Origin of the sequence: Streptomyces sp. NPDC097595, assembly GCF_044761525.1 — a bacterium.
GTDB classification, from domain to species: Bacteria; Actinomycetota; Actinomycetes; order Streptomycetales; family Streptomycetaceae; genus Streptomyces; species Streptomyces drozdowiczii_A.
In genome coordinates, this window is record NZ_JBIWCN010000024.1 from 1 (window position 1) to 57,543 (window position 57,543).

Sequence of the window (57,543 nt, forward strand, 5' to 3'; positions counted from 1 at the left end):
CGTGGCCTGCTGGAACGATCGTGGAGTCCTGCATCGCCTTCGGTCTGCCAGCGACGAACCCATTTGTGGGCTGTGGGCCGGGATATCCCCATCTCTGCGGCGACGTGCGCGACCGGACGCCCGGACAGGACACGCTCGATGAGAATCCGCCTGCCGTGAACGGTCAGCCGGGCATTACGGTGGGGCACGAAGACCTCCGTGCGTGGTGTGGAGCCTAGACACCTCCACCACACCGGAGGTCTTCGCCATGATCAAGACCTGCCAGCGTTAACAACGCTCGTGATCAATACAGCTAGGGCCTGTCTGACCATTCCCGTCTGCCGGACGACGCGAATGGTCAGGCAGGCCCTAGGCGTGGTGCCCGGTCCCTTTCGGGGGGCCGGGCACCACGCCTTTGCCGTATGTGATGCCGGTCGCTTCCGTCCGGAAAGCGCCGCATCGATTCAGACTTCCCGACCAATTGCCGCATCCTTGACGTAATGCTCGATGGCCGGAGCAGCGCAGCCGGGATGATCGGAAAGAGGCGTCAGGGATGAGTTCTGCACCGGGGTCCGCGTACGGGTTCGTCGGTGTACGGGGACGTGGGTACCGTCCGGAGCAGGTGGACCGCTTCGTGGCGGAGCTGTCGGCCGAGCGGGACGGGGCCGTGGACCGGGTGGCCCGGCTGACGGGGCTCGCGGAGGAGCTGGCGGCGGAGTCGGCCCGGCTGGACGAGGTCGTGGCGCGGCTGGCCCCGCCGGACTACGGGCCGCTGGGGGAGCGGGCGCGGCACATCCTGGCGCTGGCGGAGGAGGAGGCCGGGGCGCTCCTGGGCGCGGCGCGCGAGGCGGCGCAGGCGCTCCGGGACGAGGCGGACGCGGCGGCGCGGGCCCTGCGGGACGCGGCGCGCGCGGACGCGGAGGCGGTCCGGGCGGCGGCGGAGAGCGCGGCCGGTGAGCTGGTGGGCGCGGCGGAGGCGGCGGCCGGTGAGGCGCTGGAGGCGGCGCGTACGGAGGCCGCGGGGCTGCGCGAGCAGGCGGAGTCCGCGATGGCGGCGACCCGCAGCCGTACGGCGAGCGTGCTGGCGCACCAGGAGCAGGAGCACGCCGAGCGGCAGAAGGCGGCGGAGCGGGAGCTCGCGGACGCCGAGGAGGCGCAGGCGGCGGAGCACGCCGGGCTGATGGAGCGCGCGGAGGCGCACCTGGCCGCCGCGCGCCGGGCCCGGGCGGAGGCGGAGGAGGCCGCGCGGCACGGTCAGGAGGACGCGGAGGCGCGGGCGGCCGAGCTGATCGCGCGTGCGCGGGTGCGCGAGGAGCGGGTGGTGCGCGAGACCGAGCGCATCCTGCGGGAGCACGAGGAGGGCCGCGAGGAGGTCCAGGCCCACATGGCCCACGTGCGCAGTTCGCTGGCGGCGCTGACGGGCCGGGTGTCCCCGGCGCCGGAGCCCGCGCGGGAACCGGAGCCCGCGCCGGAACCCTCGCAGGAGGACGCGGTGCAGGTGCCCGCGCAGGAGCGGGCCCGGGGCTGACGGTCACGCAGGAGCAGGCGCGCGGCTGACGGGTCCTCAGGGCCGGGGCCAGGGGCGGCAGGAGAGCTGTTCGATGCCGCTGTTGAAGCGTTTGAGGTAGCCGGCGAAGGCCGCGATGTCCTCGTCGGGCCAGTCGTGCATGACCTGGTCCAGTGAGCGCACGACGCGGTCGCGCTCCGCGTCCAGGAGTCGGGCGCCCTCGTCGGTGATGCGGAACTTGCGGGCCATGCCGCCGTCGGGGTCCGGGATGCGTTCGGCGAGTCCGGCGCGGGCCACGGCGGCGGTCTGGCGGTTGAGGGTGGAGGCGTCGAGGCCGAAGGCGTCGCTGAGCTCGCCGTTGGACATGGGGCCCTGGACGCGCAGCCGGCTCAGCAGGATGTACGCGCTGCGGTCGAGGAGGGCGTATTTGTGGCGTCCGCCGCGGTGGTCGGCGAGGCTGTGGCGGCCGAGCAGCATCTGCTCGTACTCCACCTCTTCCGTGGGCCTGGGCATGGCGACGGCCTCCTGCTTCTGCTGCTGGTGGGCGGCGGCCCATTCTCGCACGGAGTGTGTACGTGGCACATAATGTGTATGACACATTGAGCATGTACGATGCATGTCGCTGTCCCGGCAGGCGGGACCACGCCCCAAGGAGCCCCCCTCATGGATGCCCCCAAGCCGTCGGCGAGGACAGGCGCCGTCGTCGCCACCCTGGCCTTCGCCGGCACCGTGGCAGCGGTCATGCAGACGCTGGTCACGCCCCTCATCGCGGAACTGCCCACCATCCTGGACACCTCGTCCTCCAACGCGGCCTGGGTCATCACCGTGACCCTGCTGGTCTCCGCGGTGTGTGTGCCGGTCTCCGGCCGGCTCGGCGACCTGCTCGGCAAGCGGCGGATGCTGCTCGCCTGCTCGGTGCCGCTGATCGCGGGCTCGGTGGTCTGCGCGCTCTCGTCCTCCGTCGTCCCGATGATCGTCGGGCGCGGGCTCCAAGGCATGGGCATGGGCATGGTCCCGCTCGGGATCGCCCTGCTGCGGGACGTGGTACCGCCGGAGAAGATGAGCTCGTCCATCGCCCTGGTCAGCGCCTCGCTCGGGATCGGCGGCGCGCTCGGCCTGCCGATCGCCTCGGCGGTCGCGCAGTACGCCAGCTGGCGCGTGCTGTTCTGGGGCTCGGCCGTGCTCGCCGTCGCGATCTGCGCGCTGATCTGGGCCCTGATCCCGGACGTCCCGGCGGGCGCCAAGGGGCAGCGCTTCGACGTGCCCGGTGCGATCGGCCTCGCGGCCGGCCTGGTCTGCCTGCTCCTCGCCGTCTCGAAGGGCGCCGACTGGGGCTGGGCCTCCGCGACGACCATCGGCCTGTTCGCCGCCGCCGTCGTGATCCTCCTCGCCTGGGGCCTCTGGGAGCTGCGCACCACGGACCCGCTGGTGGACCTGCGTACCACCGCCCGCCCCCGGGTGCTCATCACCAACATCGCGTCGCTCTTCGTCGGCTTCGGCATGTACGCGGGCATGCTGATCGCGCCCCAGCTGCTCCAGTTCCCGGAGGCCACCGGCTACGGGCTCGGCCAGACGATGCTCCAGGCCGGTCTGTGGATGGCCCCCGGCGGCATCATGATGATGGTCGTCTCCCCGTTCGGCGGGAAGCTCACCGACGCCCGCGGCCCGAAGTTCACCCTGATCTCCGGCGTCCTCGTCATCGCCGCCGCCTACGGCCTGGGCATCCTGCTGATGGGCTCCGCCTGGGGCCTGATGCTGTTCCTCATGGTCAGCAGCAGCGGTGTCGGCCTCGCGTACGGGGCGATGCCCGCCCTGATCATGAGCGCGGTCCCGGCCTCCGAGACCGCCGCCGCGAACGGCTTCAACACCCTGATGCGCGCCCTCGGCACCTCGGTCGGCGCCGCCGTGATCGGCGCGGTCCTCGCCCAGATGACCAACGAGGCGGGCGGCTACACCTTCACCTCCGAGTCCGGCTTCCGCACGGGCCTGGTCCTCGGCTGCGTCGTCGCCCTGATCGCGGTCGCGATCTCCGCCTTCATCCCGGCCGTACGGGGCTCCGCCGCACCCTCCGGTACGGCGGACGCCCCGGCCGCCCCGGAGACGGCGACGGCCAAGGGCTGAACCGTACGCACCGGGAGCGGTCCGTCAGCCGGCGGGCCGCTCCCGCCATGCCGCGGCCTGTTTCCGCAGCGCCCGGATCAGGGCGGTGACCTGGAGGCGGGCGCGGGGATGGCCGAGGGTCGCGGCGCCGATGTGCCGTGCCGGGGCGGGGTGGCCGACCGGGACCGTGCGCAGACCGGGGATCTCCGGGGTCAGCGCGACGGACGGGATCAGCGAGACGCCCATGCCCGCGGCGACGAGCGAGCGGGCGAAGAAGTAGTCGGTCGTCGTGGCGCGGATGTCCGGGGCGAACCCGGCCCGCCCGGCGTGGCGGCGCAGATACGCCTCCGTCTTCAGGCAGCCGAGCACCCAGGGATCACCGGCCAGTTCGGCGAGGTCGAGGCTGTCGCGGGACGCCAGGCGGTGGTCGCGCGGGAGCACGACGTGCAGCGGGTCGTCCATGAGCGCGGTCCACTCCGGCCCCGTCCCGCCGGGCAGCGGGCCGTCGAAGTGGTAGGCGAGCGCGAGGTCCACGGCACCCTGGCGGACCAGCGGGAGGCTGTCCTCGGGCTCGTACTCCCGGATGTGGACGACCGTGCCGGGGTGGGCCGCCGCCAGTTCGCCGAGGGCGCCGGGCAGCAGCAGCCGGCCCCCGCTGGTGAAGGTGGCGACGGTGAGCTGGGTCCGGCCCGTGGCCAGTTCACCCACCTGCCGTCGCGCGTGGGCGAGTTCGGCGGCGACCGACTCGGCGGCCCCGACCATGATCCGGCCGGCCGGGGTCAGGGTGACCCCGCGGGTGCTGCGCGAGACGACCTGGGTGCCGAGGCCGCGCTCCAGGGCGGCCACCTGCTGGGAGACGGCGGAGGGGGTGAGCCGAAGGGCGGCGGCGGCCCGGTTGAAGCTGCCGTGCTCGGCCACGGCCCGCAGCACGCGGAGCCGCTGCACATCGATCAACAGTTTTCCTTCATACGGGTTCAGTAAGCCGGTACTTCTGCTGCTGACGGTACGTCTCCAGGATGGAGGCATGCAAAGGATCTGCGTCATCGGCGGAAGCCGGTACTTCGGGAAGCTCCTGGTCGAACGGCTGCTGGAGGCCGGGCACTTGGTCACGGTCGTGAACCGCGGCTCCGCCCCGCCGCCCCCGGGCGCCGAACACCTCGTCGTGGACCGCGACGACGAGGCCGCCCTCACCACCGCGCTCGGCGGCCGCACCTTCGACGTGGTCGTCGACCAGGTCTGCTACACCCCGGTCCAGGCCGCGAGCGCCGTCCGCGTCTTCGGGGACCGCACCGCGCGGTACGTCATGACCTCCACCATCGAGGTCTACGACCCGGCGACGGCCGCGCTGCCGCCCGTCGCCCCCGGCATCCCCGTGGCCGAGGAACAGGTGGACCCGGCCGGCTGGCGGGTGCGCCCTGACCTGCCCTGGCACGACGAGGCGTATCTGGAGGCCCACTACGCCGAGGGCAAGCGGCAGGCCGAGGCGGTGTTCACCCGGGAGGGCCGCTTCGCCTTCGCCTCCGTACGCAGCGCCCACGTACTCGGCGGCGGTGCGCGGGAGTTCACCGGCCGTCTGGCGTACTACGTGGAGCGCGTCGGCCGGGGCGAGGAGATCGCCGTACACCGCGAGGAGCGGCCCAGCGTCTTCATCCATTACGCGGAGCTGGCCGGCCTGCTCCAGTGGGCCGCCACGGCCACCGGCTTCACCGGTCCGCTGAACGCCTGCTCCGACGGCCTGCTCGACGTGACCGGCCTGACCGCCGTCATCGCGGCGGAGAGCGGCGGGCGCTCCGTGCACCGGACCGCCGCCCCGGGCGAGCCGACCGGCCCGTTCTCCTTCGACCGGTTCTACGCCATGAGCAACCGCCGCGCGAAGGAGCTGGGTTTCGTCTTCTCCCGTACCGCCGACTGGCTGCCCGCCGCCGTCGCCGAAGCGTCCGCCGCCCCCGCCTCCTGAGGAGTACGTCCATGCGTCACCGCACCATCGGAGAGCTGAAGGTCAGTGCCATCGGGCTCGGGGCCATGCCGCTCTCCATCGAAGGGCGCCCCGACGAGCGGCGGGCCGTGGCCACCGTCCACGCCGCGCTGGACGCGGGCGTCACCCTCATCGACACCGCCGACAGCTACCACTGGCACGCCGGCGAGAGGGGCCACAACGAGTGCCTCGTCGCCCGGGCGCTGCGGAGCTACGGCGGTGACACCTCCGGCGTGCTGGTCGCCACCAAGGGCGGGCGCGGGCGGCCCGGCGACGGCAGCTGGACCGTCACCGGCACCCCAGAGCACCTGCGGCGGGCCGCCGAGGAGTCCGCCGGGCGCCTGGGCGTCGAGGCGATCGGCCTCTACCAGCTGCACAAGCCGGACCCCGGGGTGCCGTGGGCGGACTCCGTCGGCGCGCTGCGCGAGCTGCTCGACGCCGGAACGATCCGCGCCGCCGGGATCTCCAACGTCACCACCCGGCAGATCGGCGAGGCGCACGCGATCCTCGGCGCCGGCCTGGTCTCCGTACAGAATCAGTACTCGCCCGCCGTACGTGACAGTGAGCCCGAACTCCGGTTGAGCGAACGGCTGGGCCTCGCCTTCCTGCCGTGGAGCCCGCTGGGCGGCATCACCCGCAGCGCGCTCGACGGCCCGTCGGGGCCGGTCTCCGAAGGCACCGCCTTCCACCGCGTCGCCGCCGCGCGCGGAGTGGGCCCCCAGCAGGTCGCCCTGGCCTGGCTGCTGGCCCGGTCGCCGGTGATGGTCCCCGTGCCGGGAGCCAGCCGCCCGGCGTCCGTCCAGGACTCGGCGCTCGCGGCCGAACTCGACCTGGACGAGGCGGAGTCTGCGCTGCTGGACGAGGCCGCGGGCCGCCTCAGCCGGTGACCGGCGGGCGCCCGAGCCCGTGGCGGTCCGCCCAGCCGGAGATCGCCGAGGCCAGCTCCTCAGGCCGGTCCTCCGGGGTGTGGTGCCCGGCGAGGCCGCCCCGGGAGACCTCCAGGCCCGCGATGTTCGCCTCGCACCAGGCCACGGTCGCCGCGTCCGTCATGGCGCCCGGTCCCGGCTCGAACGCGGCCAGCAGCTTGGGCACTTCGGGGCTCGCGGCCAGCCAGGCGTCGTACCGCTCGATACGGGCCACGACGTCGGCCGGCTCACCGTCCAGCGGCATCATCCGCGTCCACGCCAGGACCGGGCGGCGGCTCTCCGGGGTCGGGAAGGGGCGGCGGTAGGCGTCGAGGTCGGCGAGGTCGAGCGGGGTGGCGAGCGTGGCCGGCAGCCCCTCGATGAACCCGTTCCGGTCCAGGATCATGCTCTCGCCCACCCCGGGCGTCCGGAGCAGCGTGAACAGCTCGCGTCCGGCGGGCGGGAACTCGTCACCGTGGAGCGGCTTGACGATCGTCTCCGTGAAGGCGAGCCCCCGGACGGTTCCGGGGAGGCGGGCGGCCCGGTCGAAGGCGAGCGCGCCGCCCCAGTCGTGGCCGATCAGCACGGCCTCGGTCAGGCCGAGCGCGTCGAACCAGGCGTCCAGGTGCCGGGCGTGGTCCTCGAAGGAGTAGGCGAGTCCGGGTTTGCCGGAGTCGCCCATGCCGATGAGATCGGGGGCCAGCAGCCGGCGGCCGGGCGCGGCCACCCCCGGCAGGACGTTGCGCCAGAGGTGCGAGGAGGTCGGATTGCCGTGCAGGAAGACGAACGGCAGGCCGTCGGGGTCGCCGGACTCGCGGTAGTGGACGGTGCTGCCGAGGACGGGAACGGTGAACATGACGGTGCGTCACATCGCTTTCGGGTTGGTGGATTTCATACGTTGAGGTGCAGGGCCCGGTCGACGGTGATCTCGACGACCGCCAGGTCCGGCACCTCGGGCGGGGCCGCCCCGTACCGGGCGGTGTAGCGGCGTACCGCCTCCGCCAGGCGTACGGGGTCGTCGGTCACCGAGGCCCGGCCTTCGAGGGTGATCCAGCGGAAGCCGTCGGCCTGGCAGAGCGCGACCCGGGCCGCCGGACCGCCCGCCGCCACATGGCGCGCCTTGCGGGCGGAGGCCCGGGTGGTCACCCGGGCGAGGCCGGTGTCCGGGTCGAAGGTGAAGCGGACCGGGGCCACGTGCGGGGTGCCGTCGGGGCGCAGGGTGGTGAGCGTGGCGGTCAGCGGGAGGGCGAGGAAGTTGTGGGCGGCGGGGGTGAGCCGGGGGCGGTCCGGGCTCACTTCTTCCTCACGCCCTCGTTCCAGATCAGCTTGGCGATGTTCGGCTTCACGGCGGTCGTGACGACGCCCATGGCCGTACGCACATGGCGTCGTTCCTCCAGCTCGCGCAGCATGCTCGCGGCGAGGTCGGAGCGGGCCGTGAAGACGCCGTCGGCGCTGGACGGGGCGGTGAGGTAGTCGGTGACGGCGGGGTGCTCGAAGAGGCCCGAGGGGCGCACCAGGGTCCAGTCGAGGGCCGTGCGGCCGACGACGTCCTCCATGCGGTGCATGTCCGCGTGCAGGGTGCGGCCCAGGCGCCGGTTCACCAGCGGGTCGAGCACGTGGTTGAAGAAGTGCGCCCCGGTGGGCCGCCAGCCGGGGTCGGCGATGCTGGAGCTGACGACCAGCAGCCGCCCCACGCCGTGCCGGCTCATGGCCCGGGTGATGGCCGCGGCGCTTTCCGAGTACAGGGTGACGGGCTGCTTGCTGAAGCGGGCGCCGAGTGCGGACAGGACCGCGTCCGCCCCTTCGACCGCCGCGTCCACGGCCGCCGGGTCGGTGGCGTCGGCGACGGCCGGGGTGACCCCGGGGCGGGCCGGCAGCGAACCGGGGCGGCGGACGACGGCGGTGACCTCGTGACCGGCGGCCACGGCCTGCTCGGTGAGGTGGCGCCCGGTCGGGCCGGTGGCGCCGAACAAGGTGATGCGCATGGTGGGGCTGCTTCCTTCGGGATGCGGTGGGAACGCCTTGACTGTGCGGATCACGCGACGCAGGCTCAACGCTGATGAATATCGCCGTGGCCGCTCCCGCCCGGACCCGTGGCCGCCCCCGGGGCAATCCGCCGATCCGTGAATCGCTCGTGGTGGCGGCGCGTGAGCTGTTCCTGGAACGCGGCTACCGGGCGACCACGCTGCGCGCCGTGGCCGGTGCGGCCGGGGTGGACCCGGCTCTGATCGCGTATCACTTCGGGTCCAAGAAGGGCCTGTTCGCGGACGTGATGCAGTTCCAGTGCGCGACCGCGCTGTCGGTGGACGAGGTGCTGGGCGGCGACCCGGCCACCCTGCCGGGGCGGCTGATCGACGCGGTGACGGACCTGTGGGAGGACGCCGACTTCCGGCGCCTCTCGACCCGGGGCGAGACCGCCGCCGAGGTCGTCCGCGAATACCTGGAACAGGAGCTGCTGGGGCCGCTCGTTGAATTTCTCGGCGGCCCGGACGCGACCGCCCGCGCCACCGCCGTGGTGACCGTGCTCGGCGGGATCATCTACACCCGCTATCTGAACCCCCTCCCCACCCCGGCCGCCCTCACCCCGGCCGAGACCCGCGCAGCCCTCACCCCGGCCGTCCGCGCGGCACTCGCCCCCCGGCGCCGGTAGGCCCCTGGCTCCACCTCGCGGTGTGGACCCCTGGGTGCAGTCCCTGAGACCGGGGTCCACCCGGGGGCCCAGCCCCCTAGGGGGAGCTCCTTACATCGGGCCAGGGGCCGTTCCTCCCGGTGGAGGACGTGCGGGGGCGGGGTCTCTCCGTAGCGTGGTTGTCGTACCGCAGACGTCACGCAGAAGCACCGCAGAAGCACCGCAGACGCACCGCACACGCGCCGCCGAAGGGCGGACCACAGGGAACGGGGTGGGGAAAACCCCACCGGAAGACTGCGCTGGGCACCAGCGCGCCGGACCCCCTCCCCACAGCAGACTTCACAGCAGACGGCGACAACCCGTCGCTGACCGACATAGGAGAAAAACCGTGACAACGGCTGTAACCATTCCCAGGCACGGGGGCACTGGAGGGCGTACGGCCGTGGCTGCGCGGGCGCGGCAGGTCGTCAAGGCGTACGGGAGCGGAGAGACCCGGGTCGTCGCGCTCGACCACGTCGACGTGGACATCGCCCGCGGGCAGTTCACCGCGATCATGGGCCCGTCCGGCTCCGGCAAGTCGACGCTGATGCACTGCCTGGCCGGCCTCGACACCGTGACGTCCGGCCAGATCCATGTCGCCGACACCGAGATCACCGGGCTCAAGGACAAGAAGCTCACCCAGCTCCGGCGCGACCGCATCGGGTTCATCTTCCAGGCGTTCAACCTGCTGCCGACGCTGAACGCGCTGGAGAACATCACGCTGCCGATGGACATCGCGGGCCGCAAGCCCGACGCCGCGTGGCTGAACCAGGTCGTGGAGACCGTGGGCCTGGCCGGCCGCCTCAAGCACCGGCCGACCCAGCTCTCCGGCGGTCAGCAGCAGCGCGTCGCGGTGGCGCGGGCCCTCGCCGCCAGGCCGGAGATCATCTTCGGCGACGAGCCGACCGGGAACCTGGACTCCCGGGCCGGTGCCGAGGTCCTGAGCTTCCTGCGCCGGTCCGTGGACGAGCTGGGCCAGACCATCGTCATGGTCACCCACGACCCGGTCGCCGCCTCCTACGCGGACCGCGTCCTCTACCTCGCCGACGGCCGCATCGTGGACGAGATGCTCAACCCCACCGCCGACCAGGTGCTGGACCGCATGAAGGACTTCGACGCGCGCGGGCGGACGTCATGACCGTCTGGAAGACCTCGATGCGCAACTTCCTCGCGCACAAGGGACGCATGGCGCTCTCCGCCGTCGCCGTCCTGCTCTCGGTGGCGTTCGTCTGCGGCACGCTCGTCTTCACCGACACCATGAACACCACGTTCGACAAGCTCTTCGCCGCCACCTCCGCCGATGTCACCGTGAGCCCGAAGAAGGCCAAGGTGGACGACGTCCCGGAGAACGGGAAGCCGGAGTCGCTGCCCGCCTCCGTCCTCGCGGAGGCCGCGAAGGCCGACGGCGTGAAGAAGGCCGAGGGGGGTGTCTCCAGCTCCTCCGTCACCGTGGTCGACCGCCACAACGAGAACATGGGCTCCGAGACCGGGGCCCCCACCATCGCCGCCAACTGGACGCAGAACGACCTGCGGTCCATGGAGATCGCCTCCGGCCACGCCCCGCGCGGCCCGACCGAGATCATGGTCGACGCCGACACCGCCGAGAAGCACCACCTGAAGATCGGCGACGAGCTGCGCACCATCGCGGCCACCGGCGACCTCAAGGGGAAGATCACCGGCATCGTCGCCTTCAAGGTGACCAACCCGGGCGCGGCCATCGTCTACCTCGACACCGCCACCGCCCAGCGCGCGCTGCTCGGCGCCCCCGGCGTCTACTCGCACCTCTCCATCACCGCCGAACAGGGCGTCAGCGACGTCCAGTTGAAGCGGAACGTGGCCCGGGCGCTCGACGGCTCCGGCGCCTACAAGATCCAGACGCAGGACGAGGCCGCCGCCGAGAACAAGGACTCCATGGGGTCGTTCCTCGACGTCATGAAGTACGCGATGCTCGGCTTCGCCGGGATCGCCCTCCTCGTCGGCATCTTCCTCATCGTCAACACCTTCTCGATGCTGGTCGCCCAGCGCACCCGCGAGATCGGCCTGATGCGGGCCATCGGCTCCAGCCGCGAGCAGGTCAACCGCTCGGTGCTGCTGGAGGCGGTGCTCCTCGGCATCTTCGGCTCCCTCCTCGGCGTCGGCGCCGGTGTCGGACTCGCCGTCGGGCTGATGAAGGTCATGGGCGCCGTCGGCATGGAGCTGTCCACCGAGGACCTGACCATCTCCTGGACGACCCCGGTCGTCGGGCTCGCGCTCGGCATCATCGTCACCGTCCTCGCCGCGTACATCCCGGCCCGCCGGGCCGGCAAGGTCTCCCCGATGGCCGCCCTGCGCGACGCCGGCACCCCGGCGGACGCCAAGTCCGGCTGGGTCCGGGCCGGGCTCGGCCTCGTGGTCACCGGCGCCGGCGCCGCCGCCCTGTGGGCGACGACGCGGGTGGACGAGGCGAGCGACGGCTCCGGCCTCCTCGGCCTGGGCGTCCTGCTGACCCTCGTCGGCTTCATCGTGATCGGCCCGCTGCTCGCCGGAGTCGTCGTACGGGCGCTGAGCGCCGTCCTGCTGAGGTTCTTCGGGCCCGTCGGCCGGCTCGCCGAGCGCAACGCGCTGCGCAACCCGCGCCGCACCGGCGCCACCGGCGCGGCCCTGATGATCGGCCTGGCCCTGGTGGCCTGCCTGTCCGTGGTCGGCTCGTCCATGGTCGCCTCGGCCACCGACGAACTGGACAAGTCGGTGGGCGCGGACTTCATCGTGGAGTCCTCGGCCCCCGGCCAGCTGATCGTCCCGCAGGCCGCCGAGGCCCTGGCCTCCGCCCCGGGCATCGAGCACCTCACGCACTACAAGGTCCTCGGCGCGAAGCTGACCGGCCCGGACGGCAAGGCGTCGGACGAGCACGTCACGGCGGCCGACCCGACATACGCGCAGGACGTGCGCCGCGAGGTCGTCTCCGGCGACCTGGACAAGGCGTACGGCAAGGACGCCATGTCGGTCGGCGAGGAGTACGCCACCGCGCACCGCGTCAAGGTCGGTGACATGATCACCGTCGCGTTCACGGCGGGCGACACGGCGAAGCTGAAGGTCGCCGCGATCACCTCGGACGAGACCAGCCTCGACCAGGGCGCGATGTACCTGAACACCTCGACCGCCAAGCGGTACGTCCCCGCCGACAAGATGCCGCAGAACATGATCATGTTCGCCAAGGCGAAGGACGGCCAGGCGGACGCGGCGTACGCGGCGCTGAAGAGCTCGGTCGCGGACTACCCGCAGTACAAGGTGCGGAATCAGGCCGACTTCAAGGAGAACCTGAAGGACCAGATCGGCCAGCTCCTGAACGTCGTCTACGGTCTGCTCGCCCTGGCGATCATCGTCGCGGTGCTCGGTGTGGTGAACACCCTGGCCCTCTCGGTGGTCGAGCGGACCCGCGAGATCGGCCTGATGCGCGCCATCGGCCTCTCCCGCCGCCAGATGCGCCGGATGATCCGGCTGGAGTCCGTCGTCATCGCCCTCTTCGGCGCCCTGCTCGGCCTCGGCCTGGGCATGGGCTGGGGCACCTCGGCCCAGAAGCTGCTGGCCCTGGAGGGCCTGGGCGTCCTGGACATCCCATGGCCGACCATCATCACGGTGTTCGTCGCCTCCGCCTTCGTCGGACTGTTCGCCGCCCTGGTCCCGGCCTTCCGGGCGGGCCGCATGAACGTCCTGAACGCGATCGCCACGGACGGGTGAGACACCCCGCTGCGCCCGGCCCCGGCCCGCTCCTCGGAGCGGGCCGGGGCCGGTGCGCGTGTGGCCTGCGAGCCCTGCCGCGCAAGCGGCGCTCTCCCCCGAGTCGTACGCTAGTAACCCCCGGCCCGTCACACGTGTCGGGCCCTTCGCGTTGCCCCCGGGGCAGCGCGCCCTGGCGGCAGCCGGCCGTCAGAGCCCTTCTTCTCACCCGGACGGAAGCCCTTCATGAGCCTGAACGGTCTGCTGGATGTCGTCGTACGTGATCCGGCGCTCGACGAAGCGGTGAAGGCCGCCGGTGACGGCCACCGGATGCACATCGACCTGGTGGGCCCGCCCGCCGCGCGGCCCTTCGCCGTCGCCGCGCTGGCCCGGGACGCCGGGCGGACGGTCCTCGCGGTCACCGCGACCGGCCGGGAGGCGGAGGACCTGGCGGCCGCGCTGCGCACCATGCTGCCGCCGGACACGATCGCGGAGTTCCCGTCCTGGGAGACCCTGCCGCACGAGCGCCTGTCGCCCCGCTCCGACACCGTGGGCCGCCGGCTCGCCGTGCTGCGGCGCCTCGCGCACCCGCGCGCCGACGACCCGGAGACCGGGCCGGTCTCGGTCGTCGTCGCGCCGATCCGGTCCGTGCTCCAGCCGCAGGTCAAGGGGCTCGCGGACCTGGAACCCGTCGCCCTGCGCACCGGGCAGAGCGCCGACCTCGGCGAGACCGTGGAGGCGCTGGCGGCAGCCGCGTACGCCCGGGTCGAACTGGTCGAGAAGCGTGGCGAGTTCGCGGTGCGCGGCGGCATCCTGGACGTGTTCCCGCCCACCGAGGAGCACCCGCTCCGGGTGGAGTTCTGGGGCGACGACGTCGAGGAGATCCGGTACTTCAAGATCGCGGACCAGCGGTCCCTGGAGGTCGCCGAGCACGGCCTGTGGGCGCCGCCCTGCCGTGAGCTCCTGCTGACGGACGAGGTGCGGGAGCGGGCCGCCGCGCTCGCCGAGGCCCACCCGGAGCTGGGCGAGCTCCTGGACAAGATCGCGGAGGGCATCGCGGTGGAGGGCATGGAGTCCCTCGCGCCGGTCCTCGTGGACGACATGGAGCTCCTGCTCGACGTGCTGCCCAAGGGCGCGATGGCGATCGTCTGCGACCCCGAGCGGGTCCGGACCCGGGCCGCGGACCTGGTCGCGACCAGCCAGGAGTTCCTCCAGGCGTCCTGGGCGGCGTCGGCGGGCGGCGGCGAGGCCCCGATCGACGTCGGCGCGGCCTCGCTGCGGGGCATCGCGGACGTGCGCGAGCGGGCCCGTGAGCTGGACATGATGTGGTGGTCGATCTCCCCGTTCGCCGCCGACGCCGAGCTGGACGACGACACGCTGCCGCTGGGCATGCAGGCTCCCGAGATGTACCGGGGGGACACCGCGCGGGCGTTCGCCGACACGAAGGGCCGGCTGGCCGACGGCTGGCGCACGGTGTACGTCACGGAGGGCCAGGGGCTCGCCTCGCGTACGGTCGAGATGCTGGGCGGCGAGGGGATCGCGGCCCGGCTCGACCCGGACCTGGACGAGATCACCCCGTCGGTGGTCCACGTCTCGTGCGGGGCCATCGACCACGGCTTCGTCCACCCCGGCCTGAAGCTCGCCGTGCTCACGGAGACCGACCTCACCGGGCAGCGCACCGCCACCAAGGACCTGGGCCGGATGCCGGTGCGGCGGCGCAAGACGATCGACCCGCTGACGCTGGAGACCGGCGACTACATCGTGCACGAGCAGCACGGCGTGGGCCGCTACATCGAGATGGTGCAGCGCACGGTGCAGGGGGCGACGCGCGAATACCTGCTGGTCGAGTACGCCCCCGCCAAGCGCGGGCAGCCCGGCGACCGGCTGTACATCCCGACCGACCAGCTGGAGCAGGTCACCAAGTACGTCGGCGGCGAGGCCCCGACCCTGCACCGGCTCGGCGGCGCGGACTGGACGAAGACGAAGGCGCGCGCCAAGAAGGCCGTCAAGGAGATCGCCGCCGACCTGATCAAGCTGTACTCGGCCCGGATGGCGGCCCCCGGCCACACCTTCGGCCCGGACACCCCCTGGCAGCGCGAGCTGGAGGACGCGTTCCCGTACGCGGAGACGCCCGACCAGCTGACGACGATCGCCGAGGTCAAGGAGGACATGGAGAAGTCGGTCCCGATGGACCGGTTGATCTGCGGCGACGTGGGGTACGGCAAGACGGAGATCGCGGTCCGCGCCGCGTTCAAGGCGGTCCAGGACGGGAAGCAGGTCGCCGTCCTCGTACCCACCACGCTGCTCGTGCAGCAGCACTACGGCACGTTCACCGAGCGCTATTCCCAGTTCCCCGTCAACGTACGCGCGCTGAGCCGCTTCCAGTCCGAGGCCGACTCCAAGGCGACGCTCGCGGGGCTGAAGGACGGTGCCGTCGACCTGGTCATCGGCACCCACCGGCTGTTCTCCTCGGAGACGAAGTTCAAGGACCTGGGCCTCGTCATCGTGGACGAGGAGCAGCGGTTCGGCGTCGAGCACAAGGAGCAGCTGAAGAAGCTCCGCGCCAACGTCGACGTGCTGACCATGTCCGCGACGCCCATTCCCCGTACGCTCGAAATGGCGGTCACCGGCATCCGCGAGATGTCGACCATCACCACCCCGCCCGAGGAGCGCCACCCGGTCCTGACCTTCGTCGGGCCGTACGAGGAGAAGCAGATCGGCGCCGCGATCCGGCGTGAACTGCTGCGTGAGGGCCAGGCGTTCTACATCCACAACCGGGTCGAGTCGATCGACCGGGCGGCGGCGCGGCTGCGCGAGATCGTGCCCGAGGCGCGGATTGCCACGGCGCATGGCCAGATGTCCGAACAGGCCCTGGAACAGGTCGTGGTGGACTTCTGGGAGAAGAAGTTCGACGTGCTGGTCTCCACGACGATCGTGGAGTCGGGCATCGACATCTCCAACGCGAACACGCTGATCGTCGAGCGCGGCGACAACTTCGGCCTCTCCCAGCTGCACCAGCTGCGCGGCCGTGTCGGCCGGGGCCGCGACCGGGGTTACGCGTACTTCCTGTACCCGCCGGAGAAGCCGCTGACGGAGACCGCCCACGAGCGCCTGGCGACGATCGCCCAGCACACCGAGATGGGCGCGGGCATGTACGTGGCCATGAAGGACCTGGAGATCCGCGGCGCGGGCAACCTCCTCGGCGGCGAGCAGTCCGGCCACATCGCGGGCGTCGGCTTCGACCTGTACGTACGCATGGTGGGCGAGGCGGTGGCCGACTACCGCGCCTCCCTGGAGGGCGGCGTGGAGGAGGAACCGCCGCTGGAGGTCAAGATCGAGCTCCCGGTCGACGCGCACGTCCCGCACGACTACGCCCCCGGCGAGCGGCTGCGCCTCCAGGCGTACCGCTCGATCGCCTCGGCGTCCTCGGAGGACGACATCAAGGCGGTCCGCGAGGAACTGACCGACCGCTACGGCAAGCTCCCGGAGCCGGTCGAGAACCTCCTCCTGGTGGCGGGCCTGCGCATGCTGGCGCGCGCGTGCGGGGTCGGCGACATCGTCCTCCAGGGCCCGAACATCCGCTTCGCCCCGGTGGAGCTGCGCGAGTCGCAGGAGCTCCGCCTGAAGCGCCTGTACCCGAAGACGGTCATCAAGCCGGCGGTCCACCAGATCCTGGTCCCGCGCCCGACGACGGGCAAGATCGGCGGAAAGCCGGTGGTGGGCCGCGAACTGCTGGCGTGGACGGGGGAGTTCCTTACGACGATCCTGGGGTCGTGAGGGCCGTACGGTGATCAGCCCCGGCCGCTCGCCCGGGGGCGCGGCCGGGGCTGGTGCAGCGTGGCGCCACCCGTCACGGAAGTGGTGCCGTGGCGGGCGCGGTTTTGAAGATCAGCCACACGGTTTTGCCGACGACGTGGTCATCGACTCCGAAGTCGTCGGCGAGTGCCCGCACGAGGTGCAGGCCGCGTCCGGAGCAGGCGTCGTCGGCGGCCTGCTGGACGTTGGGCTGACCGGGCCCGCTGTCGCGGACTTCCAGTCGTACCTGGTCCTCGACCCGGTGGAGGGCGACGCTGAACTCCCGGCCTGGCGGGACGCCGTGCAGCAATGCGTTGGTGGCGAGTTCCGAGACGCACAGCCTTATGTCCTCGATCAAGGTGTGAAGCTGCCACTCGGCGAGGAGGCCGGTAACGAATTCGCGTGAGGCACCGACAGAGGTGCGTCTTTGGTGGCGATGCGGCTGCGCCTCCCGTCTGGAGATGAGGCACGCTGGGTGTCATGTCGGTGGGAGCTGCGGAGGAGAGCGACATGGGCGGTAATGAATGGGTCAGTACGTCGACGCCCTACCTCGCCGCGCCCTCCGGCGCTCCGGGCGACACCTGGGCGGCCGAGGCTGCCGCCGAGGGGCGTCGGGGGAGCCAGCGCATCGTCCAGGCGGGCGAGGTGGAGGCCCCGGAAGCGGTCGCGGAGCTGCTCGGGGTGGCGGCCGGAAAGAACGTCGTCGCCCGGCGCAGGATCATGTACCTCGACGGCGAGCCCTGCGAGTTGACGGATACGTACTACCCGCTGGGCATCGCGGGCGGCACCGGCCTCGCCGGTACGGCCAAGATCCCCGGTGGGGCGGTCAGGCTCCTTGCGGAGCTGGGCCATGTCGGCGTACGCGTACGTGAAGAGGTGACCGCACGGCGGGCGACCGGGCCCGAGGCCGAGCAGCTGGCGATGACGGAAGGTGAACCCGTCCTCCAGCTGACGCGGCTCACCCTGGACGAGGCGGACCGGCCCCTTCAGGTCGACGTCATGGCCATGCCCCCGCGACGCCAGAAGCTGCGCTACGAGATCAGGATCGGATGACCGTGCCCAGACCCGAAGCCGATGCCGCCGACCGCCGTTCCTTGCACGAGCGGATCGCGGCTGATCTCAGGGACCAGATCATGGGCGGAGACCTCGCGCCCGGCGCGAACCTGCCCTCGACGGCCCACCTCAAGGAGCGGTTCGACGCCTCGAACGCAACGGTCCAGAAGGCGGTGCAGCTGCTCAAGGACGAGGAGCTGGTGATCGGCAGGGCGGGCGCGTCGGTGACCGTCCGCGAGCACCGCCAGCGGACCGTGCGCCCGGCTGCGTCCATGGCCCCGGCGGGTGCGGGGGAGCCGTACCGCTGGCTGACCGAAGCGGCGAAGGGCGGCGCTCGGGCTCACAGCACGCTGCTCGACGTGGCCGAGGTCCAGCCACCGGCAGATGTCGCGGAGGCGTTGGGGCTTCCGAAGGGTGAGTCGGCGCTGCTGCGGCGCCAGTTGCTCATGATCAACGATGAACCCGCTGAACTCGTGGCCTCGTACTACCCGCTGGACATCGTCAGCAGTACGCCGATGACGGCTCGCCGCAAGATCCCGGGTGGGACACCGACGCTGCTCGCGGAGCTGGGGCACCCGCCACGGCTCAGCGTCGACCGTGTGTCCGCGCGCGTGCCCACCCAGGAGCAGTACCAGGCGCTGCGCCTGCCCGGAGGGCTGCCGGTGCTGCGTACGCTGCGCGTCGTCTACAGCGATGACGAGCGGCCCATCGAGGCCACGGTCATGGTGAAGGCGGGGCATCTGTACGAGGTGCAGTACGAGTTCACGGCCGAATAGGCCCTCACCGGCCGGGCGCGTCCCCGGGGCTGAACAGCAACCGGCCGACCAGGCGGAAGGCCTCCTCCGGGTCGCGGTCGCCCATCGCGTCGTCCAGGTTGCCGCTGAGGAGGAGCGTGGCGAAGCCGTGGGCGAGGGACCAGGCGGCTACGCCAGTGAGGCGGGGGTCGTCGGTGGGGGGCAGGTCGGCGACGCCCGCGCGGAGTTCCGTTGTGGCGCGGGCTTTCGCCGCCAGGAGGTCCGGGTCGTCCGCGCGGTACAGGTCCGGCTGGAACATCACCTGGAAGTGGGCCGGGTGCGCCCGCGCGAACCGTACGTATGCCACGCCCCGCTCCCGGAGGTCCGGGGCCGCCGCCAAGGCGTCCGCGAACAGGGCGTAGCCCTCGGCGGCGATCGCGGTGAGCAGGCCCGTGCGGTCCTTGAAGTGGTGGGCGGGGGCGGCGTGGGAGACGCCGGCCCGGCGGGCCAGGTCGCGCAGGCTGAGCGCGGCGGGGCCCTCGGTGCGGATGACGTCGAGGGCGGCGGTGAGGACGGCCCGCCGCAGGTCGCCGTGGTGGTAGGCGCGGTCGCTGGTCATGGACAGCAGGTTACGCGGGATCTAGGCGTTGACAAGTTCGCGGATGACGCGCACTCTTGGGATCTAGGCAGTGGCTAGATGGCCGGTGCGTGGCGGAGGATGTGGACATGTCTGAGGACCTGATGCGTGTACGGCAGCTGTGGCACCTGTTGGAGCCCGTGCACGCCGTTCTCTATTACGCGCCGGAGGCGTTCGAGGAGGCCGCCGCGCTCGGGTACGCGGTCGACGAGCGGTGGCCGAGCTACTTCGCCTGGCGGGCGGCACCGCTGGGCGAGGCGGGGGCGGACCGGGTAGGGGAGACGTTCTACAGCTTCAGCCCGCGCATGGTCGGCGCGTACGTCCCCGCCGTCTGGGCGGTCGCCTCGCCGGACGCGGTGCTGGCCGCGCGGGGCCGGGCCGTCGACCGCGCGTACCAGGCGCTCCTGGGCGACGGGACCGCCGCGCCGGACACCGCCGAGGCCGCCGCGCTGCTGCGGCGCGTCGCGGAGGCGGCCGACACGACGGACCGGCCGATGGCCGCCGCGAACGCCGCGCTGCCCTGGCCCGACGCTCCCCACGTCGCCCTGTGGCACGCGGCGACCGTCCTGCGTGAACACCGGGGCGACGGCCACCTCGCGGCCCTCGCGCACGCGGAGCTGGACCCGGTCGAGGCGCTGGTCTCCTTCGCGGCGATCGGGGCGGCCCGGCCCGAGGTGTTCGCCAGTCGTGGGTGGGGCGGCGAGGAGTGGCAGGCGGCGCGCGAACGGCTGGAGAAGCGGGGGCTGGTGGCCGGCGACGGGACGGCGACCGAGGCGGGCCGGGCGCTGCGGGCCGAGGTCGAGCGGCGTACGGACGAGGCGGCGGCCGGCCCCTGGCGGGTGCTCACGGACGCGGAGCGGGAGCGGCTGGTCGGACTGCTGGGCCCGCTGTGGGTGGCGGCGATCGGGTCGGGGCTGCTGCCGCCCGAGAACACGTTGGGGATCGGGAAGGTGTGATCCGGTCTGCACGCGGGAACGGGTCGCAGCCATGAAATCCTCCTCGCGGGGAAGACGTTCGTAGAATTCCCTGGTTGGTTCGGCTTTCTCACCGTCAGGACGGCTACGAGTGATATCTCCCCGCGTGTGTCGAGTGATGGTCCCCGCCCTGGCCGCCACGGCCGTGCTGGCGCTGAGCGGCTGCGACCCCGACCAACTGCCCAAGGACATCGACACCACCGGCGGCGGCGCGGACGGCGGCGGCCAGTCCGTCACCGGCTTCGGCGCCAGCCCGCTGACGAACGACGACGGTACGAAGCCGGGCCTCGCGCCCCTCACCTCCGACAAGGACCGATCGGCGGCGCGGAAGGTCATCGAGAAGGTCGCCACCAAGGGGCGCGGTCCCAAGACCGGTTACGAGCGGGACAAGTTCGGGTACGCGTGGAAGGACTCGGTGGACGACGTCCCCCTGTCCCACAACGGCTGCGACACCCGCAACGACCTGCTCGCCCGGGACGGCAAGGACGTCGAGCTGCGCTCCGGTTCGAAGTGCGTGGTCGTCTCCATGACGCTCAAGGACCCGTACACCGGCAAGACCATCGAGTGGCGCAAGCAGCAGGCGACCAAGGTCCAGATCGACCACGTCATGCCGCTGTCGTACGACTGGCAGATGGGCGCCGCCCACTGGAACGAGTCCAAGCGCCAGCAGATCGCCAACGACCCGCTCAACCTCATCCCCGTCGACGGCCCGGCCAACGGCTCCAAGAGCGACGGCGGCCCCGCGACCTGGCTCCCCCCGTACAAGCCGATCCGCTGCGCGTACGTCCTCCGCTTCGCGCAGGTCTCGCTCAAGTACGACCTGCCGGTGACGAGTGCGGACAAGGACATGATGCTGAAGCAGTGCGGCGGCTGATGCCGCAGTAGTTACCAGGGTGGCGGGGCCCGGCCCGCCGCCCCTCCGCATGCCCCGTACGCCGCCCCCTCAGAGCCCCGAGCCCCCCGTCGCGTCGATCACCGTGCCCGTCACCCAGCGGGAGTCGTCCGAGGCGAGGAACGCCACGATGTCCGCGACGTCCTGCGGCTGTCCGACGCGGCCCAGGGCGGCCAGGGACGCGGACCGGGCCTCCGCCTCGGCGTCGCCGCGCAGCCAGCCCGCGTTGATGTCGGTGTCGATGATGCCGGGGGCCACCGAGTTGACCGTGATGCCGCGCGGGCCCAGCTCCTTGGCGAGGGTCAGCGTGAAGTTGTCCAGGGCGCCCTTCGTCGCGCTGTAGGCGATGATGTTCGGCATCGCGATCCGGGCCGCGCCGCTGGATACGTTGATGACCCGGCCGCCGTCGCGCAGCCGGCCGAGCCCGTGGCGGACGATGAAGAACGGTGCCCGCACGTTGACGGCGAAGACCGCGTCGAACGCCTCCTCGGTGAGCGAGGACAGCTCGGAGTAGAGCCCGGCGCCCGCGTTGTTCACGATGATGTCCACCCCGCCGCCCGGCACGTGCGCGGTGATCTCCGCGTCGAACGCCTCCCACAGCGCGGCCGCGTCCCCATGGGCGCCCAGCTCGGCGCGGAGGGCGAAGGCCGTGCCGCCGTTCTTCCGGATGACCTCCACGACCTCGTCGGCCGCCGCCGCGTCCCTGGCGTAGGCGACGGCGACGACGGCGCCCTCGCGCCCCAGCCGTTCCGCGATGCCCCGTCCGATACCCCGGCTGCCCCCGGTGACCAGTGCGACCTTGCCCTCAAGTGCGTGCGCAGACATGGCTGTTACCCCTCAGCTATTTGTTGAGTGATCGTTCCAGAAAGAACGTAGCACGACTTCTTGAGCGGGCGCTCTAGAATGTGGGGCATGGGTGAGACAGGTGCGGCGCGCGGACGGCCGCGCTCCTTCGACCGGGACGCCGCGCTCGCGGCGGCCGTCCGGCTGTTCTGGGAGCGGGGCTACGGGGCGACCTCGATCGGTGAGCTGACGGAGGCGATGGGCATCCGGCCCGCGAGCCTCTACGCCGCGTTCGGCGACAAGCGGTCGCTCTTCGAGGAGGCGGTCGCCGCGTACGGGAAAACGCCCGTCGGGACCTTCATGCGCGACGCGCTGGAGCAGGAGCCCACGGCCTACCGCGCGTTCGCCCGCCTCCTGCGCGAGGCCGCCCGGATCTACGCGGACCCCTCGCACCCGGCGGGCTGCATGGTGATCACGGGGGCCGTGAACGTCACCCCGCAGGACGCCGGGGTGGCCGACCGGCTGAGGGCCGTGCGCAACTCCAACGTCACGGCCTGGGAGGCGCGGCTGCGGGAGGCGCAGCGCACGGGCGAACTCCCGGAGCGGGTGAACCCCCGCATCCTCGCCGGGTACTTCGTCACGATCGTCCAGGGCATGTCGCAGCGCTCCTGCGACGGGGCGGGCCCGGAGGAGCTGGCCGAGATCGCCGAACTGGCTCTGGCCGCTTGGCCGGGCGGGCGCGTGGACTGAGCCGACGCGGAAAACCCGCCACGGAGGGCGGGTTCCACGGGTGCCGGGGGCGCTGCGCGGTCAGAGCTTCAGGTCCCACTGCGTCGAGTCGTACGTGAAACTGGGGCCGACCTCGACGGTGAGGTTCTTCGCGTCGGCCGGTGCGTCGAACGCGTAGAGCACCGTGACCTTCTTGCCCGGCAGGATCGTGCCGGTGAAGCCCGAGCCGACCTTGTCGTCGAAGATCTGCTCCGCGTCGACCCCGTCCTTCCCGGCCCGTCCCTCGACGGTGACCAGCGCCGAGTCGAACTTCTCCTTGCCCGCGTTCTCGATCACCACGGCGACCTGGTAAGCCTTGTTGCCCTTGGTGTGACCGGCCGCGAACTCGCCGGGGGAGTACTTCGTCGCGTCGCCGACCGTGACCGTCAGGTCGTCGTCGTACACGATCGCGTCACCGGCCTCCAGTGCCTCACCGGTGGGCTTCTCCTCCTTGCCGGCCTTGTCGTCGCCGGACTTCCCCTTCTCCGCACCCTTGCCCTTGCCGGCGTCCTCGCCCGCCTTCGGCTTCGCGGACGTCTTCGTGTCCGACACCGCCGCGTTCAGGTCGTCCACCGCATCGTCCACCGCCTTGAAGGTGATCACCGCACCGACCACCGACATGATCAGCGCGATCAGCGCGAGGACCGTGCCGAAAGTGGCCATGCCCTTGTTCGTCGCCTCGCCCCTCTTGGCGCGGCCCCGGCCCACGAGCCCCAGGATCAGCGCGATCGTCCCGAGGATGCCCGCCAGCCAGAAGAGGAACGGGATGAGGCCGGAGACGGCGCCGATGAGGCCGAGGATCAGGGCGGCGATGCCCAGTCCGTTGCGCGCGGGGCGCAGGCCGGGCGCGTGAGCGGGGCCGTACGGCTGCTGCGGCTGGGAGTGCGGGGGCTGCGGGGACTGCGGCGGCTGCGTGAACTGGGACATGGCTGTGCCCTTCGGCAAGTACGGGATGAGTGGTGAGCGGATCCACCTGACGCCGCTCGTTCAGCGACAGGTCAATCACAGCATCATCTGTGAACCGAGTCAACACGGTTCACGCAAAACGGATTCGTGCACGCCGTGAATTGGTGGCGAGTGCGCTGCTGTGTACGGGTCGGTATGCTCACCCCGACCCGCCAGCGGTACAGCACAGGGAGACAGCAAGTGCCGGAGAACGCGACAGAGGTGACCGCCGCCGGGATCGCCCGCCTGGCGGGCGTGGGGCGCGCCGCCGTCAGCAACTGGCGCCGACGGCACGCCGACTTCCCCCAGCCCGTGGGCGGCACCGAGACCAGCCCGTCCTTCGCCCTGCCCGAGGTCGAGCGGTGGCTCCGCGACCAGGGCAAGCTGGTCGAGGTCCCCCTCCGCGAACGCGTCTGGCAGCAGCTCGCCGGTCACCCGGCGGGCCCCGTCACCGCCCTCGTCCACACCGGCTGCGCCCTGCTCCTGGTGAACCGCAGCCCCGCCGCCTGGCGGGAGATCACCGGTGTGTCCGACGAACGCATGGCCGGGGTGCTCTCCCTCGCCCTGGACGACGCCCTCGCCGACCGCTTCGGGCCCGCCGGGAACGGGCGCGCCGTCCGCACCCCGGACCGCGCCGAGCTCCTGCCGTCCGTGCCACTGCTGCGCGGCGCCGCCGAGCTGGCCGCCGGGACCGGCGTCGGAGAGGCGTACGAATTCCTGCTCGGCCGTCAGCTCGACGCCAACCCGCGCCAGTACACGCTGACCCCGCCCGGACTCGCCGAACTGATGGCGGAGCTGGCCGGCACCGGCGGACCGGACGTGCGCAGGGTGCTCGACCCGGCGGCGGGCACCGGCGCCCTGCTGATGGCCGCCCTCGGCCCGGCGGACGCCTCGGGAGGCCCCGCCGCCACCGGCCGCCCCGCCGCCACAAGCCGCCCCACCGCCCTCCACGCACAGGAGAGCGACCCCGGCCTCGCCGCCGTCACCGCGCTCCGCCTCGCCCTGCGCACGGCGGACACCTCGCGCACCGCCCCTGCCGCCCGCACGCTCGACGTGCGCACCGGGGACACCCTGCGCACCGACGCCTTCCCGGGCCTGGCCGCCGACGCGGTGCTCTGCCACCCCCCGTTCAACGAGCGCAACTGGGGCCACGACGAACTCGCCTACGACCCCCGCTGGGAGTACGGCTTCCCCGCCCGCACCGAGTCCGAACTCGCCTGGGTGCAGCACGCGCTGGCCCGGCTGCGCGACGGCGGCACCGCCGTCCTCCTGATGCCGCCCGCCGCCGCGTCCCGCCGCTCCGGCCGCCGCATCCGCGCCGACCTCCTGCGCCGGGGCGCCCTGCGCGCCGTCATCGCGCTCCCGGCCGGCGCCGCACCCCCGTACGGCATCCCGCTCCACCTGTGGGTGCTCCGCAGGCCCGGCGCCGAGCCGCAGCCCACCCCCGAACTGCTGCTGATCGACACCGCCGAGCCCGCCGAGCAGACCACCGGCGGCGGCCGGGACCGCCTCGACCTGACCGCTCTGCGCCACGCGGTACTCGACGCCTGGCACGCGTACGAGGGGCAGCGCCCGCAGCCCACGGCACCGCACTCCGCCGCCGCCCGCACCGTCCCCGTCATCGAACTCCTCGACGACGACGTCGATCTCGCCCCCGCCCGCCACCTCCCGTCCCCCGCCGCCACCGGCGGGCCCGCCGAGCTGGCCGGCGTACGGGAGCGGCTGACCACGACGCTGGGCCTCGCCACGAGCCTCACCCCGCCGCCCCCGGCCCCCACCGCACCCGCGCACCGCCCGCTCACCACCATCGGCGAACTCGCCCGGGCCGGCGCCCTCCAGCTGCGCCACGGAGGCGCGGGCACCGGGAACGGCCCCGTCCTCACCGAGCACGACGTGCTGGGCGGCACCCCGCCGTCCGGCGTTCCGTCCGCCGGCGGCGCCCCCGAGGAGCCCGTCCTGGTCGAGGCGGGCGACGTCGTCGTGCCCGTGCTCGGCGGCGTCACCGTCGTCCGGGTCGTGGACGAGGCCACCGCGGGCGCCGCGCTCGGCCGCAACCTCCAACTGCTGCGCCCCGACCCGGCCGTGCTCGACCCCTGGTTCCTCGCCGGCTTCCTGCGCGGCACCACCAACAACCGGCAGGCCAGCAGCCACGCCTCCACCGCGACCCGGCTCGACGCCCGCCGCCTCCAACTGCGGCGCCTGCCCCTGGCGGAGCAGCGGCGCTACGGCGAACGGTTCCGCGCGCTCGCCGCGTTCGAGGACGCGCTGCGGCTCGCCGGACGGCTCGGCGGACAGCTCGTCCAGGGCCTCTACGACGGCCTGACGGACGGTACGGTCACGCCGGAGTGACCGGAACCACAACGGTTCCGCACAACCCCAAGCCCTCTGTCGGTGTCGCCCCTTACGCTCGGATCCGCACGCACGCCCGTGTGCGCGCGGACGTTTCACGACCAGGCAATCCAGGAGCAGCCATGTACGCCCCGGGTCTTCCGCCCACGGCGCCGCGCCGAGTCCCCGGCAGGGCCTGGATCGTCTCCATGCGCGTGCTGTTCATCCTGCTCGCGGTCTGCTCCTTGGGCTTTGTGCTGTGGGCCCCGCTGCTCAGGCTCGCGTTCGTCCGCCGCCGTGCCCTCGACTGGTGGACGGCCGGCGCCGGCTTCGTGTTCACCTGTGTGGTGATCGCCGTGCTCGGCAGGAACGAGCCGGACGTGGAGGCGGACAGCCTCGACAGCGCGTTCATAGCGCTGCAGCTCCTGGTCCTCGCGGCCGTCTGTGTGTACTACCTCGTCGCCGACGTACGTTTCTACGCGCGCCTGACCGGGAAGGGCACCGGACTTCCCCACCAGGTGTCCGGCTACGCGTACGTCACCACCGTGCCCACACCGCCGTACGGACAGCCGCAGCCCTACCCGCCGCACCCCGGGCAGCAGCAGCCCTACCCGCTTCCCCTCACGCGCTGCCCCCAACCCGAGGACGCCCGCCCCGCCCCGCCCCAGCGCATCGACCAGGTCCGCGCCGAGCTCGACGAGCTGAGCGACTACCTCCGCAAGGAGGAGGGCCGGTGAGCGGTCGCCTCATCGGCGGGCGGTACGAGCTGGCGACGATCCTCGGCCAGGGCGGCATGGGCCAGGTCTGGACGGCCTACGACCAGCGCCTCGACCGCCGGGTCGCCGTCAAGCTGCTGCGCCCCGACCGGGTCACCGGACCCATCGGCAGCGAGGCCGCCGACGAGCTGCGCCGCCGCTTCGTCCGCGAGTGCCGGGTCACCGCACAGGTCGACCACCCGGGCCTGGTCACCGTGCACGACGCCGGCAGCGACGGCGACGACCTGTTCCTCGTCATGCAGTACGTGGAGGGCGCCGACCTCGGCGACCACCTCGCCGAACACGACCCCTACCCCTGGCCCTGGGCCGTCGCGGTGGCCGCGCAGCTGTGCGCCGTCCTCAGCGCCGTGCACGCCGTGCCGATCGTCCACCGCGACCTCAAGCCCCGTAACGTGATGGTCCGTCCGGACGGCACCGTGCTCGTCCTCGACCTCGGCGTCGCGTCCGTCCTCGACACCGACACCACCCGCCTCACGCACACCGGCTCGCCCATCGGCTCCCCGGCCTACATGGCCCCCGAGCAGGCCATGGGCGGCGCGGTCGGCCCGTACACCGACCTCTACGCCCTCGGCGTCCTCCTGCACGAACTGCTCAGCGGCGACGTGCCGTTCGCCGGGTCCACCGCCCTCGGCGTGCTGCACCGGCACCTGTACGAACCGCCGGTGCCGGTCCGGCAGATCCGGCCCGACATCCCCGAGCCGCTGGAGACGCTCGTGCTGCGGTTGCTCGCGAAGGACCCGCAGCACCGCCCGGCCAGCGCCCAGGAGGTGTACGAACACCTCGCCCCGCTGCTGCCCGCGCGCGGCTCCCGGCCGCCCGCCGGGCCGCTCGACCCCACCCGCCCCTTCCTGCGCCCGCACGCCCCCTGGCCCGACCGCGCCACGGTCCCGCCCCCGGCCATGCCCGCGACCCCGCCCGCCCGGACGGACGTCGCCGCAGCCGTGGACGAGGTCAAGCGGCTCCTCGGCGAGGGCCGCATCACCCAGGCCGTGGACATGCTCGGCGGGCTCCTCCCGGTCGCGGCCGAACAGCACGGGTCCGGCTCCCCGGTGGTCCGCATCCTGCGCAAGCAGTACGCCGCGACCCTCATGGACGACGGCCAGTACCGCCGCGCCCTGCCCGAACTGCGCCGGCTCGCCGACGACCGCGCCGCCGAGGCGGGCCCCGCCGACCCGCAGACCCTCGGCTACCGCTGCGACGTCGCCCAGTGCCTGGAACAGCTCGGCGAACCGGCCGCCGCGCTCGCGGAGTACCGCGCCGTGCTGCCGTACTACGAGAACCAGTACGCCACGGGCAACGACCCGGCACGCTCGTACGAGATCCGCCACCGCATCGGACAGCTGCTCCTCGCCCTCGGCGACCACGCGCACGCGCGCGCCCAGCTCCAGTCCCTGCTGTACGACACCGAGCGCACCTACGGCCCGCACCACCCCCTGCCCGTCGAGCTCCGCCGGCAGCTGGAACGTCAGATGGAGGTCCGGGGCGGTTGAGGAGGCCGGCTCCGGGGAACGCGTCCGGGGCCGTTCACCCGATGGCCGCCCACCGGCCACACCGGGCTCCGGAAGGCGACACATTGACCGGTTGATGTACATGGGTGCTGATCTCGCTGGTGGTGCCTTGTTTCAACGAGGAAGAGATCCTCGAACGCTTCCATGAACGCGTCACGGACGAAATGTCCCGCCTCGGGCACGCGTTCGAGGTCGTCTATATCGACGACGGAAGCGCCGACCGGACCCTGCCCCTCATCCAGGAGCTGGCCACCGCAGACCCGCGCGTCCGGTACGTCTCCTTCAGCCGCAACTTCGGCAAGGAGGCCGCGATGCTGGCCGGTCTCCAGCACGCCGAGGGGGACGCCGTCGTCCTGATGGACGCCGACCTCCAGCACCCGCCGGAGCTGGTCGGCCGCATGCTCCAGGAGCACGCCCGGGGCTACGACCAGGTCATCGCCCGCCGCACCCGCGCCGGCGACCGCGTCACGCGTACCGTCAGCGCACGCGCCTACTACTGGCTGATCAACCGCCTCGTGGACGTCGAACTGGTCGACGGCGTCGGGGACTTCCGGCTGCTGTCCCGCCGCGCGGCCGACGCCGTGCTCTCGCTCACCGAGTACAACCGCTTCTCCAAGGGCCTCTTCGCCTGGGTCGGCTTCCCCACCACGACGTTCAGTTACGAGAACGCCGTACGGGAACAGGGCCGCTCCGCCTGGACCTTCGGCAAGCTCCTCAACTACGGCCTGGACGGGCTGCTCTCCTTCAACAACAAGCCCCTGCGCGCCGCCCTCTACCTCGGCCTGCTCCTCACCTCCGTCGCCCTCGCCTACGCCGCCTGGATCGTCGGGGTCGCTCTGGTGCGAGGCGTCGACACCCCCGGTTACGTCACCCTGCTCGTCGTCGTCACCGCGCTCGCCGGGGTCCAGATGGTCCTCGCCGGGGTCGTCGGCGAATACGTCGGGCGCATCTACTACGAGGTGAAACGCCGCCCGCACTTCCTGGTCAAGGCCACCAACGCCCGGACCCGCGAAGCCGCCGAGCCGGAGCCCCGGGAGTTCGTACGCCGATGACGGTCACCGCACAAATGGCACGTTTCGCGGTCGTCGGCGCGGTGAACACCGGCACGTACTACGGCCTCTACCTGCTCCTCCTGCACTGGCTGCCGTACATCGCCGCCCATGTGCTCGCCTTCGCGCTCAGCATGATCGGCTCGTTCTTCCTGAACTCGTACTTCACGTACCGCACCCGGCCCACCTGGCGGAAGTTCCTGCTCTTCCCCCTCACCAACGCGGCCAACTTCGTCATCACCACCGGAGGCGTCTACCTCCTGGTCGACCTGGCCGGATTCAGCGCCCACTACGCCCCGCTGGTGGCCGCCGCAGCCGCCATCCCCATCACCTTCGTGGTCTCACGCACGATCATGCTGCGACCGGACACACCGCAGAAAACGGCCGAACGCGTCGGCTGAGCCGCCCGGCGGCGGCCCGCATCCCCAACTCCTCCCGAATCGTTGGTCGAATCAGTGGCCCGGACCGGTTCCACTCCCTAACATCGATCACCGCAAGGCTTTGTGCACCGCCGCACAATCTCCTCGGGAGGCTCCTTTGCACCGCCGCCGTCGCACCGCGCTCACCGTCTCCGCCGCGCTGCTCGCCGCAGCGCCGCTCCTCTCCGCCTGTGGCAGCCAGGCCCACCCCGGCGCCGCGGCCGTCGTCGGCGGCGACCGGATCACGGTGTCCACCGTGCAGGCACAGGTGGCCGACGTGCGCGAGGCACAGGGCTCGTCCCCGCAGGCCGCCCAGCTCACCGACCAGTCCGGCCAGCTGGCCCGCGCCAAGCTGCACGGGCTGATCCTGGACCGCGTCCTCGACCGGGCCGCGGCGGACGCGGGTGTCACGGTGAGCCGCGCGGAGATCCAGCAGATGCGCCAGTCGGCCGTCGCCCAGTACCAAGGCGAGAAGGGGCTCCAGCAGACCGTCCTCCAGGAGCGCTGGCTCGCCCCGGGCCAGATCGACGCCTTCCTGCGCGAGCAGATCCAGATCACCAAGCTCGGCCAGGCCCTCGGCGCCGACCCGTCCACACCCGAGGGCACCAAGGCCATCGGCGACGCGCTCACCAAGGCGTCCAAGGCGCTGAACGTCGACGTCAACCCCCGCTACGGCACCTGGGACAACCAGCAGATCCAGCTGGGCGACTACAAGGCCCCCTGGATCTCCCAGGTCACCAAGCCCGCCCAGGCGGCCGCCGAGGCCGGGGCCTGAGCCCCCTGTGACGGCCGGGGTAGATTCGGTTGTGTGAACGCTGAAGACCCCGGCCGCATCGTCCTGCTCACCGTCAGCCACCGGGTCGCGCCCGGACTGCTGTCCTGGCCCGCCTGGCAGGCGCTGCACGGCGCCGACGAGGTGCGCTGCGGCGAGCCGGAGCAGCCGCAGCTGCCGTATCTGAGCGAGGCCGGCGTCACCGTCACCCCGGGCGTGCCCGACGCCCAGGAGCTCGTGGACGCCTGCGCGGGCGGCCGGACCGTGATCGTCCTCACCGGCGGGGCGGGCAACCAGCCGCTCACCGACGGCCTGGCCCGGCTGGCCGGCTCAGGGCGGGTGCGGATGCCCGACCTGGAGCTGCTGCCCGGCGCGTACGACCTGCCGGGCGCCCGGCTCCTCGACCTCGTCCAGGTCATGGACCGCATCCGCGTCGAGTGCCCCTGGACCTCGCAGAAGACCCACAAGGGCCTCGCCAAGTACGCCATCGAGGAGGCGTACGAACTGGTCGAGGCGATCGAGGTCGGCGACCGCGAGGAACTGCGCGAGGAGCTCGGGGACGTACTGCTCCAGGTGGTCTTCCACGCGCGCATCGCGGAGGAAGGCCTTCCGGGAAGCGGTGAGGAGCCGTTCTCCGTGGACGACGTCGCCGGCACGCTCATCGAGAAGCTGATCCACCGCCACCCGCACGTCTTCGGCGACGAGACCGCCGAGACCCCGGAGGACGTCCACGCGCACTGGCTGCGCACCAAGGCGATCGAGAAGCAGCGTGAATCGGTCACCGACGGCGTACCGATCGGCCAGCCCGGCCTGGCGCTCGCCGCGAAGCTCGCGAGCCGGGTCCGTACCGCCGGACTCGACGTCCCGCTCCCCGAGGGCGACGACATCGGCTACCGCCTCCTCTCCCTCGCCGTACAGGCTCAGGAGGAGGGCATCGACCCGGAGGCCGCGCTGCGCGCAGCGGGACGCGCGTACCGGGACGCGATCCGCACGGCCGAGGGCACCGGATAACGTCGGGCTCGCCGTCTCCGCCCCCTACGCGCTGCTCACCGCCGTGAACTCCACAGGGAGCGTACGGAGGCCACGCATGATGAGGCCGCCCCGCCACCGAAGGTCACCGGGTTCTACGGCCAGCTGAACGTCGGGCAGGCGCCGGAACAGGGTCTCCAACGCGGTGCGACCCTCAAGCCGTGCGAGGGGCGCCCCCAAGCAGTAGTGGATGCCGTGCCCGTATCCGAGATGCTGGTTGTCCCGACGGGCCAGATCGAGCGAGTCCGGCTCGGGGAATCGGGCCGGATCGCGGTCGGCCGCCGCGAGAACCACGAGCACGGGATCGCCCTCACGGATCTGCGTTCCTCCGATTTCGAGGGGCTCCGTGGCGTAGCGCCAGGTGGCCAACTCCACCGGGCCGTCGAAGCGCAGCAGCTCCTCGATGGCGGTGTCCAGAAGGCGTTCGTCTCCTCGCTCGACCGCGCTCTGGAACACGGCACGCTGCGAGGGGTTCCGGAAGAACGCGTGCGCGCTGTTGCCGATCAGGTTGATGGTCGTCTCGAAACCCGCGAAGAGGATCACGAAGCACATCGCGGCAGCCTCGTTCTCGGTGAGATGCTCGCCGTGGTCGCTCGCCCGGATCAGTGCTGAGATCAGGTCGTCGCCGGGGTTCTCCCGCTTGCGGTGGATCAGCTCCGCGAGGTAGGCGCGGATCTTCTTCACGGACCGGGCGACCCCACCGCGTGGGCCGCCGCCGTGCCGGATCATCATGCCGGCCCAGTCCCTGAAGTCGTTCTGATCCTCCTCAGGTACGCCGAGCAGATCGCAAATGGCGTAGATGGGAAGCGGAAAGGCGAAGTCATGGATCAGATCCGCCTCCCCCTTCGCTGCGAAGTCATCGATGAGCCGGTCCGCCAACTCCTGTACGCGGGGTCCGAAAGCGGCGATTGTTCGGGGCGTGAACGCCTTGGACACCAGTCGACGCAGCCGTGTGTGGTCGGGCGGGTCGATGTTCAGCAGATGCGTCATGAGGTTGGCACCGCGCTCTCCCGGGATGCCGGTCTTGCTCTTGCCCTGGGCGTCCTTCGCGTGGTGAGCCGGATTCTTCGAGAGACGGCTGTCCGCGAGGGCCTGCCGCGCGTCCGCGTAACGGGTGACGAGCCATGCCTCCACACCGCTCGGCAAGGTCGTCCGGTGTACGGGGCTGTGCTCCCTCAGCCAGGCGTAGGCGGGGTACGGGTCGGTGGCGAACTCCCAGGTGAAGAGTTCGGGCGGCGGGGTGCGGTTCACACGTCGACGGTATCCGGCCCCGTGGTTTCGGTCTTGCCGCAGACGACCGTGGGATGGGTACGACGATCGCCCCACACGAACGAGTGATGGGCTGCCCATATCCGAAGGAAGTGCTCGTATGCGCAGCATATTCTCTTCCGGAAATGGCACCGGCCTCACAGCGCTTGGTAGAGCGCCATGAGGCCGAAACCTTCCCGGCGGTGCGTCAACACCCTGGGGACGGAACAGTCTCGGAGGACTGAACATGCCCATTGTGGCACGCCTACGCCTGCCCGCTTCAGCTGTGATCGTCGTGGCGAAGTACGCACGAGTCTCCACCGCCGAGCAGCTCGACGGCTTCGGCCTCGAAGATCAGAACCGGATCTCCAACGGTTGGCTCGCCCGTCATCCGGAGGCCACGGTTTACGACCATTACGTGGATGAGGCCGTGTCCGGCGCGCTGGAGAGCAGGCCCGAGGTGGATCGCCTCGTCCGCGACGCGCGTCGAGGATGCTTCAACCGCATCCTCGTCCCCGCAGTGGACCGAGTCGGCCGCACGGCGCGTGCCGCGTACCAGTGGGCCTGGGACATGGCAGACCTGGGTGTCCATTTCCTCTCGGCCAGTGAGGACATCGACACCAGCACGGAGACCGGATGGTCCCGGTTCATGCGACACGTCACCCTTTCCGAAATGGAGTGGCGGCGCATCAGGGAACGAACGTGCGCCGGTCGTGAGCTGAAGATCAGCTATGGAGGCTGGCCCGGCGGCCCCGCCCCCTTCGGCTACAGGATCGCGAAGGACACGACAACGGTGGGAGGGCGGCAGAAGACGTTCAGTGTTCTGGTCACCGATGACTACGAGTCCAGGGTGCTCTTCGCTGCCACCGAGTTCATCGTCGACCGGGGTATGAACGTTTCCGAGGCGGCCGAGGAACTGAACGCGCGGGGGCTTCTCACCCGCAGTGGCGTGCCGTGGGGTGCGGCGAATCTCCGCAACCGCCTGCACAGCGAGACTATCCACCGCGGCTACGTCGTCTATCGCAAGACAAACCGAGGTGCTGGTAAGAACAACACTCGGCTCCACGAAGACGGCAGCCCCCTCCACGGTGACCCGGTCAGGATGGGTGTTCCGCCCATTCTGTCCGAGGAGCGCGCCCGCCAGCTCATGGAGACGCTCAGAAGCATCGGCTTCCAGAACGGTCGCATCAACGACCGGATCTATCCCCTGAGCGGCCGGATCGACAGTCTCTGCGGGTCGGTCTACACCGGCATGGGGCGGGGGAGCAGGAAAGCGCGTGGCTACCGCTGCAAGGGCTCGGTCGGGGAAGGGGGTGCCTGTCAAGAGCCGCACTTCGACGCGGCGGAGCTGGAAGCTGCCGTCTGGACCCAACTGGCCGAGCTCATGAAGGACAAGGACCAGCCGTGGGCGAGGGTAGCCGAGTGCCTCAGCAGCCCGCAGGGGGACAAGGAGAAGTACGAGAAGCGGGTACGCGTTCTCGCCGACGACATCGCGGTGCGAGAGGACCTCATCCACCGGCAGGTGCCCGCATACCTGGCAGCCGGCATCGATCCCCTTGTGCTCAAGGCCGGGCTCAAGGCGATGGAGCAGGAGCTGGAGGAGTGCAGAAGGCAGAAGGAAATCGCCGGGCAATGGCTGCGGGCACAAGCCGATCACCAGTGGCAGGCGGGGAAACTTGCCGCCCTCGCGAGCAACGCGAGCGAGGGTCTCGACAGCATGACGCCGGACGAGCGCAAGGAGCTGTGCGACTTCCTCAACGTCCGTGTCACACCTCGGGCGATGGGTAAGGCGGGTAGGTCCGGCATCAGGTGCGAGGTCAGGGCGTGGCATCACGAGACGGGGACGTTGGTACCTCCCGACCCGACGGGTGAGGAGTGGGAAGCGGTTATGGCGATATTGCGCCGGTTCCTCCCCGAGAAGTCGAAAAAGCACTTCATCTCGAAGTACGACATTCGGGTCCAGTTCTCCGGCATGCTCCACAGGTTGCGGAGCGGCTTGTCGTGGGTCGAGATGCCGCTTATCTGGGGGCCGATCAACCCCATGAGAGAGCGCCAGCTCTTCTGGTGGAAGCGGGGAGCCTGGCCGGAGATCATGGCAGTTCTGGGAGCGGACCGCCGGGGTGTGGAGGCGTACTGGCATTCAGTGCTGCCGCAGCTCACCGTCACCGTTCAACCGCGTGAAGGACTGCCGGGGCAGGTGCGCAGTGACGCTCTCGATGCCGGTACAGCGCTGTGAGGCGGCAGGTCCGGCGCTTCTCCGAGGCTGTGGAAGGGGCATGCGCGGGCGGCTGAAAGTGACACTCCGTCAAGTCTGTGACTTTCGCGTGATCTCTACTGCATCGACTTGTGACTCACGTTCGAGTTTCGCTAGGTTCACCGTTCGACTCACCAGTCGCTTGTCAGTCACACGGAAGGCATCTCCCATGGGCTCCGCGAACGGCAGACACCGCCGCCCTCGTCAGGCACCCGCCATCGTGGTCGCCGCAGGCGTCACCGGCTCGGCCATCGCCATCCCGCTGCTCGGCGCCGCGAGCGCGCACGCCGCGGACACCGCGACCTGGGACCGGGTGGCCGACTGCGAGAGCGGCGGGATGTGGAGCGCCGACCTCGGCAACGGCTCCTACGGCGGTCTCCAGTTCACGCCGGAGCTGTGGAAGGCGTACGGCGGTGAGGCGTACGCGGAGCGCGCCGACCTCGCCAGCCGCTCGCAGCAGATCGCGGTGGCCGAGCGGGTCCTGGCCGCCAAGGGCCCGAAGGCGTGGCCCAGCTGTGCGGTGATCTCCGGGCTCACCAAGGCCGCGGGCAAGGCGGACGTGGACCCGGGTGACACGGGCGCGGACGAGCCCACCCGGGGTGCGGACTCGGGCCTCGACGCCGGTCTCGGCGCCGACCCGGTGGACGACGCGTCCTCGGGCTCGGCGGCCACCCCCTCGGACGAGGCGTCCGGCGGCGCGACCACGGACAAGAAGGCCGGTAAGAGCTCCGGCAAGCACGCGGGCAAGAGCGCCGAGGGCGACGCCACCGCCTCCCCGTCCGCCGACCCCTCGGGCGCCCCGTCCGCCGACCCGACCGCCTCGGCAGACCCGTCCACCACGCCCTCGGCCGACCCCTCCGCGGACCCCTCCGGGGGCGCGACGGACGACGCGCGGGCGAAGGGCGGCAAGCACCGGGGCACCCCGGCCGCCGAGGACACCGCCGGGACGGCCGACGGGCGCGACGCGGGCCGGCACGCCTCGCGGGGTGACGGCGACGCACGCGACAGCGCCACGCGGCCGGCTGACGGCACGTACACCGTGCGGCCGGGTGACAACCTCTGGGCGATCGCCGACGCGCAGGACCTGCCCGGCGGCTGGCCCGGGCTGTACGAGGCGAACAAGGCCGAGGTGGGCTCCGACCCGGACCTCATCCTGCCCGGTCAGAACCTCGATCTGGGCCTGGGCGACCCGGCCCAGGACAAGGTCGCCGAGAGCGCCGGATGAGCCGTTAGAGCCCCTTGTGCTTTGGGTGGTTTAAGAGGCCCATGTCCCACTTTTGACCGAGTGAGACATGGGTCTCTTTGTGTGAACTCACGCCCCTTGTCCGGGAGGTCCCGCCGCATCCGTTCCGACCTGCACAAATGAGGGTTCATCGGATGCTCTTACGGGATGATTATCCGGTATGTCCTTCTTTGAATATGACCGGTGGGTGTGATTACGGTCAGAACCGCTCGCACCGCGGGCCCCGTCGACCGTCACGCCGAATCCTGCCGTCGGTCGAAGGGAACAGACGCGCAAGCGCCGTAGGCAGGAGCGGGGGACCCAGGTAGGCGCTGGGCCCGGACGTCGGGAGACGTATCGGGGCCGGCTAGGGGTGAAGTCGCGCCAGGAGCGCGGCCGGGCAACTCACTTGGCCCGAACCCGACAGCTCACCTCGCAGGCGTCGGTGAGGAGAAGACTCGATGCTGCTCAACCGCAAGGGCAACAAGCACCGCCGCCCCTCCAAGGCCGTCCGCGTCGCGACGCTCGCCGGTGTCGCCGGTGCCGCCGTCGCCGTGCCGCTGATGGGCGCGACCAACGCCTCCGCCGCCTCCGTCTCCACGTGGGACGCCGTCGCCCAGTGCGAGTCCGGTGGCAACTGGTCGATCAACACCGGCAACGGCTACTACGGCGGCCTGCAGTTCTCGCAGTCCAGCTGGGCCGCCGCCGGCGGTACGCAGTACGCGCCCCGCGCCGACCTGGCCACCAAGGCCCAGCAGATCGCCACCGCCGAGAAGCTCCTCGACCTCCAGGGCCCGGGCGCCTGGTCCTGCGCCGGTGCCGGCAACCTGACCAACGACGGTGTCGACCCGGGCGTCGACACCGGCTCCGGTGCCGCGAAGCAGGAGGCCGCCCCCAAGCAGGAGGCCGCCCCGAAGAAGGCCGAGCGCACCGAGGCCCCGGCCACCAACCGCTCCGACCGCGCGGACGCCCCGAAGAAGACGGTCACCACGCCCACCGGCAAGAAGGTCGCCAAGGGTGACGGCGAGTACAAGGTCGTCGCCGGTGACACGCTGAGCAAGATCGCCGCCGACCACCACGTCAAGGGTGGCTGGGCGAAGCTGTTCAAGCTGAACAAGGACATCGTCCAGGACGCCGACCTGATCTACCCGGGTCAGCAGCTCCACCTGACGAAGTAACGAAGCAACCGCGATCCCTCCTCGCTGATCGCTCAGGCCGCCCCGGCCCGGCACGCACTCTCCCCCCGTGTGTGCCGGGCCGGGGCACGCCGCATCAAGGGCGTCCGCACCTCGTGGACCGTTCAACTGTTGTAGTTACTGGCCAGTAAATATTTGGCGTTATACACCGGTATGCCCGTCCTTGGGTCCTTTTTCGTCCCAGGGGACGGGCGGTCGGCCGACGCAGACGGCCGGGCCGGTTAGGCTCTTGTCGCAAGGCCAAAGTGACCCTGCACAACCAGCGTCATATCCCAGAAGGAGATGCCTCGTGCCGTCCATCGACGTCGTCGTAGCCCGGGAAATCCTCGACTCCCGGGGCAACCCCACGGTCGAGGTCGAGGTCGGCCTCGACGACGGCAGCACCGGTCGTGCTGCTGTTCCGTCCGGCGCCTCCACCGGCGCGTTCGAGGCCATTGAGCTTCGCGACGGCGACCCCAACCGCTACCAGGGCAAGGGCGTCGAGAAGGCCGTCCTGGCCGTGATCGAGCAGATCGGCCCGGAGCTCGTCGGCTACGACGCCACCGAGCAGCGCCTCATCGACCAGGCGATGTTCGACCTGGACGCCACGGAGAACAAGGGCTCGCTCGGCGCCAACGCCATCCTCGGCGTCTCCCTCGCCGTCGCCCACGCCGCCTCCGAGGCCAGCGACCTCCCGCTGTTCCGCTACCTCGGCGGCCCGAACGCGCACCTGCTGCCCGTTCCGATGATGAACATCCTGAACGGCGGCTCGCACGCCGACTCCAACGTGGACATCCAGGAGTTCATGATCGCGCCCATCGGCGCCGAGTCCTTCTCCGAGGCCCTGCGCTGGGGCGCCGAGGTCTACCACACGCTGAAGAAGGTCCTCAAGACCAAGGGCCTGTCCACCGGCCTCGGCGACGAGGGCGGCTTCGCGCCGAACCTGGAGTCCAACCGCGCCGCCCTCGACCTCATCCTTGAGGCCATCAAGGAGGCCGGTTACGCCCCGGGCAAGGACATCGCGCTCGCGCTCGACGTCGCCGCCTCGGAGTTCTACAAGGACGGCAAGTACGAGTTCGAGGGCAAGTCCCGCTCGGCCGCCGAGATGACCGAGTACTACGAGGAGCTCGTCTCCGCGTACCCGCTGGTCTCCATCGAGGACCCGCTGTACGAGGACGACTGGGCCGGCTGGAAGATCATCACCGACAAGCTGGGCGCCAAGGTCCAGATCGTCGGCGACGACCTCTTCGTCACCAACCCGGAGCGCCTGGCCCGCGGCATCGAGGAGGGCTCCGCCAACGCCCTGCTCGTCAAGGTCAACCAGATCGGTTCGCTGACCGAGACCCTGGACGCCGTCGAGCTCGCCCAGCGCAACGGCTTCAAGTGCATGATGTCGCACCGCTCCGGCGAGACCGAGGACGTCACCATCGCCGACCTCGCCGTCGCCGTGAACTGCGGTCAGATCAAGACCGGCGCCCCGGCCCGCTCGGACCGCGTCGCCAAGTACAACCAGCTGCTGCGCATCGAGGAGATCCTCGACGACGCCGCGGTGTACGCGGGCCGCTCGGCGTTCCCGCGCTTCAAGGGCTGACGCCCCTCGCGGGTACCCCCCGCCTCCGTCCGTCCCCGCACCCGGTCACGTACCGTGTGCGGGGACGGACGTCGTAATGGGGAGGCGGGAACATGGCCGTGAAGGACAGGGACCGGTTCTCCACCGCGACCCGGCTGCGGCTGCTCGGTGAGCAGACCGCCGCCCGCGTCTACCGGTCCCAGAACCGGCGCCAGGCCCGCCGCTCCCGGCTCACCGGCCGGGCAGCCTTCCTGGCCCTGGTCGTCTGCTCCCTGGTCGTCGCCCTCGCGTATCCGATGCGGCAGTACGTGTCGCAGCGCGACGAGATCGCCGACCAGCGCAGGCTGGCCCGCGAGGCCGAGGCGCGCACCGAGGAGCTGCGGGACCAGAAGGCCCGGCTCCAGGACGACGCGTACATCAAGCGGCTGGCCCGCGAGCACCTGCACTACGTTCTTCCCGGGGAGACCGGCTACACCGTGGTCGACCCCGACGCGGTCAAGGAGCGCAACGGGAAGCCGGCCGAGACGGACCGGCCCTGGCACTCCAACCTGTGGGACGGCGTGGACAGCGCCGACCGCGGCTGACGGCCGTCCCCACCCCCGTACCTCTGCAGAACCCGCGGTTCGAGCAGTCCGATCAGCACCCTAGGCAGGCATGGAAACGCCCCCTCCCCAGACCGAGCCCACCGTCCCCACCGAGGCGGACATCGCCGCGTTCCAGCAGCAGCTGGGCCGCCCGCCGCGCGGGCTGCGCGCCATCGCGCACCGCTGCCCGTGCGGCAACCCGGACGTGGTCGAGACGCAGCCCCGGCTGGAGGACGGCACGCCGTTCCCGACGACGTACTACCTGACGTGCCCGCGCGCCGCGTCCGCGATCGGCACGCTGGAGGCGAACGGGGTCATGAAGGAGATGACCGAGCGCCTGGGCCAGGACCCGGAGCTCGCGGCGGCGTACCGGGCGGCGCACGAGGACTACATCACGCGGCGCGACGCCATCGAGGTCCTGGAGGGCTTCCCGAGCGCCGGCGGCATGCCGGACCGGGTGAAGTGCCTGCACGTGCTCGTCGGGCACTCGCTGGCGGCCGGTCCCGGCGTCAACCCGCTGGGCGACGAGGCGATCGCGATGCTCCCGGAGTGGTGGCGCAAGGGCCCGTGCGTGTCGCCGTGCGGCGAGCAGGGTACGGACGAGGGCTGAGGGGGCGGCTGACATGACGCGCGTGGCCGCCATCGACTGCGGCACCAACTCGATCCGCCTGCTGGTCGCGGACGCCGACCCGGTCACCGGGGAACTCGTCGACCACGCCCGGCGCATGGAGATCGTCCGGCTGGGGCAGGGCGTCGACCGCACCGGCCGGCTCGCCCCCGAGGCGCTGGAGCGCACGTTCGCCGCCTGCCGGATGTACGCGGCGGTGATCGAGGAGCACGGCGCCGAGAGGATCCGCTTCGTCGCCACCTCCGCCTCCCGGGACGCGGAGAACCGCGACGACTTCGTGCGCGGGGTGCGGGACATCCTGGGCGTCGAGCCGGAGGTGATCAGCGGGGACCAGGAGGCCGCGTTCTCGTTCACCGGGGCGACCAAGGAGCTGACCGGGCGCGACGACCTCGCGAAGCCGTACCTGGTCGTGGACATCGGCGGCGGCTCCACCGAGTTCGTCGTGGGCGACGACCGGGTACGCGCCGCCCGGTCCGTGGACATCGGCTGCGTACGGCTGACCGAGCGCCACCTCGTGCGTGACGGCGTCGTCAGCGATCCGCCGTCGCCCGAGGGGGCCGAGGCGATCCGCGCCGACGTGGCCGCCGCCCTGGACCTGGCGGAGGAGACCGTGCCGCTCCGCTCGGCGGCGACGCTGGTGGGCCTCGCGGGGACGGTCACCACGGTGGCCGCGATAGCGCTGGGGCTGGAGGAGTACGACTCCGCGGCGATCCACCACTCCCGCGTCTCCCTGGAGCAGGTCCGGGAGATCACGGCGCGGCTGCTGGCCTCCACCCATGCGGAGCGCGCGGCGATCGGCGCGATGCACCCGGGCCGGGTCGACGTGATCCCGTCCGGTGCGCTGATCCTCCAGGCCGTGATGGAGCGGACCGGGGCGCGCGAGGTCGTGGTGAGTGAACACGACATTCTGGACGGAATCGCCTTTTCGCTGGCGTGAGCCGGGCGCTCATGCGTCGTCCCGCCCGCACCGTTGAGTGGGCGGGACGTGCCTGGTGGGTCGGGGTCCGGGCCGCCTCGCCACCAACTTCGTGAACTTCTTCACAAGGAATTGCCCACCCCGGGCCCGTCTTCTGCTCCGGATGGGTCGCGCAGGGGGTGAGCGGGGTCACTCGGGGGTTGGGCCGGCAGGTTCCGGGAGTGTTACGCCGGAGTGGACCGGGAGGCCCCGTCGCCCGGGCGTGAGGGCCAAGGGCCAGCTCGCAGGCGGTGAACAACGTTCACCACTGTAACGGGGTTCCCGGTGCGGGCCATGACCTGGGTCACGTGGGCGGCGAACTATAGCAGAGGGTGGCCACAACCTTGTGAAGGGGCTCACGAGCATGCCCCCCGGGTGGGGTGGATACTCGATGGCATGAGCACCACGGAGCGTCCCAGGATCCTCGTAGTAGGCGGTGGGTACGTAGGTCTGTACGCAGCTCGGCGCATCCTCAAGAAGATGCGCTACGGCGAGGCGACCGTCACGGTCGTCGACCCCCGGTCGTACATGACCTATCAGCCCTTCCTCCCCGAAGCTGCCGCCGGCAGCATCTCCCCTCGGCATGTCGTCGTCCCGCTGCGACGCGTCCTGCCCAAGGCCGAGGTGCTCACCGGTCGCGTCACCACGATCGACCAGGACCGCAAGGTCGCCACGGTCGCGCCGCTCGTCGGCGAGGCCTACGAGCTGCCCTTCGACTACCTGGTCATCGCGCTCGGCGCGGTCTCCCGCACCTTCCCGATCCCCGGCCTCGCCGAGCAGGGCATCGGCATGAAGGGCATCGAGGAGGCCATCGGCCTGCGCAACCACGTTCTGGAGCAGCTGGACAAGGCCGACTCCACGACGGACGAGGACGTCCGCCGCCGGGCCCTCACCTTCGTCTTCGTGGGCGGCGGGTTCGCCGGTGCGGAGACCATCGGCGAGGTCGAGGACATGGCCCGCGACGCGGCCAAGTACTACACCAACGTGAAGCGCGAGGACATGCGCTTCATCCTGGTCGACGCCGCCGACAAGATCCTCCCCGAGGTCGGTCCGAAGCTCGGGACCTGGGGCCGCGAGCACCTGGAGTCCCGTGGTGTCGAGGTCTTCCTCTCGACCTCCATGGACTCCTGCGTCGACGGCCACGTGGTGCTGAAGAACGGCCTGGAGGTCGACTCCAACACCATCGTGTGGACCGCCGGTGTGAAGCCGAACCCGGCGCTGGCCCGCTTCGGCCTGCCGCTCGGCCCCCGCGGCCACGTGGACACCACCGAGAAGCTCCAGGTGCAGGGCACCGACTACATCTGGGCCGCGGGCGACAACGCCCAGGTCCCGGACATGATCGGCCGCAAGGCGGGCAACCCCAACGCCTGGTGCCCGCCGAACGCCCAGCACGCGCTGCGTCAGGCCAGGGTCCTCGGCGACAACGTGATCTCCGGGATGCGCGGCTTCCCGCAGGCCGACTACAGCCACGCCAACAAGGGCGCGGTCGCCGGTCTGGGCCTGCACAAGGGCGTGGCGATGATCGTCATGGGCAAGATGAAGATCAAGCTCAAGGGCCGCCTCGCCTGGTACATGCACCGTGGCTACCACGGTCTGGCGATGCCGACCTGGAACCGCAAGATCCGGATCTTCGCCGACTGGACCCTCGCGATGTTCCTCAAGCGCGAGGTCGTCTCCCTCGGCGCCATGGAGACCCCGCGCGAGGAGTTCTACGAGGCCGCCAAGCCGGCCCCCGCGCCGGCCGCCGCCAAGCCCGTGGGCGAGAAGGCCAAGGCCTCCTAGCTCCACCGGGCCGTAACGGCCGCAGTACGACGCCCGAAGGGGCCGTCCGCCATCCGTGGTGCGGACGGCCCCTTCGGCGTATCCGGGTACGAGAAGAGGGGGGCGCGGCACGGGCCGCACCCCCGGCGGATGCGTGTGCCGTGCATGCATTTTGCCGATCCCTTGCCCGGTAGCGGGATGGCCGGGCCGCCGCAGACTGTTGTGGGGGATGTACCACGCCAAGGCGCCCCGGGTGCCGGGGCGTGGTCCGGGACATGTGTGGGCATGTCCGGTCACGTCGGGAAACACCGTCACGGAGGTGTGCGCCATGGCAGACGCCGCATTGCGGCTGACCGCTCTCGCCCAGCAGTTGCTGGGCCAACCCCTACCGGTCCGCGTCCGGGCCTGGGACGGCAGCGAAGCCGGACCGCCCGGGGCCCCCGTCCTCGTCATCAGGAACCGCCGGGCCCTGCGCCGGCTGCTGTGGAAGCCGGGCGAACTGGGCCTGGCCCGCGCCTGGGTGGCCGGCGAACTCGACGTCGAGGGCGACCTCTACGAGGCCCTGGACCTGATGGCCGGGCTCATCTGGGAGCGCGCCACCGACGCGCCGGGCGGCCTCCAGGCCCTGCGCGACCCGAAGTCGCGCGCCGCCGCCGCGGACCTGCTGAAGCTCTCCGGGCCCTGGCTGCCGCCCGCCCCTCCGCCCGAGGAGGTGCGCCGCCGCAGCGGCCCCCTGCACACCAGACGCCGCGACAAGGAGGCCATCAGCCACCACTACGACGTGGGCAACGACTTCTACGAACTGGTCCTGGGGCCGTCCATGGTCTACTCCTGCGCCTACTGGGAGGACGCCGGGACCCTGGAGGGCGCCCAGCGCGACAAGCTCGACCTGGTCTGCCGCAAGCTGGCCCTGAAGGAGGGCGACCGCCTGCTGGACGTCGGCTGCGGCTGGGGCTCCATGGCCATCCACGCCGCCCGCGAGTACGGCGCCCGCGTCACCGGCGTCACCCTCTCCACCGAACAGGCCGCCTACGCACGGAAGCGCATCGCGGACGAGGGCCTGACCGACCGCGTGGAGATCCGGGTCCAGGACTACCGGGACGTGCGCGACGGGCCCTACGACGCGATCTCGTCCATCGGCATGGCGGAGCACGTCGGCTCCGTCCGCTACCGGGAGTACGCCGACGACCTCTTCGCCCTCCTCAAGCCCGGCGGGCGCCTCCTCAACCACCAGATCGGGCGCCGCCCGGAGCGGGACGAGTCGGCGTACGAGATCGACGCGTTCATCGACGCGTACGTCTTCCCGGACGGGGAGCTGGCCCCGGTCGGCCGGACCCTCGGCCTCCTGGAGGAGGCGGGCTTCGAGGCCCGGGACGTCGAGGCGCTGCGCGAACACTACGCGCTGACCCTGCGCCAGTGGGTCGCCAACCTGGAACGGGGCTGGGGGAGCGCCGTGAAGATGGTCTCGCCCGGCCGGGCCCGGGTCTGGCGGCTCTACATGGCCGCGTCCGCCCTCTCCTTCGAGCGCAACAAGATCGGGGTCAACCAGATCCTGGCGGTGCGCCCGGAGACGGACGGCGCCTCGCGCATGCCGCTGCGCGCCCGCGACTGGAAGGCCGACGCGACCGCCTGAGCGACGTAGAGCACGGGAGTACGCACGGAAGGGGCCGGCGTCCGCGGACACCGGCCCCTTCCGTGCGTACCGCTCCCGTTATTCGGTCTTGATGGCCGTCAGCATGTTGAGCCTGGCGGCGCTGCGGGCGGGCCACAGGGCGGCGAGCACGCCGACCAGTCCTGCCAGGAGCAGGAAGATCCCGATCCGGCTCCACGGGATGACCAGCACGTACTGCGGGATGCTCTCGGCGACGGTCTGCCCGATCGCCCAGCCGAGGAACAGCCCGAGCCCGATGCCGACGAGCGCGCCGAACAGCGAGATCACCACCGCTTCGAGCCGGATCATCCGCTTCACCCGGCGACGGTCCAGGCCGATCGCCCGCAGCATGCCGATCTCCTGCTGGCGCTCGAACACCGACATGGCCAGGGTGTTGACGACCCCGAGCACCGCGATGATCAGGGCCATGCCGAGCAGGCCGTACATGATGTTCATCGCGAGGTTGACGCCGCCGCCGAACATGTCCCGGATGTCCTGACGGTCCATGATGCTCATGCCCGGGTTGTCGCCCAGCGCGTCCACCAGCGCCTGCTCGTTGGCCGCGCTCGCGCCGCCGTCCGTCTTCACCCAGACCTCCCGGATGTCGCCCTTGCCCTCGTGCGGGGCGACGGTGGCGCGGGGGACCAGGACCGGCGAGAGGAACTCGTTGTCCTTGTAGAGCGCGCCGACCTTCAGCGTCTCCTTCCTCTTGTCCCCGTACGTGACCGCGACGGTGTCGCCGGGCTTCCAGCCGTGCGACTTCGCGGTCTTCTCGGCGACCGCGATCTGCCCCTTCTCCAGTGTGTCCAGGGAGCCCGCGACGGTGTCGACGGTGAGCACCTGCTGCACGTCGCCCGGGGTGACGCCGGAGGCCGAGACGCCCTGCCCGCCGATCGTCAGCCAGACGGCCTGCTGGGGCGAGGCGGCGGTGACGCCCTTCGCCTTCTCCAGGGCGGTCAGCGCCGATTCGTCGAGCGCGTCACCGCTGGCCATCGAGACCATGTAGTCGGCCTTGATGTTGTCCGTGGTCACCTTGTCGACCGCCTGGCCGAGGGTGACGCCGAGGACCGAGATCCCGGTGACGAGGGTGAGGCCGATCGCCAGCGCGGACGCGGTGGCACCGGTGCGCCGGGGGTTGCGGACGGCGTTCTGCGCGGCCAGCTTGCCGGAGACCCCGAACAGCCGCCGCAGCAGCGGGCGCACCAGGGCGATCACCGGACGGGACAGCAGCGGGATGAGGACGATGACGCCGATCAGCGCGAGGAACGTGCCGCCCCCGACGAGCAGCTGCCCGTCCGAACCGCCCTTGGCCGCGCCGCCGACGATCGCCGCCGTGCCCAGCAGCGTGATGATGCCGCCGATGGTGTTGCGTACGACGAGGGACTTGACCGTGGCCACCGCGTGCGCGCTGTTCATCGCGGCGACCGGCGGGATCTTCGCGGCCCGGCGGGCGGGCAGCCAGGCGGCGATCACGGTGATCAGGACGCCCACGGCGAACGCGGCGATCACGGTGCCGGGGGCGATCACCAGCGGACCGGCCGGGATCTTGCCGCCGAGCAGGCTCATCGCGGAGCGCAGTCCGGTCGCGAGGCCGAGACCCACGGCGAAGCCGACGACGGAGGCGATGAGGCCGACCACGGCCGCCTCCAGGAGCACCGAGCGCTTGACCTGGCGGCGCGAGGCACCGACGGCGCGCATCAGGGCCAGCTCCTTGGTGCGCTGGGCGACCAGCATGGTGAAGGTGTTGGCGATCAGGAAGACGCCGACGAAGAGGGCGACCCCGGCGAAGGCGAGCAGCAGCTTGTTGAGGCTACTGAGCCCCGCCTCGATGTCCTCGGCCTGCTCGTTCGCGCGCGCCGCGCCGGTCTTGGCCTCGGCGTCCTTCGGCAGCAGCGGCTTCACGGCCGCCAGCAGCTTCTGGTCGGAGGCGCCGGGCGCGGCGGTGACGGAGACGTCCTTGAACTCTCCGGGGCGCAGGAACAGCTTCTGCGCGACCGGGGTGTCGAACAGGACCAGGCTGCCGCCGGCGTTGACCGCGCCGTCCTCGGTGGTGAAGACCCCGGACAGGGTGTACTCCTTCACCGGCCCGTTGGTGGCGACGCGGACCTTGTCGCCGACCTGGTACTCGCCCTTCTCCGCGGTGTCGCGGTCCAGCGCGATGGAGCCGGGCTCGGCGGGGCCGCTGCCGTCGGTGAAGGTGTACGCGGCGTCCTTGCCGTCCTTGCCGGGGGCGAAGTTGGAGCCGGAGTTGGACCAGCCGTTGCCGATGAGCTTGCCGTCGGGGTCGGCGACCCCGGCGAAGCCGTCGACCCGGCCGGTGACGGAGGCGACGCCGTCCAGGGCTCGGATCTTCTCCAGGGTGGCCTCGCCGACGGCGGGGGTCTCCTTGTCGCGCTGGTCGGCCTGGGTGGTGACCGCGACGGCGATGTCGTCGTAGCTCTTGGCCGACTGGTTGCGGAAGGCGTTGCCGAGGGTGTCGGTGAAGACCAGGGTGCCGGAGACGAAGGCCACGCCGAGCATCACGGCGAGGATCGTCATCAGCAGTCTGGCCTTGTGCGCGAGCACGTTGCGCAGGGCGGTACGGAACATGTCAGTCAGTCCTGGGTGTCTGCCGGCCCGGGGAGCCAGGAGCCGGAGTAAGGGGTACGAAGCGCCGGTACGGGCCGGCTCAGCTGGTGCGGCCCTTGGCGTCGAACGCCTTCATCCGGTCCAGCACCCCGTCGGCCGTGGGCTGGATCATCTGGTCGACGATCGCCCCGTCCGCCAGGAAGATGACGCGGTCCGCGTAGGAGGCGGCGACCGGGTCGTGGGTCACCATCACCACGGTCTGGCCCAGTTCGCGCACGGAGTTGCGGAGGAAGCCCAGGACCTCGGCGCCGGAGCGGGAGTCGAGGTTGCCGGTCGGTTCGTCCCCGAAGATGATCTCGGGCTGCGAGGCCAGGGCGCGGGCCACCGCCACGCGCTGCTGCTGGCCGCCGGAGAGCTCGGTGGGGCGGTGCTTCAGCCGGTCGGAGAGGCCCACCATGTCGATGACCCGGTGCAGCCACTCCTGGTTCGGCTTGCGGCCCGCGATGTCCATCGGGAGCGTGATGTTCTCCAGGGCGGTGAGCGTCGGCAGCAGGTTGAACGCCTGGAAGATGAAGCCGATCTTGTCCCGGCGCAGCTGCGTGAGCTGCTTGTCCTTGAGCGAGCCCAGCTCCGTCTCGCCGATGCGCACCGAACCGCTGCTGAAGCTGTCGAGGCCGGCCACGCAGTGCATCAGCGTGGACTTGCCGGAGCCCGACGGGCCCATGATCGCGGTGAACTCGCCCTGCGGGAAGTCCACGGTGACCCGGTCGAGAGCGGTCACCCGGGTCTCGCCCTCGCCGTAGACCTTGGACAGTTCCGTGGCGCGGGCGGCCACCGCGGTGGCGCGGTGAGCGGTGGACATGGTGGTCACAGCAGACTCCAGGGTGGGGTGCGTACGGGACGGAGCCCGCCCGGCGGCCCGCCGCGTCGGCGTGGGCCCCGGGTCAGGGGTACCGCTCCATCGTCTCCGCCGGACGGCCCCCGGTCGTCACTCCCGGTGCCCGTTCCCGGGGCCCTCTTGAGTCGCATGATCCACCCGCCGGCGTCCTCCTCGGGTATGACACCCGCCTTCGCGCGGCCTAGGGAGCGTGCCTAGGTGCCCCCGTCGACCCCCGCGGCACCAAGCGGGCCGTCCGGTCCTCGTACCCTTCCGCGCCACCGTCCGTGACCAGGGACAGCAGGGTCCGGGCCGCGAGGCTCCCGTACGCCGGGATGTCGCGGCTCAGCGCGGTCAGCGGGGGCCGGACGACCCGGGAGAGCTGGGAGTCGTCCCAGGCGACGAGCGAGAGGTCGCCCGGCACGTCGAGCCCCATCTCCTGGGCGACCGACAGCCCGGCGACGGCCATGATGTCGTTGTCGTACACGATCGCGGTGGGCCGCCCGGGCGAGCTCACCAGGCGGCGCGTGGCGTGCGCCCCGTCGTCCCCCGAGTAGCCCGTGTGCACGACGACCGGCTCGCCGAGCCCCAGTTCGGCGCAGACCTCGCGCTGGGCCCGGTCGCGCAGGGCGGTGTGGTTCAGTTCCGGCATCCCGGCGACCCGGGCGACCGAGCGGTGGCCGAGGGCGGCGAGATACGCGAAGGTGTCGCGGACCGCCGCCGCGTCGTCGGACCACACGGCGGGCAGCGGACCGGCCGCCGAGGGGTGGCCGATCGCCACGGCGGGCAGGCCGAGTCCGGCGACGCCCTCGATACGGGGGTCGGCGCCGCGCAGGTCGGTGAGGAAGACGCCGTCCACCCGGCCCTCGCCCCACCAGCGGCGGTAGACCTCCAGCTCCTGGGCCGGGTCCGTGACGACCTGGAGGAGCAGGGCGCAGCCGCGCGGCGAGAGCTCGGACTCGATGCCGCTGATCAGCTCCATGAAGAACGGCTCCACGCCGAGCAGCCGGGCGGGCCGGCACAGCGCGAGGCCCACCGCGTCGGCCCTGGCCCGGGTGAGGGCGCGGGCCGCGCTGTTGGGGCGCCAGCCGATCTCCTGCGCGATGGCCTTGATGGCGGACCGGGTCGCGGGGGAGACGCCCGGCCGGTCGTTCAGCGCGTAGGACACGGCGACCTTGGACACCCCGGCGCGGGCCGCGATGTCGGCGATCGTGGGGCGGTGCTTGGGCATGTGACCTCGCTTAACCGGTTCGTGCAGCGTGCGCATCCTAGCCGCTTCGAAGGGTGCGCACGGCGCTCTTCACCGGCCGTCGTCGCTCAACTCGCCTGTGCCGTAAAGGAAATGGGAGCGCTCCCGCACCCTTGACAGGGGCATGAGGTGGCCTTAACTTCACGGCACTTACCCGGTTCAGTAACTCCGCTCGGCAGGGACGGCGGGGAGAAGGAGGGACGATGGGCACGGGATTCCGGGGACGGATCGCGGCCACGCTCGCCGTGATCGCACTCGCCGCCACCGCGTGCACGGGGGGCGGCTCTTCGGGCGGCTCGGGCGGTACCGGCGGTGGGGGCGGCGGCGCTCTTCCCCGTAACGAGACGCTCTACACCACCGGCACCCAGTGGGGGCCGCCCGCCAACTACAACCCGCTGCACAACTGGGACCACGCCACCGGCACCAAGGGCCTCGTCTACGAGACCCTGTTCCACTTCGACCCCAACGCGGGCAAGCTCACGCCCTGGCTCGCCGAGTCCGGCAGCTGGACCGGGGACAAGACCTACGAGGTGAAGCTGCGCCCCGGCATCAAGTGGTCCGACGGCAAGCCCCTCACCGCGAAGGACGTCGCCTACTCCTACGGGATCGGGAAGATCGAGGCGTCCGCCTTCCACAGCCTGTGGAGCTGGCTCTCCGGCGCCGAGGCGGTGGACGCGACCACGGTCCGCTTCACCTTCAAGGAGGCCCGCTACCAGGAGTGGGACTTCACGCTCTACGGGCAGCCCGTCGTTCCCGAACACATCTGGAGCAAACGCTCCGAGAAGGAGGTCCTGGACGGCGTCAACGACAAGCCCGTCGGCACCGGCGCGTACACCCTCAAGAGCCACACCCAGGACCGCGTCGTCTGGCAGCGGCGCGACGACTGGTGGGGTGTGAAGGCCCTGTCCATGAAGCCAGCGCCCCGCTACATCGTGGACGTGTCCAACCCCAGCAACGAGGTCGTCATCGGCCAGCTCGGCCAGAACCAGCTGGACCTGAGCAACAACTTCCTGCCAGGCGCCGCCTCCCTGGTCAAGAGCAAGAAGGTCGTCTCGTACTACGACGAGCCGCCCTACATGCTCTCCGCCAACACCGCCTGGCTGGTGCCCAACACCACCAAGAAGCCGATGGACGACGCCGCCTTCCGTCGCGCGCTCGCCGCCTCCGTCGACACCGGGAAGATCGTCAAGGGCGTCTACGGGGGCCTGGTCAAGGGTGCCGACCCGACCGGGCTGCTCCCGCAGTGGGACAAGTACATCGACAAGGGCCTCGTCGCGAGCGAGGGCTTCACCTTCGACACCGCCAAGGCCAAGCAGATCCTCGCGGACGCCGGCTACAAGGACACCGACGGCGACGGCCTGGTGGAGAACAAGGACGGCTCGAAGCTCAGCCTGAAGCTGGCCGTGCCCACCGGCTGGACCGACTGGATGGAGGCCGCGAAGGTCATCGCCTCGTCCGCCAAGGCCGCCGGAATCAAGATCACCACCGAGTTCCCCGACGCCAACGCCCTCAACGAACAGCGCGGCAAGGGCAACTTCGACCTCGTCGTCAACAACGAGCGCCAGCTCTCCAGCACCCCGTGGACGTACTACGAGTACATGTTCCAGCTGCCCGTCCAGAAGCAGCAGAACACCGTCAACTTCGGCCGCTACGAGAACGAGGACGCCTGGAAGCTCGTCCAGCAGCTCGGTGCGGTGAAGACCGACGACACCGAGGGCATGAAGAAGGTCATCTCCAAGATCCAGGACATCCAGCTGAAGGAGATGCCCGTCATCCCCCTCTGGTACAACGGCCTGTGGGCCCAGTCCACCACCGGCACCTGGACCAACTGGCCCTCGGACGCGCCCGGAGCGCCCAAGTACGCCCCCGCGATGTGGCGCAACTGGCTGGAGATGGGCGGCTTTGAAGCGCTCACACAGCTGAAGCCCGCCAAGTGACACGGCAGTTCTGAGAGCGGCCGGTCCCCGGGGCTCTTCCCCCGGCCGGCCCCTCCCAATCCACGACCGCCCCGCCGTGCGCGCCGACCTGACCGCCGACCGCACGGCGGGGCTCTCTCCGGGGAGCCCTCTTGCGCCGCTACTTCGCCCGCAAACTACTCATCTACGCGCTGACCTTCGTCGTCGCCGTCACCGTCAACTGGATGATCCCGCGCTTCATGCCCGGCGACCCGGTCGCCGCCATGGTGGCCCGGGCCAGGGTCTCGCAGCCCGAGGCCGTCGAGGCCATGCGCGCCTACTACAACAACCTCTTCGGCTTCGACGAGCCCGTCTGGCAGCAGTACCTGCACTTCTGGAGCGCCCTCCTCCGGGGCGACTTCGGCCTCTCCATCTGGGTGTTCCCCAAACCCGTCGCCGACGTCCTGCTCGACGCACTCCCGTACACGCTCGGACTGATGATCCCGGCCGTCCTGCTCAGCTGGTTCGTCGGCAACTGGGCCGGGGCGCTCGCCGCCCGCCGCAAGGTGCTCGACAACACCGTGCTCCCGGCCGGCTATCTGCTCACCGCCATGCCCTACATGTGGATCGCCGTCATCCTCGCCTGGGCGCTCGGCTCCAAGGCGGGCTGGTTCCCGCTCTCCGGCGGCTACAGCCTCGACATCCAGCCCACCTGGTCCTTCGCCTTCGCGGCGGACCTGTTCCAGCACTGGGTGCTGCCGTTCCTGTCGCTCTTCCTCGTCGCGCTCGGCGGCTGGGCCATCGGCATGCGCAACATGATCATCTACGAGCTGGAGTCGGACTACTCCAATTACCTCTCGGCCCTCGGCGCACCCCAGCGCCTCATCCGCCGCTACGCCTTCCGCAACGCCGTCCTGCCCCAGATCACCGGACTCGCCCTCCAACTGGGCGTCCTGGTCGCCGGAGCGCTCGTCACCGAGATCGTCTTCGCGTACCCCGGCCTCGGCTCGCTCATTCTCGCCGCGATCCAGAACCAGGACTTCTTCCTGCTCCAGGGCGCGTTCCTGTTCATCGTCATCGGCGTCCTGATCGCCAACTTCCTCATCGACATCGTGTACGTCGTGGTCGACCCCCGTACCCGTACCGGCATGGCAGGAGGCCAGTCATGAGCACCGTGCCCGAACCGGCCACCGAGCCCGCCGCGCCCTCCGTCCCCGCCGCCCGGCCCGGCCGCGAGACCCTGCACTACGCCGTCCGCAACCCGAAGCTGCTCATCGGGTTCACCGTCGTCGTGCTGCTCCTGCTCGTCGGGATCATCGGCCCGCCGCTCCTCGACAACGCCGACCCCAACGAATACGTCGGCCCGCAGGCCGCCCCGCCCGACTCCACGTACTGGATGGGTACCACCACCTTCGGGCAGGACGTCTACGCGCAGTTCGTGCACGGGCTGCGCTCGACGTTCCTGGTCGGCGTCGTCGGCGGGGCCATCGCCGCCGTCATCGCCATGCTCGTCGGCTTCCTGGCCGGCTACCGAGGGGGTGCCGTGGACGAGATCCTCAACATGCTCACCAACGTCGTCCTGGTGCTGCCCGCGCTCGCCGTCCTGCTCATCATCAACGCGTACCTCGGGGTCCGCTCGGTGCCCGTGCAGGGCCTGTTCATCGGGCTCACCTCCTGGCCGTGGGCGGCCCGGGCCATCCGCGCGCAGACCTTCTCGCTGCGCACCCGCGAGTTCGTGGACCTCGCCCGGCTCAGCGGCAGCGGCACCTGGCGGATCATCTTCCGCGAGATCGCGCCCAACATGAGCTCGTACCTCTTCATGATGTTCATCCTGCTGTTCGGCGGCTCGGTCCTGATCGCCTCCTCGCTCGACTTCATCGGGCTCGGCCCCACCGAGGGCGTCTCGCTCGGGCTGATGCTCCAGAGCGCCCAGCAGTGGAGCGCCCTCCAACTCGGCATGTGGTGGTGGTTCGTTCCGCCCGGCGCCGGGATCACCGCGATCGTCGGAGCGCTGTACGTCGCCAACGTCGGCCTCGACGAGGTCTTCAACCCCAAGCTGCGGGAGGCCTGACCATGACCGCGACCGCTCCCAGGGAGGTCTGAGCGCATGACCCTGACCGTGACCGACCTCCGGGTCCACTACCGCACCCTGCGCGGTGAGGTGCGGGCCCTGGACGGCGTCTCCTTCGACCTCGCCGACGGGGAGATCCTGGGCCTCGCCGGCGAGTCCGGCTGCGGCAAGAGCACGCTCGGCAAGTCGCTGATCCGCCTCGACGGCCGGATGCGGCACGCGGGCGGCACCGTCACGCTGGACGGCGACGACGTGCCCGTGGCCGACGACCGGGCGATGAACGCCTTCCGCTTCCACCGGATCTCGCTCGTCCCGCAGTACTCCATGAGCGCCCTCAACCCGACCCGCCGCATCGGCCGCATGATCCGCGAGCTGCTCGCCTCGCGCGGGGCGAGCGTGGACACCGCCGAACTGCACCGCAGGCTCGACCTGGTGGGCCTGGACCACGACGTCCTGGACCGCTACCCGATCGAGCTGTCCGGCGGGATGAAACAGCGCACCGTCATGGTGATCTCCACCCTGCTCGACCCGTCCGTCCTCATCGCCGACGAGGTCACCTCCGCGCTCGACGTCTCCACCCAGCGCGCCGTCGTCGGCGCGCTCACCGGACTGCGCGACAAGGGCCTGGTCACCAGCATGATCTTCGTGACCCACGACCTCGGGCTCACCTCGCACATCGCGGACTCGATCATGGTCATGTACGCGGGCAAGCTCGCCGAGAAGGCGCCCACGAAGACCCTGACGACCGCGCCCCGCCACCCGTACACCAAGCTCCTGCTCGGCGCGCTCCCGGAGGTCGGGGCCCGGCACGCCGACCGCCCCCTCACGGGCATCGCCGGAGCCCCGCCGTCCCTGCTCAACCCCCCGGCCGGCTGTCGCTTCCGCGACCGCTGCCCCGTCGCGGACGAGCGCTGCGCCGAGGAGCCCCCGGTGATCGAGATCGCCCCCCGCCACTCCGTCGCATGCTGGAAGGCCTGATGCTGACCCTCGACCACGTCACCAAGACCTACCGGGCCGGCGCGTTCGGCGGCGGCTCCGTCACCGCCGTCGACCGGGTCTCCTTCACGGCCGCGCCCGGCGAGGTCGTCTCCCTCATCGGCGAGAGCGGCAGCGGCAAGTCCACCATCGGCCGCATGATCCTCGGCCTCACCGGCGTCAGCTCCGGCACCCTCACCCTGGACGGGCAGCGGGTGCGGCCCGGCAAGGACTTCTACCGCCGCGTCCAGGGCGTCTTCCAGGACCCCTTCTCCTGCTACAACCCCGTCTTCCGCGCCGACCGCGTCTTCGACCTGGTCCGCCGCGCGTACCACCCGGGCGTCCGCGACGCGGAGTGGGCCGACCGCGTCGAGAAGGCGGTACGCGATGTGCGCCTGGACCCCGCACAGGTCCTCGGCCGCTACCCGCACCAGCTCAGCGGCGGCCAGCTGCAACGGCTCCTCATCGCCCGCGCCCTCCTGCTCGACCTGAGCTTCCTGGTCGCCGACGAGATCACCAGCATGCTCGACGCCTCCACCCGCATCGACGTCCTCAACCTCCTCGCCGGGCTCAAGGAACGCGGCCTCGGCGTCCTCTACATCACGCACGACCTCGCGCTCGGCACGTACCTGGCGGAGAAGACGGTGGTGCTGCGCAGGGGCCGGGTGGTCGAACGCGGCGACACCCAGAAGGTGTTCGGCAACCCCCTGCACCCGTACACCCGCACCCTGCTCGCCGCCGTGCCCCGCCTCAACCAGCCCTGGGACCCGCCGGAGCCGGTACGGTCGTGCGCCTTCCACGAGGGGGACGGCGGCTCCTCCGGGGGGTCGGGGGCGGCCACCACCGACCTGTACGAGACCGAGCCGGACCACTTCGTCGCCTGCGCCCAGCTCCCCGACTGCGGAAGGACCCCCGCGTGACCCTTCGCCACCTGCCCCTGCACGACGGCTGGACGCTCCACCCGGCCGGACCCGTGCCCTCCGGGCTCCCCGCGGGAGGCATCCCCGACGGCATCCCCGCCACCGTGCCCGGCTGCGTCCACACGGACCTGCTGGCCGCCGGGCTCATCGAGGATCCGTACCTGGACGACAACGAGACCCGGCTCGGCTGGATCGGACGCACCGACTGGTCGTACCGCACGACCTTCGACTGGGCGCCGGACGGCCACGACCACGCCGCCCTGTGCTTCGACGGCCTCGACACGGTCGCGACGGTCGTACTCAACGGCACCGAGATCGGCCGGACGGCGAATCAGCACCGCTCGTACCGTCTTCCCGTGCGCGATCTTTTGCGCGAGGGCAAGAATTCTCTCGACGTGACTTTCACCGCGCCCTATTCCTACGCCGAGGAACTGCGCGACCGCCTCGGCGACCGCCCCGGCGCCTACGCCGAGCCGTATGCCTTCATCCGCAAGATGGCCTGCAACTTCGGCTGGGACTGGGGCCCGACGCTGGTCACGTCCGGCATCTGGCGCCCGGTCGCCCTGGAGACGTGGAGCGGTCCGCGCATCGCGTCCGTGAAGCTGCTGCCCGACCTGGACCCGGAGGGCGAGCCGTTCCTCACCGCCGAGGTGGAGATCGAGCACGACGGCCTCGAAGCGGTGTCGGGCTTCGTCGGGGTGGTCGGTGCGGGGGCCCTCTTCGTCCTCACTGAGGACGAGCACCGCGTCTCCGTCAGCCTCTCGGTCCCGCAGGCCGAGCCCTGGTGGCCGCACAGCCACGGCGAACAGCCGCTGTACGAGGTGGAGGTCCGCGTCGGCGACCACGTCCGCCACCTCCGCACCGGGTTCCGGGCCGTCACGCTCGAACAGGAGGCGTTCCGCATCTCCGTGAACGGCGAGCCGGTCTTCGTACGCGGGGTGAACTGGATCCCCGAGGACTGCTTCCCGTCCCGCCTGACCCGGCAGCAGCTCTCCGACCGCCTCGACCAGGCCGTCGCCGCCCACGTCAACCTGGTCCGGGTGTGGGGCGGCGGGCTCTACGAGAGCGACGACTTCTACGAACTGTGCGACGAGAAGGGGCTCCTGGTCTGGCAGGACTTCCCGTTCGCCTGCGCCGCCTACCCGGAGGAGCAGCCACTGTGGGACGAGGTGGCGGCCGAGGCGCGCGAGAACGTCGTCCGGCTGGCCCCGCACCCTTCCCTCGTCCTGTGGTGCGGAAACAACGAGAACCTGGAGGGCCACGCCGACTGGGGCTGGCAGAAGGAGCTCGGCGACCGCACATGGGGCCACGGCTACTACCACCGGCTGCTGCCCGGGATCGTCGCCGAGGCCGACCCGACGCGCCCCTACTGGCCGGGCTCGCCGTACTCCGGCAGCCCCGACGCCCACCCGCAGGACCCGGAGCGGGGCACGATCCACATCTGGGACGTGTGGAACCGCGCCGACTACCGGGCGTACGCCGACCGGGTGCCGCGCTTCGTCGCGGAGTTCGGCTTCCAGGGCCCGCCCGCGTATGCCACACTCCGCCGCGCGGTCAGCGGCCCGCTCACCCCCGACGCCCCGCTCCTGGCCCACCACCAGAAGGCCGACGACGGCGACGCGAAGCTGCTGCGCGGCCTGGGCGACCATCTGCCGCAGCCCGGAGAGGACTTCGACGACTGGCACTGGCTCACCCAGCTCAACCAGGCCCGCGCCGTCGCGTTCGGCATCCGCCACTTCCGCTCCCACGCCCCGTACTGCATGGGCACCATCGTCTGGCAGCTCAACGACTGCTGGCCGGTCGTCTCCTGGTCGGCCGTCGACGGCGACGGCCGCCGCAAGCCGCTCTGGCACGCGCTGCGTTCGGTGTACGAGGACCACCTGATCGCCGTCCGCGACGGCTCCGTCCACGTGGTCAACGACACGCCGGCCCCTTGGGCGGGCACCCTCCGCCTGACCCGGCACGCCCTGGACGGCACGGTCCTGGCGGAGGAGGCCCTGCCGGTGGCCACGGCCGCCCGCGCCACGACGAGCGTCCCGCTGCCCGCCGCGCTCGCGACACCGGCCGACCCGGCCCGCGAACTCCTCGTCGCCCGCCTGGACGACACCAGGACCCTGCACTTCTACGAGGAGGACCCCGCGCTCGCCCTGCCGCCGGCGCGCTACGGGGTGACGGTGACGGAGGAGGACGCCGGGACGTACCGCGTCGAGATCACGGCGGAGACCCTTCTCCGGGACCTCTGCCTCTTCCCCGACCGCCTCCACCCGGACGCCGAGGCCGACACCATGCTCGTCACGCTCCTGCCCGGCGAGAGCACCACGATCCGGGTCACGGGCGCGGTGCTGGAGGACCCCTCCGCGCTGGCGACCCGCCCGGTGCTGCGGTGCGTGAACGACCTGATCGCGACCTAAAATCAGCCACGAGGTGGCGCGCCCCTGGCGATCGGTGGCGCGCCCCTGGCGAATCGACTGTGTCGGTGCGGCGACTTTCCGTCAATTCGCCCGGCACCCCCGCACTGCCGCCATCTTGCCCGGGCATGTGGGTATGCCCCCGACGTGCGCTGACGGGGACTCAAGAGATCGATAAATAAGACAACATCGAGCCACTGTTCGGCTGATCACCCCGAGCCCCCCGGATAGGGTCATGTG

49 protein-coding genes and 1 riboswitch are annotated in these 57,543 nt (G+C 71.4%); of the genes, 35 read left to right on the top strand and 14 right to left on the bottom strand.

The features are described from left to right. Positions 1-188: helix-turn-helix domain-containing protein (locus ACIQZN_RS29930; protein WP_404000394.1), on the bottom strand; the 188-nt coding region annotated here is incomplete at its 3' end. A gap of 344 nt (positions 189-532) precedes the next feature. Here ACIQZN_RS29930 and ACIQZN_RS29935 point away from each other — a divergent pair. Next, complete coding sequence (locus ACIQZN_RS29935; protein WP_404000397.1) at positions 533-1,507, top strand: cellulose-binding protein; 975 nt, start codon at positions 533-535, stop codon at positions 1,505-1,507. A 36-nt stretch (positions 1,508-1,543) separates the two neighbouring features. Here ACIQZN_RS29935 and ACIQZN_RS29940 read toward each other — a convergent pair whose 3' ends face one another. Next, entirely contained in the window at positions 1,544-1,999 is a 456-nt protein-coding gene (locus ACIQZN_RS29940) for a MarR family winged helix-turn-helix transcriptional regulator (protein ID WP_404000691.1), read from the bottom strand. 150 nt (positions 2,000-2,149) lie between these two features. Here ACIQZN_RS29940 and ACIQZN_RS29945 point away from each other — a divergent pair, with 150 nt between their 5' ends. After that, on the top strand, positions 2,150-3,607 hold the full coding sequence (locus ACIQZN_RS29945; protein WP_404000399.1) for an MFS transporter: 1,458 nt from the start codon (positions 2,150-2,152) through the stop codon (positions 3,605-3,607). Positions 3,608-3,631: 24 nt separating this feature from the next. Here ACIQZN_RS29945 and ACIQZN_RS29950 read toward each other — a convergent pair whose 3' ends face one another. Next, positions 3,632-4,540: a LysR family transcriptional regulator gene (locus ACIQZN_RS29950; RefSeq protein ID WP_404000402.1), complete on the bottom strand. Its 909-nt coding sequence runs from the start codon at positions 4,538-4,540 to the stop codon at positions 3,632-3,634. 70 nt (positions 4,541-4,610) lie between these two features. Here ACIQZN_RS29950 and ACIQZN_RS29955 point away from each other — a divergent pair, with 70 nt between their 5' ends. Further along, positions 4,611-5,543, top strand: coding sequence for an NAD-dependent epimerase/dehydratase family protein (locus tag ACIQZN_RS29955; protein WP_404000405.1), 933 nt, complete (start codon positions 4,611-4,613; stop codon positions 5,541-5,543). Positions 5,544-5,554: 11 nt separating this feature from the next. Further along, positions 5,555-6,448 carry an aldo/keto reductase gene (locus ACIQZN_RS29960; RefSeq protein WP_404000408.1) on the top strand — a complete coding sequence of 298 codons (894 nt, stop codon included), beginning with the start codon at positions 5,555-5,557 and terminating at the stop codon, positions 6,446-6,448. Here ACIQZN_RS29960 and ACIQZN_RS29965 read toward each other — a convergent pair. The 3 genes from ACIQZN_RS29965 to ACIQZN_RS29975 are packed head-to-tail and all read right to left on the bottom strand — an operon-like array spanning position 6,438 to position 8,451. Further along, positions 6,438-7,322, bottom strand: a complete 885-nt coding sequence (locus tag ACIQZN_RS29965) for a haloalkane dehalogenase (protein ID WP_404000411.1) — start codon at positions 7,320-7,322, stop codon at positions 6,438-6,440. The genes ACIQZN_RS29960 and ACIQZN_RS29965 overlap by 11 nt on opposite strands. Positions 7,323-7,357: 35 nt before the next feature. Continuing rightward, positions 7,358-7,762, bottom strand: coding sequence for a pyridoxamine 5'-phosphate oxidase family protein (locus tag ACIQZN_RS29970; protein WP_404000414.1), 405 nt, complete (start codon positions 7,760-7,762; stop codon positions 7,358-7,360). Next, on the bottom strand, positions 7,759-8,451 hold the full coding sequence (locus ACIQZN_RS29975) for an NAD(P)-dependent oxidoreductase (RefSeq protein WP_404000417.1): 693 nt from the start codon (positions 8,449-8,451) through the stop codon (positions 7,759-7,761). The genes ACIQZN_RS29970 and ACIQZN_RS29975 overlap by 4 nt, the downstream gene beginning before the upstream one ends. 74 nt (positions 8,452-8,525) lie before the next feature. Between ACIQZN_RS29975 and ACIQZN_RS29980 the strand changes: the two genes are divergently transcribed. The 4 genes from ACIQZN_RS29980 (at position 8,526) to mfd (ending at position 16,607) form a co-directional block, all read left to right on the top strand. Continuing rightward, complete coding sequence (locus tag ACIQZN_RS29980; RefSeq protein ID WP_404000420.1) at positions 8,526-9,116, top strand: TetR family transcriptional regulator; 591 nt, start codon at positions 8,526-8,528, stop codon at positions 9,114-9,116. A 367-nt stretch (positions 9,117-9,483) separates the two neighbouring features. Next, positions 9,484-10,272 carry an ABC transporter ATP-binding protein gene (locus ACIQZN_RS29985; protein ID WP_404000423.1) on the top strand — a complete coding sequence of 263 codons (789 nt, stop codon included), beginning with the start codon at positions 9,484-9,486 and terminating at the stop codon, positions 10,270-10,272. Then, positions 10,269-12,851, top strand: a complete 2,583-nt coding sequence (locus ACIQZN_RS29990) for an ABC transporter permease (RefSeq protein WP_404000426.1) — start codon at positions 10,269-10,271, stop codon at positions 12,849-12,851. The genes ACIQZN_RS29985 and ACIQZN_RS29990 overlap by 4 nt, the downstream gene beginning before the upstream one ends. Before the next feature lie 225 nt (positions 12,852-13,076). Further along, positions 13,077-16,607 (top strand): transcription-repair coupling factor, encoded by a 3,531-nt coding sequence (gene mfd / locus ACIQZN_RS29995; RefSeq protein ID WP_404000429.1) that lies wholly within the window; start codon positions 13,077-13,079, stop codon positions 16,605-16,607. A 73-nt stretch (positions 16,608-16,680) separates the two neighbouring features. Here the strand turns inward: mfd and ACIQZN_RS30000 are convergent, their stop codons facing one another. Further along, the gene (locus ACIQZN_RS30000; RefSeq protein WP_404000694.1) at positions 16,681-17,088 is read right to left on the bottom strand and encodes an ATP-binding protein; all 408 of its coding nucleotides are present in this window, start codon (positions 17,086-17,088) and stop codon (positions 16,681-16,683) included. Positions 17,089-17,135: 47 nt separating this feature from the next. Between ACIQZN_RS30000 and ACIQZN_RS30005 the strand changes: the two genes are divergently transcribed. Together ACIQZN_RS30005 and ACIQZN_RS30010 are read left to right on the top strand one after the other, a co-directional pair. Beyond that, a complete protein-coding gene (locus tag ACIQZN_RS30005) occupies positions 17,136-17,678 on the top strand; it encodes a GntR family transcriptional regulator (RefSeq protein WP_404000697.1) in 543 nt (180 codons plus the stop codon). Further along, the gene (locus tag ACIQZN_RS30010; protein WP_404000432.1) at positions 17,675-18,454 is read left to right on the top strand and encodes a GntR family transcriptional regulator; all 780 of its coding nucleotides are present in this window, start codon (positions 17,675-17,677) and stop codon (positions 18,452-18,454) included. Before ACIQZN_RS30005 ends, ACIQZN_RS30010 begins: the two co-directional genes overlap by 4 nt. A 4-nt stretch (positions 18,455-18,458) precedes the next feature. Here ACIQZN_RS30010 and ACIQZN_RS30015 read toward each other — a convergent pair whose 3' ends face one another. Beyond that, positions 18,459-19,031 (bottom strand): TetR/AcrR family transcriptional regulator, encoded by a 573-nt coding sequence (locus tag ACIQZN_RS30015; RefSeq protein ID WP_404000435.1) that lies wholly within the window; start codon positions 19,029-19,031, stop codon positions 18,459-18,461. 107 nt (positions 19,032-19,138) lie between these two features. Between ACIQZN_RS30015 and ACIQZN_RS30020 the strand changes: the two genes are divergently transcribed. Together ACIQZN_RS30020 and ACIQZN_RS30025 are read left to right on the top strand one after the other, a co-directional pair. Further along, positions 19,139-20,005, top strand: coding sequence for a hypothetical protein (locus ACIQZN_RS30020; protein WP_404000438.1), 867 nt, complete (start codon positions 19,139-19,141; stop codon positions 20,003-20,005). 136 nt (positions 20,006-20,141) lie between these two features. Further along, positions 20,142-20,897, top strand: a complete 756-nt coding sequence (locus ACIQZN_RS30025; RefSeq protein WP_404000700.1) for an HNH endonuclease family protein — start codon at positions 20,142-20,144, stop codon at positions 20,895-20,897. 69 nt (positions 20,898-20,966) lie between these two features. Here the strand turns inward: ACIQZN_RS30025 and ACIQZN_RS30030 are convergent, their stop codons facing one another. Then, a complete protein-coding gene (locus ACIQZN_RS30030; RefSeq protein WP_404000441.1) occupies positions 20,967-21,740 on the bottom strand; it encodes an SDR family oxidoreductase in 774 nt (257 codons plus the stop codon). A gap of 78 nt (positions 21,741-21,818) precedes the next feature. Between ACIQZN_RS30030 and ACIQZN_RS30035 the strand changes: the two genes are divergently transcribed. Next, complete coding sequence (locus ACIQZN_RS30035) at positions 21,819-22,448, top strand: TetR/AcrR family transcriptional regulator (RefSeq protein ID WP_404000704.1); 630 nt, start codon at positions 21,819-21,821, stop codon at positions 22,446-22,448. A 60-nt stretch (positions 22,449-22,508) separates the two neighbouring features. Here ACIQZN_RS30035 and ACIQZN_RS30040 read toward each other — a convergent pair whose 3' ends face one another. Further along, positions 22,509-23,393 (bottom strand): DUF4190 domain-containing protein, encoded by an 885-nt coding sequence (locus ACIQZN_RS30040; protein ID WP_404000443.1) that lies wholly within the window; start codon positions 23,391-23,393, stop codon positions 22,509-22,511. 219 nt (positions 23,394-23,612) lie between these two features. On the opposite strand from ACIQZN_RS30040, the gene ACIQZN_RS30045 reads away from it, so the two are divergent. The 7 genes from ACIQZN_RS30045 (at position 23,613) to ACIQZN_RS30075 (ending at position 31,274) form a co-directional block, all read left to right on the top strand. Then, positions 23,613-25,760, top strand: a complete 2,148-nt coding sequence (locus tag ACIQZN_RS30045; RefSeq protein ID WP_404000446.1) for a class I SAM-dependent DNA methyltransferase — start codon at positions 23,613-23,615, stop codon at positions 25,758-25,760. Between the two features lie 122 nt (positions 25,761-25,882). Beyond that, on the top strand, positions 25,883-26,476 hold the full coding sequence (locus ACIQZN_RS30050; RefSeq protein WP_404000448.1) for a hypothetical protein: 594 nt from the start codon (positions 25,883-25,885) through the stop codon (positions 26,474-26,476). Then, positions 26,473-28,005, top strand: a complete 1,533-nt coding sequence (locus tag ACIQZN_RS30055; RefSeq protein ID WP_404000451.1) for a protein kinase — start codon at positions 26,473-26,475, stop codon at positions 28,003-28,005. Before ACIQZN_RS30050 ends, ACIQZN_RS30055 begins: the two co-directional genes overlap by 4 nt. Positions 28,006-28,109: 104 nt before the next feature. After that, positions 28,110-29,075 carry a glycosyltransferase family 2 protein gene (locus ACIQZN_RS30060; protein ID WP_404000453.1) on the top strand — a complete coding sequence of 322 codons (966 nt, stop codon included), beginning with the start codon at positions 28,110-28,112 and terminating at the stop codon, positions 29,073-29,075. A 14-nt stretch (positions 29,076-29,089) separates the two neighbouring features. Continuing rightward, positions 29,090-29,473, top strand: a complete 384-nt coding sequence (locus ACIQZN_RS30065) for a GtrA family protein (RefSeq protein ID WP_404000456.1) — start codon at positions 29,090-29,092, stop codon at positions 29,471-29,473. A gap of 136 nt (positions 29,474-29,609) precedes the next feature. Continuing rightward, a complete protein-coding gene (locus ACIQZN_RS30070; RefSeq protein ID WP_404000459.1) occupies positions 29,610-30,266 on the top strand; it encodes a SurA N-terminal domain-containing protein in 657 nt (218 codons plus the stop codon). Between the two features lie 33 nt (positions 30,267-30,299). Beyond that, a complete protein-coding gene (locus tag ACIQZN_RS30075; protein ID WP_404000462.1) occupies positions 30,300-31,274 on the top strand; it encodes a nucleoside triphosphate pyrophosphohydrolase in 975 nt (324 codons plus the stop codon). Positions 31,275-31,298: 24 nt separating this feature from the next. Here ACIQZN_RS30075 and ACIQZN_RS30080 read toward each other — a convergent pair whose 3' ends face one another. Further along, entirely contained in the window at positions 31,299-32,543 is a 1,245-nt protein-coding gene (locus tag ACIQZN_RS30080) for a cytochrome P450 (protein WP_404000464.1), read from the bottom strand. A 244-nt stretch (positions 32,544-32,787) separates the two neighbouring features. On the opposite strand from ACIQZN_RS30080, the gene ACIQZN_RS30085 reads away from it, so the two are divergent. The 9 genes from ACIQZN_RS30085 to ACIQZN_RS30125 all read left to right on the top strand — a co-directional run bounded on the left by ACIQZN_RS30085 (position 32,788) and on the right by ACIQZN_RS30125 (position 44,322). After that, complete coding sequence (locus ACIQZN_RS30085; RefSeq protein WP_404000467.1) at positions 32,788-34,776, top strand: recombinase family protein; 1,989 nt, start codon at positions 32,788-32,790, stop codon at positions 34,774-34,776. A gap of 187 nt (positions 34,777-34,963) precedes the next feature. Next, entirely contained in the window at positions 34,964-36,019 is a 1,056-nt protein-coding gene (locus ACIQZN_RS30090) for a transglycosylase family protein (protein ID WP_404000470.1), read from the top strand. Between the two features lie 285 nt (positions 36,020-36,304). Next, positions 36,305-36,473, top strand: a riboswitch (cyclic di-AMP (ydaO/yuaA leader). A 4-nt stretch (positions 36,474-36,477) separates the two neighbouring features. Continuing rightward, the gene (locus ACIQZN_RS30095) at positions 36,478-37,194 is read left to right on the top strand and encodes a transglycosylase family protein (protein ID WP_404000472.1); all 717 of its coding nucleotides are present in this window, start codon (positions 36,478-36,480) and stop codon (positions 37,192-37,194) included. A 307-nt stretch (positions 37,195-37,501) separates the two neighbouring features. Further along, positions 37,502-38,782 carry a phosphopyruvate hydratase gene (gene eno / locus ACIQZN_RS30100; protein WP_353792972.1) on the top strand — a complete coding sequence of 427 codons (1,281 nt, stop codon included), beginning with the start codon at positions 37,502-37,504 and terminating at the stop codon, positions 38,780-38,782. Between the two features lie 92 nt (positions 38,783-38,874). Then, positions 38,875-39,345, top strand: coding sequence for a septum formation initiator family protein (locus tag ACIQZN_RS30105; RefSeq protein ID WP_073864850.1), 471 nt, complete (start codon positions 38,875-38,877; stop codon positions 39,343-39,345). A 70-nt stretch (positions 39,346-39,415) separates the two neighbouring features. Next, entirely contained in the window at positions 39,416-39,955 is a 540-nt protein-coding gene (locus ACIQZN_RS30110) for a DUF501 domain-containing protein (protein ID WP_404000476.1), read from the top strand. 13 nt (positions 39,956-39,968) lie between these two features. Continuing rightward, complete coding sequence (locus tag ACIQZN_RS30115; RefSeq protein ID WP_404000479.1) at positions 39,969-40,910, top strand: exopolyphosphatase; 942 nt, start codon at positions 39,969-39,971, stop codon at positions 40,908-40,910. A gap of 414 nt (positions 40,911-41,324) precedes the next feature. Continuing rightward, complete coding sequence (locus ACIQZN_RS30120) at positions 41,325-42,710, top strand: NAD(P)/FAD-dependent oxidoreductase (RefSeq protein WP_404000481.1); 1,386 nt, start codon at positions 41,325-41,327, stop codon at positions 42,708-42,710. 307 nt (positions 42,711-43,017) lie between these two features. Further along, positions 43,018-44,322 carry a class I SAM-dependent methyltransferase gene (locus tag ACIQZN_RS30125; RefSeq protein WP_404000484.1) on the top strand — a complete coding sequence of 435 codons (1,305 nt, stop codon included), beginning with the start codon at positions 43,018-43,020 and terminating at the stop codon, positions 44,320-44,322. 78 nt (positions 44,323-44,400) lie between these two features. Here the strand turns inward: ACIQZN_RS30125 and ACIQZN_RS30130 are convergent, their stop codons facing one another. The 3 genes from ACIQZN_RS30130 to ACIQZN_RS30140 form a co-directional block, all read right to left on the bottom strand. Continuing rightward, positions 44,401-46,929, bottom strand: coding sequence for an ABC transporter permease (locus ACIQZN_RS30130; RefSeq protein WP_404000487.1), 2,529 nt, complete (start codon positions 46,927-46,929; stop codon positions 44,401-44,403). A gap of 79 nt (positions 46,930-47,008) precedes the next feature. After that, entirely contained in the window at positions 47,009-47,779 is a 771-nt protein-coding gene (locus ACIQZN_RS30135) for an ABC transporter ATP-binding protein (RefSeq protein ID WP_404000490.1), read from the bottom strand. Between the two features lie 208 nt (positions 47,780-47,987). Further along, positions 47,988-49,016 (bottom strand): LacI family DNA-binding transcriptional regulator, encoded by a 1,029-nt coding sequence (locus tag ACIQZN_RS30140; protein WP_404000493.1) that lies wholly within the window; start codon positions 49,014-49,016, stop codon positions 47,988-47,990. Positions 49,017-49,237: 221 nt separating this feature from the next. Here ACIQZN_RS30140 and ACIQZN_RS30145 point away from each other — a divergent pair, with 221 nt between their 5' ends. The 6 genes from ACIQZN_RS30145 to ACIQZN_RS30170 all read left to right on the top strand — a co-directional run bounded on the left by ACIQZN_RS30145 (position 49,238) and on the right by ACIQZN_RS30170 (position 57,306). Then, positions 49,238-50,971 (top strand): ABC transporter substrate-binding protein, encoded by a 1,734-nt coding sequence (locus tag ACIQZN_RS30145; RefSeq protein ID WP_404000496.1) that lies wholly within the window; start codon positions 49,238-49,240, stop codon positions 50,969-50,971. Between the two features lie 131 nt (positions 50,972-51,102). After that, on the top strand, positions 51,103-52,098 hold the full coding sequence (locus ACIQZN_RS30150) for an ABC transporter permease (RefSeq protein ID WP_404000499.1): 996 nt from the start codon (positions 51,103-51,105) through the stop codon (positions 52,096-52,098). Beyond that, entirely contained in the window at positions 52,095-53,000 is a 906-nt protein-coding gene (locus ACIQZN_RS30155) for an ABC transporter permease (RefSeq protein WP_404000502.1), read from the top strand. Before ACIQZN_RS30150 ends, ACIQZN_RS30155 begins: the two co-directional genes overlap by 4 nt. Before the next feature lie 36 nt (positions 53,001-53,036). Continuing rightward, the gene (locus tag ACIQZN_RS30160) at positions 53,037-53,978 is read left to right on the top strand and encodes an ABC transporter ATP-binding protein (RefSeq protein ID WP_383302908.1); all 942 of its coding nucleotides are present in this window, start codon (positions 53,037-53,039) and stop codon (positions 53,976-53,978) included. Continuing rightward, complete coding sequence (locus ACIQZN_RS30165) at positions 53,963-54,895, top strand: ATP-binding cassette domain-containing protein (RefSeq protein ID WP_404000506.1); 933 nt, start codon at positions 53,963-53,965, stop codon at positions 54,893-54,895. The genes ACIQZN_RS30160 and ACIQZN_RS30165 overlap by 16 nt, the downstream gene beginning before the upstream one ends. Then, positions 54,892-57,306, top strand: coding sequence for a glycosyl hydrolase 2 galactose-binding domain-containing protein (locus ACIQZN_RS30170; RefSeq protein WP_404000509.1), 2,415 nt, complete (start codon positions 54,892-54,894; stop codon positions 57,304-57,306). The genes ACIQZN_RS30165 and ACIQZN_RS30170 overlap by 4 nt, the downstream gene beginning before the upstream one ends. Positions 57,307-57,543 lie beyond the last annotated feature (237 nt).

Coding starts and splice junctions, on each gene's coding strand:
- ACIQZN_RS30015 (WP_404000435.1), bottom strand. CDS start 19,031: ATGACCAGCGACCGCGCCTACCACCACGGCGACCTGCGGCGGGCCGTC.
- ACIQZN_RS30010 (WP_404000432.1), top strand. CDS start 17,675: ATGACCGTGCCCAGACCCGAAGCCGATGCCGCCGACCGCCGTTCCTTG.
- ACIQZN_RS29965 (WP_404000411.1), bottom strand. CDS start 7,322: ATGTTCACCGTTCCCGTCCTCGGCAGCACCGTCCACTACCGCGAGTCC.
- ACIQZN_RS30140 (WP_404000493.1), bottom strand. CDS start 49,016: ATGCCCAAGCACCGCCCCACGATCGCCGACATCGCGGCCCGCGCCGGG.
- ACIQZN_RS30005 (WP_404000697.1), top strand. CDS start 17,136: ATGGGCGGTAATGAATGGGTCAGTACGTCGACGCCCTACCTCGCCGCG.
- ACIQZN_RS30155 (WP_404000502.1), top strand. CDS start 52,095: ATGAGCACCGTGCCCGAACCGGCCACCGAGCCCGCCGCGCCCTCCGTC.
- ACIQZN_RS29975 (WP_404000417.1), bottom strand. CDS start 8,451: ATGCGCATCACCTTGTTCGGCGCCACCGGCCCGACCGGGCGCCACCTC.
- ACIQZN_RS30145 (WP_404000496.1), top strand. CDS start 49,238: ATGGGCACGGGATTCCGGGGACGGATCGCGGCCACGCTCGCCGTGATC.
- ACIQZN_RS30085 (WP_404000467.1), top strand. CDS start 32,788: ATGCCCATTGTGGCACGCCTACGCCTGCCCGCTTCAGCTGTGATCGTC.
- ACIQZN_RS30090 (WP_404000470.1), top strand. CDS start 34,964: ATGGGCTCCGCGAACGGCAGACACCGCCGCCCTCGTCAGGCACCCGCC.
- ACIQZN_RS30105 (WP_073864850.1), top strand. CDS start 38,875: ATGGCCGTGAAGGACAGGGACCGGTTCTCCACCGCGACCCGGCTGCGG.
- ACIQZN_RS29935 (WP_404000397.1), top strand. CDS start 533: ATGAGTTCTGCACCGGGGTCCGCGTACGGGTTCGTCGGTGTACGGGGA.
- ACIQZN_RS30165 (WP_404000506.1), top strand. CDS start 53,963: ATGCTGGAAGGCCTGATGCTGACCCTCGACCACGTCACCAAGACCTAC.
- ACIQZN_RS29980 (WP_404000420.1), top strand. CDS start 8,526: ATGAATATCGCCGTGGCCGCTCCCGCCCGGACCCGTGGCCGCCCCCGG.
- ACIQZN_RS29940 (WP_404000691.1), bottom strand. CDS start 1,999: ATGCCCAGGCCCACGGAAGAGGTGGAGTACGAGCAGATGCTGCTCGGC.
- ACIQZN_RS30130 (WP_404000487.1), bottom strand. CDS start 46,929: ATGTTCCGTACCGCCCTGCGCAACGTGCTCGCGCACAAGGCCAGACTG.
- ACIQZN_RS30030 (WP_404000441.1), bottom strand. CDS start 21,740: ATGTCTGCGCACGCACTTGAGGGCAAGGTCGCACTGGTCACCGGGGGC.
- ACIQZN_RS29945 (WP_404000399.1), top strand. CDS start 2,150: ATGGATGCCCCCAAGCCGTCGGCGAGGACAGGCGCCGTCGTCGCCACC.
- ACIQZN_RS30125 (WP_404000484.1), top strand. CDS start 43,018: ATGGCAGACGCCGCATTGCGGCTGACCGCTCTCGCCCAGCAGTTGCTG.
- mfd (WP_404000429.1), top strand. CDS start 13,077: ATGAGCCTGAACGGTCTGCTGGATGTCGTCGTACGTGATCCGGCGCTC.
- ACIQZN_RS30040 (WP_404000443.1), bottom strand. CDS start 23,393: ATGTCCCAGTTCACGCAGCCGCCGCAGTCCCCGCAGCCCCCGCACTCC.
- ACIQZN_RS29955 (WP_404000405.1), top strand. CDS start 4,611: ATGCAAAGGATCTGCGTCATCGGCGGAAGCCGGTACTTCGGGAAGCTC.
- ACIQZN_RS29990 (WP_404000426.1), top strand. CDS start 10,269: ATGACCGTCTGGAAGACCTCGATGCGCAACTTCCTCGCGCACAAGGGA.
- ACIQZN_RS30065 (WP_404000456.1), top strand. CDS start 29,090: ATGGCACGTTTCGCGGTCGTCGGCGCGGTGAACACCGGCACGTACTAC.
- ACIQZN_RS30115 (WP_404000479.1), top strand. CDS start 39,969: ATGACGCGCGTGGCCGCCATCGACTGCGGCACCAACTCGATCCGCCTG.
- ACIQZN_RS30050 (WP_404000448.1), top strand. CDS start 25,883: ATGTACGCCCCGGGTCTTCCGCCCACGGCGCCGCGCCGAGTCCCCGGC.
- ACIQZN_RS29960 (WP_404000408.1), top strand. CDS start 5,555: ATGCGTCACCGCACCATCGGAGAGCTGAAGGTCAGTGCCATCGGGCTC.
- ACIQZN_RS30160 (WP_383302908.1), top strand. CDS start 53,037: ATGACCCTGACCGTGACCGACCTCCGGGTCCACTACCGCACCCTGCGC.
- ACIQZN_RS30035 (WP_404000704.1), top strand. CDS start 21,819: ATGTGGGGCATGGGTGAGACAGGTGCGGCGCGCGGACGGCCGCGCTCC.
- ACIQZN_RS30095 (WP_404000472.1), top strand. CDS start 36,478: ATGCTGCTCAACCGCAAGGGCAACAAGCACCGCCGCCCCTCCAAGGCC.
- ACIQZN_RS30020 (WP_404000438.1), top strand. CDS start 19,139: ATGTCTGAGGACCTGATGCGTGTACGGCAGCTGTGGCACCTGTTGGAG.
- ACIQZN_RS30025 (WP_404000700.1), top strand. CDS start 20,142: ATGGTCCCCGCCCTGGCCGCCACGGCCGTGCTGGCGCTGAGCGGCTGC.
- ACIQZN_RS30120 (WP_404000481.1), top strand. CDS start 41,325: ATGAGCACCACGGAGCGTCCCAGGATCCTCGTAGTAGGCGGTGGGTAC.
- ACIQZN_RS30110 (WP_404000476.1), top strand. CDS start 39,416: ATGGAAACGCCCCCTCCCCAGACCGAGCCCACCGTCCCCACCGAGGCG.